The organism is Lacinutrix sp. 5H-3-7-4 (assembly GCF_000211855.2).
GTDB lineage: Bacteria > Bacteroidota > Bacteroidia > Flavobacteriales > Flavobacteriaceae > Lacinutrix.
In genome coordinates, this window is the sequence record NC_015638.1 from 2,412,861 (window position 1) to 2,470,531 (window position 57,671).

The following is a 57,671-nucleotide window of genomic DNA, read 5'->3' on the forward strand; positions in this document are numbered from 1 at the left end:
TTCGGTTTCTCCAAAATAACTTAATAATTGTGTGCTTTTACAAAGATCATCATTATTAATATAGTTTAATACCGATTGTATTTGGTGCTCTTTTAACTGATTTTGTTGTCTTATAATTGTGGCTATTCGGTTTATAGTTTTATCGTCTTCTCTAGGTTGTAAGTAAGTAACCTGTGCATCAGTTTTCGAATTTTTAAACGTAATAATTTGTGCCTTTTCTAACAGTTGTAATACTGCAAATACGGCATCTTCTTTAATAGATGCTTTTTCGGCAATTAATACTGTATTTATTTTGGTTTCTTGCTCAAAAATACCGCCATATGTTCTTAAAATAGATTTTACTACAGTGCTTACTTCTTTATGCGTTTCTAAAAAATTAAATAAAGCAGTGTTACTAACTATAAATTGTACTAATACTTTTTGATTAAATTGTTTAGATAGGTTTATTACACTTGTTCTATCTAGTAACAATAATGCATTATAGGTTAATAAGGTATTAAAATTATAGGCTTTACAAAAGGCATTAAAATTAAAATCGAAAGTTAAATCGAATCCTTCACCATAAGAAACTTGAAAGTAACTGCTTAATTTTCTATAGACTATTTTTATAAAGTCTACTTTAGGCAATACATTTAAAAACTGATTTTTTACAAGTGTTTCGTCGCTATTATTTTTTAAAATTACAGCAAAGGCTTTATTACCGTTTCTACCGGCTCTACCGGCTTCTTGAAAGTAACTTTCTAAACTTTCTGGTAAATTTAAATGTATTACAGTTTTGACATCTGCTTTGTCAATACCCATACCAAAGGCATTGGTTGCAACCATTACTTGTTTTCGGTTTTGCATCCAATTGTCAAGAGCATTATCTTTCTCATTATTTGTTAATCCGCCGTGATAATGTGTTGTACTAAAACCTCTATTATTTAAAAAAGAACTTATTTCTAAAGTTGCTTTTCGGTTTCTAACATAAACAATTGATGATTCTGGATTTTTTTTTAAAATAGTTTCTAGTCTGTAATATTTATCATCTTCATGAAAAACCATATAAGATAGGTTGCTTCGTAAAAACGATTGTTTAAATATTTTAGGACTTATAAAATCTAATTCTTTTACAATATCTTCAACCACATTTGGTGTTGCACTAGCTGTTAAAGCAATAACGTTTACTGTAGGTTGTAACTCTCTAAGTTTAGTAATGTTTTTATAACTTGGTCTAAAGTCATTTCCCCATTGGCTAATGCAATGTGCTTCATCTACAGCAATAAGATTAACATTCATTTGTCTTATACGAGCTTGAACAATGTCTTGTTGTAAACGTTCTGGCGAGAGGTACAAAAATTTATAATTTCCGTAGATGCAATTATCTAAAAGCGTATCTAATTGGTTGTAATTTATACCACTGGTTAGTGCCATTGCTTTAATACCTTTAGCTTGCAAGGCTTGTACTTGATCTTTCATTAATGCAACTAAAGGAGAAACAACAATACAAATACCATCTTTTACTAAAGCAGGAACTTGAAAACATACAGATTTTCCGCCGCCTGTTGGTAATAAAGCAAAAGTGTCATCGCCTTGTAAAACAGCATTTATAATATCTTCTTGTAGCGGTCTAAATGAAGTAAAATTCCAATAGCGTTCTAATATGTCTATTGGATGTTGCATTACAACGCTTTTACTATATTAATAATATGCTCTGTTCTAGCTTCAATAGAGCCAAAAGGAACATCAATTAAATCGTAACCACAATTAGTATAAGTTTCAACTAATTTTTCATGAATCTCAATAGCTTGATCAAAATTTTCATAGCGTTCACTATCGCTAGTAAAAATTTCTTGCCAAGGAGCTAAAATAAATACAGCGTTATATTTATTTTTTAAACAAGCATCATTAAATACATCAGGATACTCATCACCTTTAAAATCCATATAAGCAGGAATATCTGGAATACCACGATCTAAAAAAACAAACTCATTATTGCTTTCAATAGCTTCGTTGTATTGTTTTATGCGTCCATCTAGCAGTAACTCGCTAAATTGTAAAGGGTTGGTTAAAAATAACTGCTCTATACCATCTTCTCTGGCTTTAAGAGTTATTTGTCTAGAAATTTCTTCGAAGCAGGTAAAATGCCTATTCGTTAATTCATTAATAACAGAAGTTTTTCCGCTTCCAGGACCGCCGGTAATTACTATTGTCTTTGTATTCAATTAAGGTATAGTTTAGATTGTAAAATTCGCAATAAAATTGATATAAAAAAAATCGAAAGTATAACTTATCTTTGTAGCATATAAATAATACTATGAGTAAAGAACAAAATCCAGAAGCGTTTTATACAAAGTTAAAATCACAATTGCAGGATACTACGCTATGGCCAGCAGAATATCTCTATAAATTTATTATTAAATCTGAATTAAATAAAATAGCAGAAATTGAAGCTATATTTAATCATTTAGGAGCGGTAATAAAAACAAAAGAATCTAGTAACGGCAAGTATACCAGCGTATCAATAAACGTTAGAATGAAAAACCCAGACCAGGTTATTGAGAAATATAAAGAAGTAGCCAAAAAAATTGAAGGTGTAATTTCTCTATAATTTTCAATTTTATTTACTATAAACTCTAAATTCTTTTGTATTTTGCGAAAGCAATATAAACTACAATTGCAACTTATAATTACTACACAATTTTTATTTTGATAGACGATATAGAATACAATACAGAGCGTGAGCATTTAATAATTCCAGAATATGGACGCCACGTTCAAAAAATGGTAAACTACGCGATAGCGCAAGAAACAAAAGAAGAACGCAATAAAGTTGCTAAAGCCATTATTTCTGTAATGGGTAATTTACAACCGCACTTACGCGACGTTCCAGATTTTCAACACAAGCTTTGGGATCAACTTTTTATCATGTCTAAATTTGAATTAGATGTCGATTCTCCTTACGAAAAACCATCTAAAGAACTTTTAGAAGAACGCCCGAAACCTTTAGAGTATCCTCAAAATTTTCCAAAATATCGTTTCTACGGAAATAATATTAAAACAATGATTGATGTTGCCATTTCATGGGAAGAAGGAGAATTAAAAGAAGCTCTAATTTTTACCATTGCAAACCACATGAAAAAGTGTTTTTTAAATTGGAATAAAGACACTGTAGAAGATGAAGTGATTTTTAATCACCTATACGAATTATCTAAAGGTGAAATAAACTTAAAAGGCTCTAAGGAAGACTTAACAGATGCTGCAAGTTTATTAAAATCTAACTCTAAAAAGAAGTATTCAAATAACAAAAAGGGTACAAAGAAAAATAATAACAACCGAGGAAAAAAAAGATACTAAAATAGCAAATGGGTACATTTATTATTGAAGGTGGTCACCAACTACAAGGCGAAATACAACCACAAGGCGCAAAAAATGAAGCATTACAAATACTATGCGCAGTTTTATTAACTCCAGAAAAAGTTACTATAAACAATATTCCAAATATAATTGACATTAATAAGTTAATTGTATTATTAAGTAACTTAGGTGTAAAAGTAGAAAAACTTAATGAAGGTTCTTACTCTTTTCAAGCAGATGATTTAAATTTAGAATACTTAGAATCTGCAAAATTTAAAGAAGAAGGTCGCGGTTTAAGAGGTTCTATAATGATTGTTGGACCATTATTGGCAAGATTTGGTAAAGGTTATATACCAAAACCAGGAGGTGATAAAATAGGAAGAAGACGTTTAGACACCCATTTTGAAGGCTTTATTAGCCTTGGAGCTAAATTTAGATATAATCGTGAAGATTATTTTTATGGAGTAGAAGCAGAGCAATTAGTTGGTACAGATATGTTGCTTGACGAAGCTTCTGTAACAGGAACAGCAAACATAGTAATGGCTGCTGTTTTAGCAAAAGGAACCACTACTATATATAATGCAGCCTGCGAGCCATACTTACAACAATTATGTAAGATGTTAAACCGTATGGGAGCAAAAATCTCTGGTGTTGGTTCTAATTTATTAACCATTGAAGGTGTTGATACTTTAGGCGGAACAGAGCATACCATGCTTCCAGATATGATAGAAATAGGAAGCTGGATAGGTTTAGCTGCTATGACTAAAAGTGAATTAACAATAAAAAATGTTAGCTGGGATGATTTAGGACAAATACCAAACGTATTTAGAAAATTAGGAATTACTGTTGAAAGACGTGGTGACGATATTTTTATACCTAAACATACAGATGGTTACGAAATACAAAATTACATTGATGGTTCTATTTTAACCATAGCCGATGCACCTTGGCCAGGATTTACACCAGATTTATTAAGTATAGTACTGGTAGTAGCAACACAAGCAAAAGGAGAAGTTTTAGTACACCAAAAAATGTTTGAAAGCCGTTTATTTTTTGTAGATAAAGTAATTGATATGGGTGCAAAAATTATACTTTGTGATCCACATAGAGCAACAATAATTGGTCATGATTTTAAATCTCAATTAAAAGCAACAACCATGACGTCGCCAGATATTCGTGCAGGTATTTCTCTTTTAATTGCTGCATTATCTGCCAAAGGAACATCTACAATACATAATATTGAACAAATAGATAGAGGTTACCAACATATTGTAAAACGATTACAGCGTATTGGCGCTAAAATTACAAGAGTTGATAGTTAATAATTTTAAATAATTATATAAAAAAAGCTTCAGTTTAAACTGAAGCTTTTTTATTATGGCATACTATAAAAATATTGTTCACTGGTAATTTTACCATCTTTTACCTCATAAACACAAACTTCTTCCATTTTCTGTCTACCGCCTTCTTTAAAAGTACAGTCAAAACCCATTTTGGCAGTAAAAAAATTACCTGCAACTACAGGTTCTCCAATTTCACTAGCGTGAACACTTTCTACGCTATCTTCCCATGCTTTACTTTTATTCCAAACATTTTGTTTACCAGTAGTAACTTCGTTTGGCATTCCAGGCATTTCTCTGCTTACGATATTCTCTGCATATAATTGTTCAATACATTCAAGGTTTTTACCTTGTTCGCACATAGTTTTCCATTGGTTAGCAACATCTTGTGTATTCATACTATTTGTTTTTTGGTTGGTTTATAAATATACAAAAAACTAATAATGAATAAGTTAAGAAATTATTATTTATGCTACAGCGTCTTTGTAAACTTTTAAACAGCGTTCTCTAGCTTCTTTATGGTCTACAATTTTTTCTGGGTATTTATCTGTACCAAATTCTGGAATCCATTGTTTTATATATTTTTTGTCCTTATCAAACTTATCTATTTGCGTAGTAGGATTAAATATTCTAAAATATGGAGATGCATCTACTCCAGATCCAGCAACCCATTGCCAATTACCTACATTACTAGCCATATCGTAATCATGAAGTTTTTGGGCAAAATAAGCTTCGCCTTTTCTCCAATCTATAAGTAAGTGTTTACATAAAAAACTGCCAACTAGCATGCGCACACGATTATGCATAAAGCCGGTTTGATTTAATTGTCTCATTCCAGCATCTACTAAAGGATAGCCAGTTTTTCCATCGCACCAAGCTTTAAATTCTTTATTATTGTTTCGCCATTTAATATTATCGTATTTTGCTTTAAATGCATCTTTATGTGTGTCTGGAAAATGCCATAAAATTTGCATGAAAAATTCTCTCCATATAAGTTCCTGCCAGAAAATCTCGTTATTTTCTGCAGTTGCTTTTTTTACCATTTTTCTAACGCTTACAGTGCCAAATCTTAAATGCGGACCTAAACGTGAAGTGGTATCTTTGGCTGGAAAATTTCTTGTAGCTTCATATTCTTGTATCAAAGTAGGAGTTACAGTATAGTCTTTAATATCTTGACTAGATTTTTTAAAACCTATATCGCTTAAACTTAAATTAGGTAGCCTTGTATTTTCAATTAAATTATTTAAAAATGTATTGGTATAGTAAATTTTTAAATCATAATCTTTAAATTTAGCTTTCCATTTTTTCATGTATGGAGTGTATACTACGTAAGGTTTACCGTCGTCTTTTACTACTTCGTTTTTTTCAAAAATTACCTGATCTTTATAAGTTTTAAAGTTAATTTTATTTTCTTCTAAAAACGATTGTATTTCACTATCTCTTTCTTTTGCGTATGGCTCATAATCATGATTGGTGTAAACAGTATTAATGTTATAATCTTTAATTAAAGACTTATAAATATCTATTGGTTTACCGTAAAACATTGCTAGACTGCTATTATTTTCATCTTGTAATGTTTGCCTCATGTTTTGCAATGTTTCAAAAATAAAACTTACACGAGCATCGTTTTCTGGTAATTCATCTAATATTTCAGAATCAAAAATAAAAATTGGCAGTACGGGATGTTCGGCTTTTAGTGCTTCAAAAAAACCAACATTATCATCTAATCTTAAATCTCTACGAAACCAAAAAATGTTTACAGTTTTACTCATAGTTTAATATTTGCCAAATAATTCTTCTAGCTTATTTGTTCTATAATTAAATATTTCTTCTAATTTAGGTTTTACTAAAATAGGATGAACTAATTGACCTAGAAAACCCATAGGTAATTTGTAATCTATTATATCTTCCATTTCAACGCCACCATCTATTTCTTTAATAAAATGTTTGTGATGCCATAAAGCATATGGACCAAAACGTTGTTCGTCTACAAAATATTCGCCGTCTACAACATGTGCAATTTCTGTTACCCATTTTGTTTTAATACCTAAAACTGGTGTTACTATATATTGTATTATTTGTCCTGCAAACATTGGTTTGTCTCCGCCAGAAAGAATATTGAAACCCATATAATCTGGAGTTATTGTTTTTAAGTTTTTAGGACTTGATAAAAACTCCCAGGCTTGAGATTTGCTTATTGGTAAGTTTTGTTTTTTATGTAAACGGTATATTTTCATATTAATATTTTGAGAACTATTTAAAAGATTGTTGTTTTATTAAATTTTAAAACTAACAATACCACAATCCATTTTAAAAATTTGACCAGAAATTGATGCAGCTTTGTTTGATATTAAAAAACTTGCCATTTCTGCTATTTCGTCTGGTTGCAAGAATTTTTTTAATGGGTGACGTTCATTCATATTGTCAATCATTTTTTCATTGCGCAATAATTTTGAAGCTAAATCTGTATCTGTAACTGTTGGTGCAATGGCATTAACTCTTATAGTTGGTGCTAACTCTGCGCCAAGAGATTTTGTTAAACCTTCTACAGCAGCTTTAGAAGCAGCAACACTGGCATGATAAGGCATACCTAATGCCGTTGCTACGGTACTAAATAGTAGTATTGATGGTTTATTTCCTTTTTTTAAAATTGGTAGATAATGTTGTATGCTTTTTACAGCGCCTAAAACATTAATGTCAAAATCTGCTTTAAAATCATCTAAGCTTAACCTAGAAATTGGTTTTAAATTTATACTTCCAGGACAATAAATTAAGGTGTCTATGGCTTCAATTTCTGGAAGTTCATCTTCTAAAACATCTGCACTTATATGTCTTAAATTTTTATGAGATAAAGCAGGAGTAGAGCGACTAATATTTATAATATTATTGGCTTCTATTAGTTGTTTTATTATGGCGTTTCCAATGCCTTTGCTTCCGCCAATTATAAGTATATTTTTCATTTTAAATTTATTTATTTAATGTAATACAAAAGCAGTAGTTACCTTTTACTTATTTTATTATGCGTAATTTGTTTTTGTCTAGAACATTTAAATCTTCCTTCCTGAAAATTTCTATTTTTTGCGTGTTTGGTTTTTCTACCTTGAACTCTAGAACGCCATAACCTAAAACTACTAGGTTTCATTTCTTGCCTCATTAACTCAATAATTTCTTGCTCTTTTATGCCAAATTGAAATGTAATAGCATCAAAAGGTGTTCTATCTTCCCAAGCCATTTCTATAATTCTATCTATATCTTCTATAGTAAAAACAGCATTAGGTTTGGAAATTATATTGTTCATCGAATTTTATTTTTTGATTCATTAATTTATTAAAAAAACCTTTGTTTTCCTTTAAAGTTTTATTGTTTCTAAAATGAATAAATTTTCCTTGGGTATGAATGCTAGAACCATTTGTTTTATAAATAACAAGTTGGTAATATGGTATTGCCCAAGTAAAGTTTTTTAGTCCTTTATTTATATGAATTAAAATTCCTTTTGGTCTTAATTCTATATTAGCATAATTTACATCTGAAATTTTATTGAGATATTGTGCAATATTTGGACTAACATTTTCTATTATCATTCGTTTAGAACCTACACCTTTTAATTTTATAATTTGCCTGAAACTAAAAGGTTTACCAACAACATCTATTAAAAGTCTTTTGTTTTCTTTGTTAGTGTGTGTTGTATTTAAAATCATATAATAAAGGTTTGCTCTATGATTTCAAAAATACAAAATGTTTAATGTTTTTGAGTTGTGATTAAACAAAAATTAACAAAAATATTTGTTACTAGAGATTTGTTTTAAAAGCTATCTGGATTACTAATTATTTTTGAAGCTCTTTTTTTTATTTTGTTTAAATCTTCGGGCTTCATTTTATCGAGCAAGCTATACATCATTTTCATTCTAAAATTTGCGCTAAGCATTTCTCTTTTGTCGTCTAAAAAATTCCAATACAAACTATTAAATGGGCAAGCATTATCACTTATTTTTTCTTTATTATTATAGGTGCAATTTTTACAATAGTTACTCATTTTGTTTATGTAACTACCGCTAGAAACATAAGGTTTTGTTGCTATTTTTCCGCCATCGGCAAATTGACTCATGCCTCTAGTATTTGGTAATTGAACCCATTCTATAGCATCTACATATATCCCTAAATACCAAGCATCGACTTCGTCTGGATTTATTTGCGTTAATAAGGCAAAATTTCCAGTAATCATTAAACGTTGAATATGGTGAGCATACCCATTATTTAAAGAATTTTCTATAGAAGTTTTAAGGCAATTCATTTTTGTTTTTCCTGTCCAAAAAAACTCAGGAAGTTTGTTATGGTTTTCTAAAGTATTTAACAATTTATAATCTGGCATTAAAGCCCAATACATACCACGCATATATTCTCTCCAGCCAATAATTTGCCTAATAAAACCTTCAACTTGAGAAATGCTTATATGCTTACCGTGAGTTCTCCAATAGTTTAAAACGGTTGTTATTACAGCATTTGGAGAGATAATTTTACAATTTAAAGAAAAGGATAACCTAGAATGGTATAAGTAAACTTGCGTGGTATGCATTGCATCTTGGTAATCGCCAAAGTGTTCTAGTAAATGCTCGCAAAAGTATTTTAGTTGATTTAAAGCTTGAGATCTATTTATGGGATATTCAAAATACTCGGTATTAAAATTACCAATGGTTTCTATGTTTTGAGACGCTATTAAATTTACAATATCTGCTACGTTGTTTTTGTAAGATTTATACTTAGGAATACTTGTGTTTTCATTCCATTTATTTCTATTGCTTTTATCATAATTCCATTTGCCGCCTTCTGGTTGGTTAGCGACTAATAAAATGTTACGTTTTTTTCGCATATCTCTATAAAAACTTTCCATTAACCATTGTTTTTTACCTTTAAAAAATAATGCTAAGTCTTTACGGTTGGTATAAAAATGTTCTGTACTAAAAGCTTTAGTATTTATATTTAATTCTTCACAAAATTCTACTAATTGTTTATCAAGTCTATATTCATCTGGTTCTTGATATTCAAAAGCTTTTATATTGTGTTTTTTAATTAAATATTTTAAATTTTCAACAAGATTTTGAGTATTGTTTTTATGGTCTAATGTGTAATAAATTACCTTACAGTTATTTTGTTTTAAAACTGTTTTAAAGTCTCGCATGGCTGCAAAAAAACCTATTATTTTTTGTATGTGATGCTTTACATAATTTGTTTCTTGGCGCATTTCGAATAAACAATATATGTAATTAGATTGGTCTTCTTTGTACCAAGAGTGTTTGCTGTTTAATTGATCGCCAAGTATGAGTCTAAGTGTTTTCAAAATAATTTAAAATAAAGTGTTTTGTAGCCACATGCTTTGGTATTTACCATTAGCATCGTAGCGTTCTGCTTGTAATTTTATATTAAATTTTCTATTTCTTGGATCATTACCAACGCCAGAAACATACATCCAGTTACCGTAATTACTATGCACATCGTAATCTATTAATAAAGACTCAAAATAAGCAGCACCAATGCGCCAGTCGAGTAGGAGTTCTTTTGCAAAATAACTAGCAACATTTTGTCTGCCACGATTACTCATCCAGCCAGTTTTATTTAATTCGTTCATGTTTGCATTTATAAAAGGCTCGTTTGTTTCACTATTAATCCATTTATTTACGGCATCTTTATTATCTTTCCATTGATAAGTTTTATCTAAAATGCCGCCAATTTTAAATATTTTATTGTTGTTTTTTTTAGATACATACTTAAAATAATCTCTCCAAATGAGTTCGAAAATTAACCAATATGTAGATTGGTTTTTAAAATGAAGTGTTTCGAATTCTTTTACTTTCCAATAAATGGTTTTTGCACTAATACTTCCATTTGCCAGCCAGGCAGAAAGTTTAGAGCTATAATCTGTGCCAATTAATCCGTTTCTTGTTTTTTTATAAAAGCCAAGTTTTTTTTCTTGAAAAAAATAGTTTTCTAACCTTTTAAAAGCTTCGGTTTCACCACCTTTAAAAGGAAAGGCAGATTGATTATGAATTTTAAAATCACTAAAACCTAAATCTTTTAATGTAGGTACTCTTGTTTCGTTTTTAAATGTATAACTACTGTTTGCCGGATTTGCAGTAGGAAGTAAAGTTCTAACTAAAATATTTTTTTCAAGATTTTTTCTAAACTCGGTAAAAACTGAAGGTAAAGATTCAATATTAAAATTTAAATCTTCAGGGTGAAATAAAAACTGATTGTATTCTTCATGAATTTTTACATTTGGGTTTAGTTTCTTTTTAACTAAATCTAAGATGTTATTTTCTTCTGTAGTCCATTCTTTTTGAAGGTACAAAGCATCAAATCCATGAGTATTTTGGAGATTTTCAATACTGTTTTCAGTATAATCACAATAAACAAATAAAGGTATGTTTAATGCTTGTAATTGGAATTTTAAATCGGTTATTGTTTCTATTAAAAATCGGGCTCTAAATTTTTCCGTTTTTTTAAAGCCGAATTTATCTTTTTTAAAATACCTGTTATCAAAACAGTAGATAGCGATAACGGTTTCACTTTCGTTTACAGCGTTTAAAAGTGTTGCGTTATCATTAATCCTTAAGTCGTTTTTAAACCAGACTAAACTGGTTTTATTTTGTTTGTTCGGCATTTTTCACTGCAGTATTTTACATTGTTCCAATTTCTTTTCCATTTTTTTCGCCAGCTAAAGGGAAGCTTGCAGGTTTTACAAATTTTTGAAGGTAGATTTTGTTTTTTTATTGATTTAGGCATTGGCAATTTTATTAATCATGCCATTAAAAATTAAGCCATGAAATGGTAATACGCTATACCAGTATAGTCTTCCAGCTAATCCTTTTGGTCTAAAAATAGCTCTTTGGTAGACTTTTCCGTTTTCAACTTTAAACTCTAACCAAGCTTCTCCAGGAAGTTTCATTTCGGCAAAAAGAAGTAATCTTTTATGTTTTGGATCTGCGAGTAATACACGCCAAAAGTCTAAAGCATCACCAGTTTTTATTGTATGTTTATTTGTGCGACCACGTCTTAGTCCAATTCCTCCAAAAAGCTTATCTAGATAGCCTCTAATTTTCCATAAGGTATTACCATAATACCAACCATTTTCGCCGCCAATAGCACAAATTTTGGCAAAAGTTCTTTCTTCATTTTTAACTTTTCGCTCTTTAATATCTTTAAAGCAACCATACTCTGGAACATTAATGTACTTTGTAGAAACGCGTTTTTTTTGGCGACTACTTACCAAAGCATCTTTCCAGCTTGAGAGAATACTATTTTGCTCTATTTTTTTGAATGCTAACTTTATGGCTTGATCATAATTTATTGGTTTTATGTCTAGTAAGGTATTAATATTACTAGGCTTACCAATAATTTCTACACCCATACTATTAACCAATGTTCTTGCTAATTTATATGATGTAGAGGTTACAAAATACAACCAGTAGCTTGATAAATTTGGAGTCATCACAGGAACTGTAATAATGCTTCTTTTTAAGTTTCTTGCTTTAGCAAAACGAAGTAATAGCGCTTTATAGGTTAAAATTTCTGGCCCAAAAATATCATGAGATGTATTATATAAACGTTGGTCTCCAAGACTTTTTGTTAAAAATGAAAGTACATCTCTAATGGCAATAGGTTGCGTTTTTGTGTTAAGCCATTTTGGAGCAATCATTACAGGAAGTTTTTCTACTAAATCTCTAATAATTTCAAAAGATGAGCTTCCAGAACCTACAATAATTCCGGCTTTAAAAACCGTTAATGCATATGTACTAGATTGTAATGCTTTTTCTACATTTTGTCTAGATAATAAGTGTTTTGATAATTTTGTGTCGTTTGTAATGCCACTTAGGTAAATTACTTGTTTACACTGGGTTTGTTGTACAGCAAATTTAAAATTTACAGCACATTCTTTTTCCATTTCTTGAAACTTAGAAACAGAGTTAGACATGGAGTGAATTAAATAATATGCTGCATCAATATCTTTAGGGATATTTTTAAGAGTGTTTTTATTTAAAAAATCTACTTCAATGACTTGTACATTATGCTCGTCGTTGTATTTTTTTTCGGTTCTAAGTTTGCCTCGTACCGCACAAACTACAGTATGACCTTGCTCTATTAATAAAGGTATAATACGTTTCCCAATGTAACCAGTAGCACCTGTAACTAATATTTTCATGTTTTATTTTTTAGGTCGTTGGTACGGTAGTCGTTCTTTTAATTCTGGAAAAGTATAAGCATCTAAACCATTTATAGCTGCAATATTCGCTTTAGATAAATTAATAAAACCGTCTGTCTCTAAAATACTATTATTAATGTACATTTCTTGTATTTCTCCTAGAATTAATATGGTGTCGTTTTGCGAAATATTGTATTTACCTATATATTTCATTTTAAGTTGAACAGGAGCGTTTTTTACAAATGGTGCGAAACTATTATTTTTATATTCTGGAGTAAGATTTGTTTTATCGAACTCTGAAATTGTTTCATCATATTTAGCTGAAGTATGATGAGCATCTTTAAAATTTAAATCATAAATATGATTTATAGTGTATTCCTTTGTTTCTTGTATGTTATTAAACGTATTTCTTAAAACAGTTGTTGGCCTGCAAAAGAAACCTAAAATTGGCGGATTTGAGCCTACATGAGTCACAGAGCTAAATACTGCAACATTTTCAATACCATCTTTAGATTTTGTGGCAATAAGGTTTGCAGATTTAAATCCAGAGCAACTATTAATAAGGTTTATTTTATATAAATGCTCTAATGCGTTAATGTCTTTTAAGCTAAAATACTGCATTTATAAATTTTGAAAATTATTAATTTTAATGTTTTTTGCTTTTAAGTCGAACATTAAATTATATAGCCCAAAGAACGTACGGTTGATGTATATAAAGTGTTTAGAACCACGATTACCATTCATTTTACGTAACTCTGTACTTTTACTATATTTTTGACCTAAGGCTGTTATTTTTCCAAAAAAAGCTTCATCTGAAAAATCAAAAGTATCAACATGAAATGGTTGAGTAAAAAGACTTAACATTTCGTGAAATAACGCTGAAAAGAATTTTAGTTCTTCGGGAGAATCGTCTTCACGAAGTATTTCTAACTGAAACATTTTCTCGTTAAAAATCTTAGGGTTATTTATGCTTTCTTTTTTAGCAAGCTCAAAATATGGTGTGTAAAAATCTTCTGGTATAGTTTTCATACAACCAAAATCTAAAGCAATTAATTTGCCTTTTTTAGAAATTAAAAAATTACCAGGATGTGGATCTGCATGTACTTTTTTTAATTTATGCATTTGAAACATATAAAAATCCCATAAAGCTTGGCCAATGTTATTTGCTTTTTCTTGGTTGGTATTATACGCTGTAAATTCACTTAAATGTTCGCCTTCCATCCAATCCATTGTTATTATTCTTTCAGATGAAAGTGCTTCATAATAATCTGGGAATTTTAAATTTGGAATATGTTTACATGCAGCAGCAATTTCTTTACTCTGCTTAACTTCAAGAATATAGTTTGTTTCTTCAACCAATTTAGTTTCTACTTCTTTAAAGTATTTGTCACTATCTTTGCCTTTAATATTAAACATTTGAATAGCAATAGGCTTAACCATTGCTAAATCGCTAGAAATACTTTCTGCAACACCAGGATATTGAATTTTTACAGCTAGTTTTTTACCGTTTTTTTCGGCTAAATGTACTTGACCAATACTTGCAGCATTTACAGATGTTGCATTAAATTTATCAAAGATTTCGCTAGGTAACTTTCCAAAATATTTTTTAAATGTTTTTGTAACTAGTGGAGCAGATAATGGTGGTACAGAAAACTGTGAAAGTGAAAATTTTTCTACATAAGCTTGTGGTAAAATACTTTTTTCCATGCTTAGCATTTGTGCAACTTTTAATGCGCTACCTTTCATTTTTTTTAATCCATCATAAATATCTTCGGCATTATTTTCATTAAGTCGAGACTTTGCTTCATCTTCGGTCTTGGTTAATTTGTCACCGTAGTATTTAAGATAATTAACACCAACTTTAGCACCTGTTTGTACAAGTTTAGAAGCGCGTTGAATTTTAGATGTAGGTATTTTGTCTATCGTTTTCAATAGTGTATTGTTTTAATTAATTCATTTTTACTTTCTCTTTGAAAATAAATTTGCCAAAGTCTATTAAACTTTTAAGTGGCGCAACGTTAAGCACGTCAAAACTGGTATTAACAGATTTTTCTATAAATACATCTGTTTTTTCAAAACTTGAAGAAGTATCATCCATCCAAAACTTCATTGTTAGTAAAAGTTGTACCCAAGCACTTTCTTTTAATCCGCGATTTTGAATTTTATCTAGACGTTCTTGTTTTATATCTATTAACTCAATACCTAAGTTTGAAATGTAAGCAGTAAAACTGTGCTTTAATTCTTTTAAAACACTGTAATTTTTAAGGTTATTTTTATGTTTGTTTAATGCATAAACAACATAACTTCTGTTTGCTGTTAAGTTTTCGAAAAAAGTAAAGTAATAACTCAATAACTTGTTTCTTGGTTCGAAATCATGATAATCTTCACTTTTATTTAGTACGGCAATTGTATTATCATGAAAAGCTTTAAAAACATGTTTCTCTATGGCTTCAAATGATGTGAAATGTTCGTAAAATTTAGATTCATCAAAATTATTATGCTTTGCAAAAATGTATACAGATTTAGGTTTCTCGTCATGTTCTAATACATAATCCATATAAAATGATGTAATATTGTTTTGCGTAATGTTTTTCTTTTTTGCCATAATTTTCTCTATTAGTTGCATAAAGATACAAAATGTTTAATCATTTTTTAAAATAGTTAAACAAAATTAACTTTCATTTAATAGTTAAGTAATTATCTTCAAACTTATTTTAAGTTTTTCTTAACGTTTTAAAGATTTTCTAATTTGTAAATTTACTTTCGAAAATTTAACACTAACACATTAAAAATATTATGAAAAAATTATTGATGATTGCTTTAGTATTTGTAGCCTCTTTTGCTGGAAATGCACAAATAGAAACACCACAACCTAGTCCGTTTTCTAAGGTTGAACAAAAAGTAGGTTTAACAGATATTACAGTAGAATACTCAAGACCAGGAATGAGAGGACGTACTATTTTTGGTGATTTAGTACCTTACGATAAAATGTGGAGAACAGGAGCTAATGCTAATACTAAAATCACTTTTAGTGATGATGTTATGATAGGAGGAAAAACTGTTAAAGCAGGTTCTTACGCAATTTTTACAAAGCCAGGAGCTAAAACATGGGAAGTTATTTTTTATGCCAATACAGATAATTGGGGAACACCACAAAATTGGGATGAAAAATTAGTAGCAGCTAAAGTAAATGTTGATGTTATTGATGTGCCTATGAATATTGAAACATTTACTATAACTTTTGATGATTTAACTAACGACTCTGCTTTGTTAGGTTTATTATGGGAAAAAGTATATGTAGGTGTTAAAATTGAAGTACCAACTGCTAAAAAAGTATCTGCTAGTATAGATAAAGTAATGAATGGTCCTGGAGCTGCAGATTATTTTGCTGCTGCACGTTATAACTTAGAATCTGGTGGAGATATTAATAAAGCTGTTACTTGGATTGATAAAGCTATTGATATGACAAAAGATAATCCTCGTTTTTGGTATTTACGTCAGCAGTCATTAATTCATGCAAAAGCAGGAAATAAAGCAAAAGCTATTGCGGCTGCAAAAGCATCATTAGCTGGAGCTGAAAAAGCTAAAAATGCAGATTATGTAAAAATGAATAAAGACTCATTAAAAGAATGGGGAGCGATGTAGAATTTGCTACAACAATTTTTATATTTTAAAACAAAAAAAAGCGCAATTTATAGATTGCGCTTTTTTTGTTAATATATTTATTTTAAATATGTTGGTCTACTAAAATGGCATTACCATCTGGATCCATAACAACAAAACTTGCAGGTCCAGACGTGTTTTCGTCTGCTTCTTTAGTTATTGCAATACCTTTAGATTTTAAATGTTTTTGTATGGTTCTAACATCATCAAAATCCTTTAACGTTTTTGCATTCTCGTCCCAACCAGGATTAAAGGTTAGAATATTATTTTCAAACATACCTTGAAACAAACCTATTAAGGTGTTTTCATTTTTCATGATTAGGTAATTGTTTTCTAAGTTACCGGCAAATACTTTAAAACCTAAAGTTTCGTAAAATGCTTTGGATGCTACTATGTCTTTAACGGCTAGACTTGCAGAAAATGCGCCTAATTTCATAAGTGTAAAATTTTAGTTTTTTTACAAGTTACGTATTTAATTTTTTTTCAATTTTTAAAATTGTATTCCAATTTCGGGTGGTTATATTTTTGCTGAATTCTTTTTCTAAAACAGCCATAGCTTTTGGTGTTTTAGATTTTGAAACATCAATCAAACTTATAATAGCATTAGCTTTTAAACTTAAAATTTGAAACGATTGGTCTTCACTTTGCCATGGTAATTGAAATGGAGCGTTTGTTTTAGTTTTTAAAAATGAAATATAAAACCTTAAATCTTTGGTTAATGTTTCGTTTTTAAAAGGATTTGCTTCAACTATTTCTATAATACTTTTAGCAGTTCTAATTATTGTTGGTATTGCAAAGCCAAATGCACGCTCTAAGTGATTTGCCATTTTTTCTTCAAGATTTTCAATACTATCTTTTGGTGCTTCAAAAATAATATTGCCAGAATTTAAAAGTGTTTCAATATTATTAAAACCAATAGTTTTTAAGCTTTCTTTTAAAATAGCCATTGGCACTTTTTTATTGCCACCAACATTTATTCCTCTTAAAAATGCGACATAACGTATTGTTTTAGTTTTATTTATCATTTTATGAAGATTGTACACTCAAATCTTTTCCTTGAGTTGGTTTTAAACCTTGTATTAAACAAGCAATTGTAATAACAATGACGCAGCCAATAAAATTAAGCCATAAAAATGGTAGGTTTATATATTCAAATTCATTTAATAAAAATAGAGCGATAACAATAAACTGTGTTATAAATGCAGCTATAAATACAGCATTTGCTCTTACAAATTTGAAGAAAAAAGCAAGTAAAAATATACCTAAAACATTTCCATAAAATATAGAACCAATAATGTTTACAAGTTGTATTAAATTTTCGGCTAAGTTGGCAATACAGGCAACACATATTGCTAGAATTCCCCAAATAAGGGTAAACCATTTAGAGGTTTTTACCATTTGAGTTTCGGTTTTTTTACCAACTCTGTGTTTGTATAAATCTATAGTTGTTGTACTTGCTAACGCATTAAGTTCACTGGCTGTACTTGACATTGCTGCCGATAATATAACGGCTAACAGTAAGCCTATTAGTCCTTTAGGTAAATTATTAAGTATAAAATGGATAAAAACATAATCTTTATCGTTACTCTCAACTTTTAGGTTTTTGGCTTCGCCAGCTTTCTCTATTAAAACTCTAGCTTTTTCACGTAGCGCATCATTTTTAGAATTTAATGCAGCGATAGTTGCTGTATTTCTATCTGGATTTGAAGAAAAGGCATTTATAGCATTTTTCTTTTCTGTAAATAATAGTGTTTGCTCTTCTTGAATGGCTTTATACTCGTCGGCAAATTGTGAGTTTAAAACCACTTCTGTAGCTGTTGGATTAAAGTTTACTGGTGCTTGATTAAACTGGTAAAACACAAAAACCATTACACCAACAAACAGTATAAAAAATTGCATTGGTACTTTTAAGAGCCCATTAAACATTAAGCCTAATTGCATTTCTTTTGCAGATTTTCCTGATAAATAACGTTGTACTTGGCTTTGGTCTGTACCAAAATATGAAAGCATTAAAAAAGTGCCGCCAATAATACCACTCCAAAAGGTGTAACGATTATTTAAATCGAAAGAAAAATCAAGCACTTCCATTTTGCCACTAGCACCTGCAATTTCTACAGCTTTAGTGAATGAAATATCGTCTGGTAATTTGTTAAAAATTAAAACAAAGGCAATAATCATTCCTGTAAAAATTACAACCATTTGGTGTTTTTGGGTAACATTTACAGCTTTAGTTCCGCCAGAAACGGTATAAATTATAACAAGAACACCAATAATAACATTAAGTAATAATAAATTCCAGCCAAGTACAGCAGAGAGTATTATTGCAGGAGCAAAAATAGTTATTCCTGCTGCTAGACCACGTTGTATTAAAAATAGAATTGCGGTTAAGGTTCTTGTTTTTCTATCGAATCTATTTTCTAAAAACTCGTAAGCTGTATATACCTTTAAACGGTGATATAATGGTATAAAAACCATGCAAATTACAATCATGGCAATAGGAAGTCCAAAATAAAATTGAACAAATCCCATACCATCATTAAATGCTTGACCAGGTGTAGATAAAAAGGTTATAGCACTGGCTTGTGTTGCCATTACAGATAAACCAATAGTCCACCATTTTGATGTATTGCCGCCTTTTAAATAGTCTTGTACATTTTTACTACCTCTAGTTTGTATAGTACCATAAATAACTATAGTTAATAAAGTACCTATTAAAACAATCCAATCTAATGTCTGCATGCTTAAAAAGTGTTAGTAATTATATAGAATGCAATAATGTAAGCTGTATTAGCAACTAATATTAGTGTGTAAAGTTTATTCCACTTGTATTTTGGTTGGTCTTTCATAGTAAAATTGTATTTAAACTTAGTATTGTTAGTTATACTAAATTAAATTTTAGTGTTTTAGTTTTTAATATCTAAGGTATTAGAAATGTCTCCTTTACCAATACTTAACATATTTGCAAATAGGCGATAAGCACCAGAAACACCAGCAGGAAATTCTCTAAAAAAACTTAATCCAGTATAGATATAATGGCCTTTTCCATGTTTTGCTACTAGTAAGCTTCCTTTTTTTGTAGATTCTCCTTTATCACTCATAGCAAGCATAGGTGTAAATTCTTTTGCCCATTTGTTAGGAAAATATAAACCACGCTCTTGAGTCCAACCATTAAAATCTTTAGTAGTGATTTTGTTAGGATAGTTCATTAACTCGTGCTTTGGTTCTAATAATTTAACTTCGGCAAACTCATCGGTTACACGATCGCGAGAAAGAGTTAAACTGTAAGGCGCGATGTTTTTTACTTTTACACGATGGCTTGTATTATACTGCACAATCATGTTACCTCCATTAGCAACAAAATCGAACAAAATATCTTGCTTAAATTTTAATGCTTCAACAGTATTGTAAGCACGAATTCCAACAACTACTGCATCAAAATTACTTAGTTTTTCTGTTGTAATATCTTCTGGTTTTAATGTTATTACATTATAACCAATTTGCTCTAAACTTTCTGGAACAACATCTCCGGCACCTTCAATGTATGCAATGTTTTCACCTTTCTTTTTAATATCTAAACGTACAATTTTACTTTCGCTTGGTAGTAAAACGGTTTGAAATGGGATGTGTTCGTAATCTATTTCAATTAATTCTTTGTTGTAGTCTTTATCGCCAATAGTTACAATTGGAGATAAAATGCCTTCACTTTGATTTTTTGGTGGAATTACAGTAAAAATTACAGTTTGTTCTTGGCCTTTATTTGCAATTTCTATTTTTTGTTGTTTTGGGTAAACATTCCAATCTTTTGGGTAATCCATTTTTATAACACCTTCAACATTATCACGACCTGCGCGAACTATTACAGGAATTTCCTTTTGTTGGTCGTTTTCAAAAATGATTACTTTTTTAGATACTTTTGCAGAGACTTCTGGAATAATTTCAAAAGGTCTGTACAATTCGCCTTTATCTGGTTTAGAATATCTGTACACTACATTTTTTGTAATGGTAAGTGGTTTGTCGTTTATTTTTAAGTTAAAATCTACAGTTAAAGCTCTTGGTGTTTCTGGCTTACCAATTAAGCTTTTGTCTTCTACAGTATACATGCCTAAACTTCCTTTTTGTTCTAACCAATAAGGAGTTGTTGGTTTTGTTTCTTCGGAAATACTAACAGTTTCGTTAAAATTAAATTTTTCGTTAGTATTTAATTTTTGTGCTTTTAAATTTGCTGTTTTGTTTGTTGAAATTAAATATGAAGTTAATTCTATATTTGAAGCACTTCGGTTTAAAACCTCTAAATCAATTTCAATTTGTTCTCCTGGACTAGATGTTGGAGCAGAGGCAGAAGCTTCTAGATATAAACCAGCACAAGCTTCAATTATTGCGTCTATTTCTTTAGTTTTAATTGTTTTCCAATGCTCGTTATCTAAAGTTTGTATTAACTCACGAGCAGACATTAATTCGCTTAAATGTGCTGCAGGATTTTGAAAATTAAACTCTGTCTCAACTTTATTTAATACGCTATAGATAAAGTTTCCGTTTTTAACGCGATTCCAAGTTGTATCTATACCATCAAAAATATTAGACTTATCTTTTGGTAAATCTCCTTTTAATAATTCTACATATTCTGTTTGCGATCCACGTTGTGTTAAACGACCAAATCCTTGGCATAAATGTTTACTACTTGCTAATGCTGCAACTTCGTTGTTTGAAAGACCTTTTGATGGGTAATATACACCAACATCGAAGCTTAATAAGTTTGATTTATCTGCTGCGTCAAATTTTTCTTGACTACCATAAAACCACCACGATGTATTAAAAAATTCTCGTTTTGGTTGCCAAGCACCATACTTTTTAACTTGTTCTGGGTATATGTTTTTATTGTTTGCAAGGTCAAAAGCTTCTACGCTTAACATTGCAGAAGTGGTGTGATGACCGTGTGTGGTTCCAGGACTTCTATGGTCAAAACGATTAATAATAATATCTGGTTTAAATTGGCGTATGGCTAAAATAACATCACTTAAAACTTGTTCTTTATTCCAAATGGCTAAGGTTTCGTCTGGATGTTTAGAGTAACCAAAATCGTTGGCTCTTGTAAAGCGTTGCTCGCCACCATCGGTTTTTCTAGCGGCTAATAATTCTTGTGTTCTAATAACACCTAAAAGTTCTCTTATCTCTGGTCCAATTAAATTTTGGCCACCATCACCACGCGTTAAAGACAAGTATGCTGTTCTGGCTTTTACTTGGTTAGACATGTAAGAAATTAATCTTGTGTTTTCATCATCTGGATGCGCTGCTACATATAAAACAGAGCCTAAAAAGTTAAGTTTTTGTACAGCATCGTGTATTTGAGATGCGTTTAATTTTTCTGGTTGTTGAGCAAAACTATTTATAAAAAAAGCGAATATAAATAGGAGAGAAGCGGTAATTTTATACATTGTTTTTATTGAGTTTACCTCGAAAAATTGACGAGTACCCAAATATAAACAATCACTTTTTTAATAACGGATTTTAGGTTTTCTTTAACTTTTTATTAAAAATTACTGGTGATTTAAAGCCATTTTTTACGTTTAAAATAATACATCATGGCTATAAAAATAACAATCATTACTAACCAAACAATATGGTAGCCGTATTTGTAATCTAGTTCAGGAATGTTTTGAAAATTCATACCGTAAATACCAGCAATAAATGTTAGTGGAATAAATATGGTAGAAATTATGGTTAGTACTTTCATGACCTCGTTCATTCTATTACTTATGGTTGTCATGTACATATCCATAAGTCCCCAAATCATTTCACGATAAATATCTATAGTATCTGACACTTGGATGATGTGATCGTAAACATCACCAAAATAATGTAGTGTTTTATTGTCTATAAGTTTACTTTCGCTTTTATCTACACGATTTATTATTTCGCGAAGAGGAAAAATAGCACGCCTTATTTTTAAAACTTCTCTTTTAAGTTCTTGAATATCTGAGGTTATTTCTTCTTTAGTTAAACCTTCAAATAAATTATCTTCTAAATCTTCAATTTTATTACCCATTGTTTCAATAATGGCATAATAGTGATCTACAATAGAATCTATTAAAGCATACAGTAAATAATCTGGACCTAAACCTCTAATTCGACCTTTAGATTGCCTTATGCGTTCTCTTAAAGCATCGAAAACATCACCTTCTGCTTCTTGTAAAGAGAGTACATAGTTTTCTCCAAGTATTAAACTTACTTGTTCAGAAACTATAGTTTCAGACTCATCATAATACATCATTTTTAATACTATAAAAATGTAGTCTTCAAATTCATCTATTTTTGGTCGTTGTCCTGTATTAACAATATCTTCTAATACTAATGGATGTAAATCGTAATGCTGACCAAGTTTTTCAATTTCATCGATATGGTTTAAGCCATTTAAATTTATCCAAGTCACTGTATTAGACGATTTAAATTTAAAAGCTTCTTCTATATTTACTAATTCCTTTTCGATAATGGAATCTATATTATAATCAAAAGTTTCAATAAAAAGCTTTTGTGTTTCCTTTTTACCTGTATAAACAAGAGCTCCAGGTACTTGGCCAACTTGTTTTTTATAGTTTTGAGTTCTTTTTTTAGATTTACGTCTTGCCATAAATAATTAGTTAATGAAAGTCTCCAAAATCTTCTATGGCATCTTTCTCGACTAAAGTTACTGCTTTTTGAAGAATTAAATTATTTGGATAAGTTACCAAGTCGCCATTATCTAACCTTAAATGAAGCTGAAACGCTCTAATGTCTTCAATTATAGCTTCTATTGGATAGTCTTTGTCATGAATTTTAATTTTGTCGCCCACTTTATATGGGAATGAAAAAAACATGATAATACCTGAAGTTACATTGCTTAATATAGACCAAATAGCGAAAAGACCAATACCAATTACAGCAAAAACGGAAGAAAATATAAGCGAAATATCTCTTGCTTCAAGTCCAAAAATAAAGGCTTCAACCAATATAAAAATTAATAATAGCGTGACAGTAAAGTAGCGTGAAATTAATTTTACACGTGCATCGTTAATTGCACTTTTTTGACCAATTTTTCTTATGGTCATTTTACCTAAAGTTCGAATAACTATAAAAATAGCGAGTACTATTAAGGTGTTAATTAAAGGTGTTTGGTATGTTTCCAATGGATTTTTAAAAATTATTTTAATTGAAGCTTTTTGCGTAAAGTGGTATCCTTATTCGTTTTTTTATTCCAGTAAGCAGATTTAATTGTTTTTAATTTTGTTGCTTTAGTAACTTGATTGTTTATAGTTTCTTGCCAAGAAATTATTTCGAATGGGAAATTTTTATTGAAAGTAATACTTAAATTTCTATTTAAATCTGGAAAATTTAATGAATACTTATTTTCTTTTAGCTTAGCAATTACATTATATGCTTTAATGGGTTTGTGGTTTAAAGTAGTGAACTCTAAAGACGGAATAACTTTAATGTCACCAACGGGTAGGGATTTTGGGTTTATACGAAGTTTAGCCCATAATTCGTTCTCTAAAATGGCTTTATCAATATTGTAAGATTTGTCTCCTGTAGTTTCAAAATAGGAATGCTGTTTGAGTTCAAAGTTATTTCTATTATTTAATTGCACGTATTGTTGGCCACACCATTCTTGTACAGAACTTGAAACTTTTATTGCGTGTTGGTTATTGGGTATAGGATAAAATGTACTTTGCATTATAGAATATGGGTAAACACCGGTAACAAAATTTTTAGTTGCATTAAGTTTTAATACCGAAACATTTGAAGCATTATTTTGGTCTGCTTTTACTTGTTTGTCTTTTAAAAAAGGTTCTGTAACATAAACCAAAACAGCTGTACCTTCGCGTATTTCGCCATATCTGGATTGCGATAATTTAAATGATGTAATCTCGGCTTCTCCACTATACCAGTAATCTTTAAAACTTTGATTTGGTTTAAATGCCTTAGCTTTAGAAGTTGTTTCAGTTTTTATATTTTTTGGAATTTGTACTGTTGTATTTTTTTCATTTTTACAAGAAAAAAAAGTACATAAAAAAAGAAAACTTAATATTAGTTTAAAGGCATTCAAGTTGTTCATTATTAGCTGTTTTAGATGTAAATTTAACTATCTAAAAGTGATCTGCAATATAGTTTAACGTTTCGTAAACTAAATGCGTAGGCATTCCCATTACATTAAAATAGGAACCTTCTATTTTAACCACACCTATTTGTCCTATCCATTCTTGAATACCATATGCTCCAGCTTTATCTAATGGCGCGCAAGTATTTATGTAATGCCATATTTCTTTATTTGTAAAGGCTTTAAAAGTAACTTTTGTTACTGCGTTTACAGTTTTTTGAAACGTTTTTGTTCTAATACAAACCGAAGTAATAACCTCATGTGTGGCATCACTAAGAGATTTAATTATTGCAAAAGCTTCGTCGTTGTCTTTTGGTTTTCCTAAAGCAATATTGTTGTGCCAAACAATGGTATCACTGGTTACTAAAATATCATTATCCTTTAACTCATTTAAATAAGGTAAAGATTTTAATTGTGCTAAATAGTCGCTTATTTCAAAATGAACTAATCTTTTTGGGTAATCTTCTTTTATGGTTTTAAGTCTAACTTCAAAATCTAAACCTAAATCTTTAAAAAATTGATGCCTTCTTGGAGATCCTGAGGCTAATATTATATTATGATTTTTAAGTTTAGCGTTAAGCATAATTTAATTATAAAATAAAGTAGTATAATGCCATTGCAAACATGCCGGTTATCATTACCAATTTAAGCATTAAACTAATATGTTTAAAATCTTTATTATTTTCTGCCATAAATAATTTTATAGCAATATAAATTAAAGGCGCAATAACTAATATTAAAAAGTAGATAATTGCTTCTACATGCATGTAAACAAACGTACCTATATAATAAGCAATTATAAGTATTAAAAGACACGTAAGAGCAAAGGCTATTTTAGCTGTTCTAGTTTTGCCAAATAAAATTGGTAAAGTTTGCATACCAGATTTATGGTCGCCATCTACATCTTGAATATCTTTTACAATTTCTCTAATAAAATTAATTGAAAAGGCAAGTATGGCAAAGTCTGTTAAAACCTCAAACATACTAGATTGTACTACTTGATTGCCTGAGTTAATTGCAGGAATTAGTTCAAAAATCCCAACAATTAATAAACTTAAAGCAACTATTGCAGATACTACAATATTACCAACTACAGCAATTTGCTTTAAGTAAGTAGCATAAATATAAAGTAGACCAGATGTGGCTAGAAAAACAATAAAAAACGGAGGTCTGCCAACAGAGTTTGATAGGTAATAGCCTAGACCAACACCTATAACAGTAAATAAAATATAGAGTTTGTTGGCTGTATCTTCGCTTAAAGTTTTACCTACAATTAATTTATTTGGTTTGTTTACAGCATCAGTCTCTATGTCGTAAATATCGTTAATAACATATCCGCCAGCAGCAATAAAAATAGTAGCAAAAACCAATACAGCAAAGCCAATACCATTTAATGTAATATCTACAGCAAATGCTGGAAATAAAGCATATTTAATTAAGAGTTGCACTACAGCAATCATAATTAAATTTTTATATCTAATAAGGTTTAATATTTTCAATGGTTTAAGTTTTTAAATTTTTTATGTAGTGATTATCTATAAAGAAGCATCAAAAAAACCTTCCCAGTTTTTACGGACTTTTAAAACTTGCTCTATAACATCTCGAACACTACCGTTACCACCTTTTTTATGTGAAATATATTTTGAAACTGCTTTAACTTCTTTTACAGCATCTTGCGGGCAAGTAGCTAAACCAACTAATTGCATAACTGGAATATCTGGTATGTCATCTCCCATATATAAAACATTTTTAGCTTCAACATTTTTTTTAGCTATATAATCTTCAAATTGTTCTATTTTATTGTGTGCGCCTAAATAGACATCTGCTACGCCTAAGTGTTCTAATCTTTTACGAACACCTTCATTCGTTCCGCCAGAAATAATGCAAACATTGTAACCATTATTTAAAGCATGTTTTATTGCATAACCATCTTTAACATTCATGGTGCGAAGCATTTCTCCAGTTGTTGTAATTGTTAATGAACCATCTGTTAATACGCCATCAACATCAAATATAAATGTGTTAATGTCGCTTAAATATTCTTTATAGCTTTTATCAGTCATAATATGCAATTCTTATTTTTTTGGTTTTCTAGAAAACCCATGAGTTTTCTGTATAGATTTTGTTAACAAATCGTAAACTGCAATATGGTGATCGCTGTCTAATTGTTTTAGATGCCTGCGAATGGTTTTTTTATCATTTCGTTTGGCAGGTCCTGTTTGTGCCATAAATGGAGACAAACTTTCAACTTTATTGGCTGTTTCTTTAATTAAAGGTTTTAAAATATCAAATTCTGCACCATTAGCTTCAGTAATTTCATGCGCAATGCGATATAACTGATTTGTAAAATTGTTTACAAATACAGCAGCTAAATGTAAAGCTTGCCTTTGGTCGCTATTTACTTTATGACTTTTACTGCCTATAGCCTTAGCTAACTGTTTTAAAACAGGTAAATCCTTTTTGTTTAAAGCTTCGACACAAATAGGTACTTCACTAAAATCTACATCTGCATCTTTAGAGAATGTTTGTAAAGGATAAAAAACACCGCGTTTTTGTTTCATATCTACAGCATATAAACTTGTGCTTCCAGAAGTATGAACCACCAAACGGTCTGCAAATGGCAAGGCTTTAGATAAATCTTCAATAGCATCATCGCTAACTGCTAAAATATAAATATCGGCTAAAGTTAATTCATTTAAATTATTTGTAATCTCAACATCGTTTTTATACGATTCAATAGCTTTTAAACTACGGTTATACCATTGTTTTACAGTAACTTCATCTGTATTTTTAAAAGCTTTATATAAATGTGACGCTACATTTCCAGCGCCTAATAGTACTACTGTTATCATAGCGCTAAAATAAGTATCTATTTAATGATATAAAAGGTGTTTAAACTATCTTTGTAAACAATGTGCAAAATTGATATTAATTCTCGAGAAGATATTTACTTATTAGTTTCTAGTTTTTATTCTAAAGTTAGAAAAGATAATCTCTTAGGTCCTGTTTTTAATAATATAATAGAAGATTGGGAGTCACATTTAGAACACCTTACAACGTTTTGGGAGTCAAGTTTGTTTATGTCTCGTAAATTAGAAACTAAATACCAAGGAAATCCTTTGCAGGTACATATAGATGTAGATAAAGCTAGTAATAGTAAAATAACCCAAACCCATTTTGGTATATGGCTACAATACTGGCTTCAAACTATAGACGAATTATTTACAGGAGAAATTGCCGAAAACGCTAAACGCCGTGCTCAAAAAATGAGCACATTTATGTACATGAAAATATTTGAAGATCGCACAAAAAAGAACTTATAATTTTAACAGTTTTTAACGGTATTTTCAATAAAGAGAAACAACCAAAAACCCTTATCTTTGCACGAGCTAAATATAGCCTTGATTCTTATGCAAAATAAACTCGCAAAAATTCTCTTCTCTACTCGTTTAACTGCTATTTTATTTGTTGCTTTTGCCCTAGCTATGGGTATTGGTACTTTTATGGACGCAGGACAAGATACATCTCCAACTCCATATTCTCGATATTGGATATATAATACCTTATGGTTTGAAGCTATAATGGCATTTTTTGTAATCAATTTTATTGGAAATATTTTTAGATTTAGATTGCATAAAAAAGAAAAGTGGGCAACTTTAGTATTGCACTTATCATTTATATTTATTCTTTTAGGCGCTTTTGTAACACGATATATTGGTTACGAAGGTAAAATGCCAATTTTTGAAGGCGAAACAGAAAACACTTTTTTATCTGAAAAAACCTATGTTTCGGCACTTGTAAATGGTGATTACAAGATAGGTGATGTGCCACAACGTTTGCGTATAGAAGAAAAAGTAGATTTTTCTGAAAGATTAAATAATTCTTTAAGCATTAATACAACTTATGGTAACACACCAATAGAAATTACTTTAGATAAATTTATTGAAAATGCCGAAGAAGATATTATTCCTAACGAAACAGGAGAAGAATATCTAAAATTAGTTGAAGCTGGAGAAGGTACACCACACAATCACTTTTTAAAAGCTGGAGAAGATCAATTAGTACACAACGTAATTTTTACATTAAACAACCCTAAAAAAGGAGCGATTAATATTTATAACGATGAAAGAGGTTTGCGAATAGAATCTCCTTTCGAAGGTGAGTACCTTCAAATGGCAACCATGAATGAAGGTAAACTTATAAAAGATAGCATACAACCACTAATGTTACGTTCTCGTTATGTTATTGGTAACATGCAAATGGTGTTTCCAAAGCCAGTAATAAAAGGAGAGTTTGATGTAGTTAAAAAATCTAAACTTCTTAAAAGCGATGAAGATGGAGTGGTTTTAAATGTAACCGCAAACGGAGAAACTAAAAAAGTAAACCTTTTAGGTGGAGTAGGCACTAATAACCAATGGAAAAAAGTAAATGTTGGCGGTCTAGATTTCGATTTAAAATTTGGATCTAAAGTATTAGAACTTCCCTTTAAAGTAAAACTAAATGACTTTGTAGCAGATAAATATCCAGGAACAGAAAATAGCTATTCTGCCTTCTCTAGTCAGGTTACTATTTTAGATGAAGAAAAAGGTGATTTTGATTATAAAATTTATATGAACCACGTACTAGATCATCGTGGATATCGTTTTTTTCAATCTGGTTTCGATAATAACGAACAACGTACCATACTATCTGTAAATCATGACCGTTGGGGAACCTGGTTAACCTATTTGGGTTACATGTTATTATATTTTGGCTTAATGGCTATTTTATTTGATAAAAACACACGTTTTGCCGATTTAAAAAAAATGTTAGAAAAGGTAAAAGCCAAAAAAAGTAAGTTTACAACAATACTCGTATTATGTTTTGCATTGTCAGGATTTGCACAAGATCAAGAGCATAACGAACATGATGGGCACGACCATAGCGCTCATAGTATTACGACAGAGCAAACTATAGAGCAGCAAGTAGAAACTACTAATATAAAAGAAGAACCAGCCCAAAGCATCTCTTTTGCAGAAAGTAAAGCACAAGTAGATTCTATTTTAAAAGCAAATGTTGTTAATAAAGCTGAAGCTGAAAATTTTGGAAAACTAGTAATACAGGATATAGGCGGTAGAATGATGCCTGTAAATACTTATGCTTCAGAATTTTTAAGAAAATTAAGCAAAAGTGATACTTACGAAGGCTTTTCTGCAGATCAAGTATTTTTATCAATACAAGAAAGTCCTTTATTATGGTATAACGTACCAATTATCTATTTAAAACCTAAAAAGGGAGATTCTATTAGAAAAATAATAGGTTTAGATAAATCTGAAAATTATGCAACATTAGCACACTTTTTTACAAACCGTGGAGATTACAAACTATCTCCATATTTAGAAGAAGCTTATAGAGCGCAAATACCTAGCGGATTTCAAAAAGAATTTAAAGAAACAGACTCTAGAGTAAATTTATTATATAATACAATAGATGGTAAGTCTTTAAGAATTTTTCCTGTTCCAAATGATGAAAATAACAAATGGATATCTCAACCAGAATATAGAAAAGAAGGTTATAGAGAACAAATAAAAGATTCTACTTACCGTGGTTTTATAGATAATAGTTTTGGCTTGTATTTGTATAGACTAAATCAGGCAAAGCAAACAGGAGATTATACCGAAACAAACAAATTATTAGAGGCTTTCAAGAAAAATCAAAGAAAGTTAGGAGCAGAAGTTATGCTTAGTGATGAGAAAATTAATACAGAAATTCTTTATAATAAGTATGACATTTTTAAAAAACTTTTTAGTTGGTATATGTACGCTGGCTCATTACTATTTGTAATATTAATAGTCCAAATTTTTAAAGATAAAAGCAAAGCCCTAACAATAGCTGTAAAAGTTTTAATTTGGATTATTGTAGGTTTATTTTTGTTACACACCTTAGGTCTTATAGCACGTTGGTATATTTCTGGTCATGCACCGTGGAGTGATGCTTACGAGTCTATGATTTATGTAGCTTGGGCTACAATGCTTTTTGGTTTAATTACAGGTATTAGTAAGAAAAAAGAACCAAAAACAGCAGTTAAAGAGAATAAGACATCAGGAATATTAAAGTTAATTTCTGGAAAACGAGAAACTAGTGATTTAACAATAGCAGCAGGTGCTTTTGTAACATCTATGATTTTAATGATTGCGCACTGGAACTGGATGGATCCTGCAATTGCAAACTTACAACCTGTTTTAGATAGCTATTGGTTAATGATTCATGTTGCTGTAATTGTAGCTAGTTATGGTCCATTTACATTAGGAATGATTTTAGGTGTTGTAGTCATGCTTTTAATGATTTTAACAAATGCCAAGAATAAAGATAAAATGCTACTAAGTATAAAAGAACTTACTATAATTAACGAAATGGCTTTAACCGTAGGTTTAGTAATGCTTACTATTGGAAACTTTTTAGGAGGTATGTGGGCAAACGAAAGTTGGGGACGTTATTGGGGTTGGGACCCTAAAGAAACTTGGGCGTTAATTAGTATAATGATTTATGCCTTTGTTATTCACATGAGACTAGTACCAGGATTACGTGGTCGATGGTTTTTTAACCTAATGTCTATTGTAGCGTTTGCAAGTATAATGATGACGTATTTTGGAGTAAACTTCTATCTAGCAGGTTTACACTCTTATGCTAGTGGAGACCAAATAATAAGTGTTAAATTTATAGCCATTGCTGTTGGTATTGTAGCTGCATTAGGATTTTTTGCTTATTTAAAGTATAATAAGTATTACAAAAAATAGACTTAAATATTACATGATGGGTTTTTTTAAAGAGTTTAAAGAGTTTGCCGTAAAAGGTAATATGATGGATATGGCCATTGGTATTATAATTGGAGCATCTTTTAATAAAGTAATAGATGTTTTAGTAAAAAAAGTACTAATGCCACCATTATCTCTAATGAGTGATGGTATAAATCTTGAAGATAAAAAAATCATTCTTAGAGAATCTAATATAGACACATCTGGTACTGTTTTGGCAGAAGAAGTCGCTATACAATATGGTGCTTTATTAGAAGCATTTATAGATTTTTTAGTAATAGGTATAACAGTGTTTCTTGTGGTAAAAGCTATGAACCGTTTGAGAGATAAATCCCATGACACAAAAAATAAAACAGTTAAAACGCCTAAAGATATAGAGTTACTTACAAACTTAAACGAGTTAATGCAAGAGCAAAATAAGCTTTTAAAAACAAAAACTAATTCTAAGTAAAATAAAAAAAGCAACAAATAGTGGATTTTGCTGCTTTTATTATAATCAACTATAAGTAATATTTTATAGCTTGATTAAAGTTTTATTTAAATTTAAATCGTTTAACATATCATTGGTAAATTTGTAATGTCCACGTTTAGTAATAATTCTAAAACGGTTATCATTCATTCTACTTAGCACATCAAGAAAACGCCATTTTGTTTTTAGTAAACGTTGTTTTTCGCTTTTTAAACCAATTTCAAAATAATATTTTTTACTACGTCTAGTTGCTGTAATATCGGGTGTTATTTTAATATCACCTTCTTGCTTAACGTAAGATTTTGGAGACTCAAAACCTTCTACATCTGCTTTAATATTTTCAAAACCTAACTTTTCGAGGTATTGAACAGATTCTTTTATAAATGCTTCGTTTTCTTTCTTGTCAGTGTGTATCATAGTAGTTCTAAATTACAATAAATCAATATTTCTTGGTGTTAATAGCATGTTAAACCAATATATTTTTAACTTATTTTAAGAAAAATTCTGTCGTATATTTGTTCAAATACAATTTAAATATTTTAAAGAATGAGTAAAACTAAATTAGGTTTAAACACTATATGTGCTCACGTTGGCGAGATTAAAGATGAGCAGTTTAAAGGCGCGGTATCACCAATATATTTATCTTCTTCTTACGAGTATTTAGATGTCGATATTAAACGTTACCCACGCTATTTTAATACACCTAATCAAGAATATTTAGCAAAAAAAATCGCAGCTCTTGAACATAAAGAAACAGCAATGATTTTTGGTTCTGGTATGGCAGCAATAAGCCACATGTTTTTAGCATTTTTAAAAGCAGGAGATCATATTGTAGTACAAAATACCATATATGGAGGCACAACAAATTTTATAAGAGAAGAGTTTCCAAAACTTGATATAGAATTTACATTTACAAATGGGTATAGTAAAGCAGATTTTGAGGCTGCAATACAACCTAATACAAAACTTATACATATAGAAACGCCATCTAATCCTTTACTAACAGTAACAGATATTAAAGCAGTAGCTAAATTAGCAAAACGTAAAAAAATAATAACAAGTATAGATAATACTTTTGCAAGTTCTGTAAACCAAACTCCAGCAGATTTTGGTATAGATTTAATTATGCACTCTGCTACAAAATATTATGGTGGACATAGTGATATTTGTGCAGGAGCTGTTGCTGGTTCTAAGGAGCATATGGATAAAATCTGGAACGTTTCTAAAAACTTAGGAGGCAGTTTAAGCGACTTTACTATTTGGATGTTAGAGCGTAGTATGAAAACGCTAGGTTTACGTGTTAAAGCACAAACAAAAAATGCTTTAAAAATGGCAAAATGGCTGCAAAAACAAGATTTTGTAAAACACGTTTATTATCCAGGTTTAAAAAGCCATCCAGAATATGAATTAGCAAAAATGCAAATGAAAGGTTTTGGAGCTATGCTATCCTTTGAATTACAAGATGAATTAGATGCAGTGATATTTCAAAAAAAATTAAAACTAATTAAAGCATCCATGAGTTTAGCAGGTGTAGAAAGCACAGTTTTAAACCCAGCACAAACATCACACTCATTATTAACTCAAGCCCAACGCGATGCTTTAGGAATAAGCGATGGACTAATACGTTTCTCGGTAGGCATTGAAGCTGTAAAAGATTTAAAACAAGACATTAAGCAAGCCATTAAATCTCTATAAGCTTTGCATAAAAATAATAAACACAACGCACAGTACGATTTAGAAAAACTTGTAAAAGTACTTCCTGAATTACAACCACATATTTTTGTAAATAAACACGGCAATAGCACTATAGATTTTGCTAACCTAGAGAGTGTAAAATTGTTAAATACGAGCCTTTTAAAGGCATATTATAATATAGACTATTGGCAATTTCCAGAAGGTAATTTATGTCCGCCAATACCAGGAAGAGTAGACTATATTCATTATTTAAACGATTTAATAAAAACACTAAATATAACAGGTGCACCAAAAATTTTAGATGTGGGCACAGGTGCCAATTGCATTTATCCGTTACTTGGTAATGCCGAGTATAATTGGCGTTTTTTAGCTTCAGATTGTAATGAGAAAGCAATCGCTTCCGCAGAAAACATAATTGCTAAAAATAATTTAAAAGAAGAAATTAAATTAATTTTACAAGAGGATGAAAATTTAATTTTTAAAGGCATTTTAAAACCTGAAGATACATTTGAAGCCACGTTGTGTAATCCTCCTTTTTATAAAAATGAAGCTGAAGCAATAGCGGCAACAACTAGAAAATTAAAAGGCTTAGGGAAAAGTACAGATACCGTAACAAGAAATTTTGCAGGACAAGCTAATGAGCTTTGGTATAAAGGAGGAGAAAAAGCTTTTTTACATAATTATTTATACGAAAGTTCTCTGTTTAAAACACAGTGTTTTTGGTACACCATTTTAGTGTCTAATAAAGATCATGTTAAAACAATGAAAACATCTTTAACAAAATTAGGAGCAACCACTATAAAAGTAATAAATATGAGTCTAGGTAATAAGCAAAGTAGAGTAGTAGCCTGGACTTTTTTAAATAATAAAGAACAAGAACTATGGCAAAGTAAATAGCCAATGTTTTAAAATGTAATAACAATATGAAATTAGATATATTAGCTTTTGGTGCACATCCAGACGATGTAGAATTAGGAGCTGGAGGAACACTTTGTAAAGCAATTGCCCAAGGTAAAAAAGTAGGTGTTGTAGATTTAACACGTGGCGAATTAGGAACTCGTGGTACGGCAGAAACAAGAGATCAAGAAGCAGCAGATGCTGCTAAAATTATGGGAGTTGCAGTTAGAGAGAATCTTAATTTTGCTGATGGTTTTTTTATAAATGATAAAACACACCAACTAGAAATTATAAAAATGATACGAAAGTATCAACCAGAAATAGTACTGTGTAATGCTATAGATGATAGACATATAGATCATGGTAAAGGCAGTAGGCTAGTAAGTGATGCTTGTTTTTTAAGTGGACTAATTAAAATAGAAACATTTATTAATGATGAGTTACAGGAAAAATGGAGACCTAAGTTAGTTTACCATTATATACAGTGGAAAAATATAGAGCCAGATTTTGTTGTTGATATTTCTAACTTTATAGAACAAAAGCAAGAAGCTGTAAATGCTTATGGTACACAGTTTTTTAATAGCAAAAGTAATGAGCCAGAAACGCCAATTACAAGCAAATCTTTTATAGATAGTGTAAATTATAGAGCCAGAGATTTAGGCAGATTGGTAGGAGTAGAGTATGCAGAAGGTTTTACGGTTGAGCGTTACGTAACTGTTGATAGTCTATTTGATTTAAAGTAAGGGAGTTAAAAAAAATATTTTAAAATGTTTGAAAAAGTTTTTGTAGTAAAAAGGATTTCAATTACATTTGCACACGCATTGTAAAAATGCACACAAATGGTGGTTGTAGCTCAGCTGGTTAGAGCGTCGGTTTGTGGTACCGAAAGTCGCCGGTTCGAACCCGGTCTTCCACCCAAAAGCAAAAAGCCTTCAATTTATTGAAGGCTTTTTTCTTTTTTTTGCGTTAGCGATAGAACGTTTTGTTTGAGCTCCTCGCAGAGAGCGAGTAGTGATAGCGCGACCTTTAGGTAACGCCCAAATACTGTTTTACTCGGTTGCTTTGTCTACAATTATTCTATTTTCTCTATTGGCTAATTCCCATGCTGTATAGAATACTAAGCGTGTACGGTTTTCTAATAAATCGAATTCTATTTTTTCTACTGTGTCACTTGGTTTGTGATAATCTGCATGTGTACCATTAAAATAGAATATTACTGGTATGTTGTTTTTTGCAAAGTTGTAATGGTCGCTTCTATAATAAAAACGGTTTGGGTCGTTTTCGTCGTTGTATTTGTAGTCTAGGTCAATATTCATGTACTTGGTGTTTACAGCTTCTGAGATTTCGTGTAATTCTGTACTTAACTTATCACTACCAATTAGGTAAACATAATTTCTGTTTTTCTTTTCACGGTTTGGATCTGTACGTCCAATCATGTCTATATTTAAATCTGCAACTGTGTTTGCTAATGGAAATATTGGGTCGTTGTCTGTATAGTGTCTTGAGCCTAATAGGCCTTTTTCTTCTCCTGTTACGTTTAAAAATACTATTGAGCGCTTTGGGCCATTACCATCTTTTTTGGCTTTAGCGAAGGCTTCTGCTATTTCTAATACGGCTACTGTTCCAGATCCATCATCATCTGCACCGTTATATATTTTACCATCTTTTATTCCTTCGTGGTCTAAGTGTGCAGAGATTATTATGTACTCGTCTGGTTTTTGGGTTCCTTTTATTACTGCTGCTACATTTTCTGATGAGACTTCTTGTGATTTGTTTGTAAAATCTAAGCTCATATTTGTTGCTACTGCTTGTGTTGTAGTGTTTTTGCTTATGTCTGGAACTAGACTTGTTGCTAGGTTTTCGTTTATCATAAAATAATAAAACGAATCGTTGTTTTGGGCTAATGATAGTCTACCAGATGATGCTCCATATCTAAAAGCAATCATTTTATAAACATCTGGATAGTAAAAGAATACTGCTGCTGCACCACGTTTTTGTGCTGCGTCTTTTTTTGCTGCAAATTGTTGCCTGAAGTTAGACCATTTAGATTCTTCGTTTGTTCCTGAGATTACAAAAGTTCCGTCTTCGTTTTTTGGTTCACCGTTTTTTATTAAAACTATTTTACCAGTTAAATCTTCCATGTTTGTATAGCTAGAGTAGTTCTCATCGTCTATACCGTAACCTGCATAAATAATTTCGGATGTGTTTATTTTATTTGTATCTCCATTACCTACAGATACTATGTCGTCTACTTGTTTAAAAGTTTTACCATTTACTGTTACCGTAATATCTGGCGCACTCATTAATTTTAATGGTACGTTTTGAAAATAATCTCCATCTTGTTTTGCTGCTGGAACACCGTATTTAATATAGTGATTTTTTAAAAATTCTACTGCTAATTTTTGTCCTGGTTGTCCTGTTTCACGACCTTGAAACTCATCTGACGCATATTTGTAAAGCGCTGTTTTTAAATCTTGAGCTGTAATTGTGTTTGCGTAGGTTGTTGGGTTAGCTTCAACTTTTTTGTTTACAGTTTTAGTGTTATTGGTTGTTCCGCATGCTATAAGAAGTGTTGCAATTGAAAACAGAGAAATTACTTTTTTCATATAATTTAAACATTATTATTAAAGGTCTAAAATACGAGAAAAAAATAGAAAAAACGTGTCTTGTTTTTTTTTAGCTTTAAAGTGCTGTATTGTGTAATAGCATTTTATCTCTATTTGCTAGTTGCCACGCTGTAGCAAAAATTAATTTTGAACGTTTTGCTAATAAGGGATAGTTTATTTTTTCTGGTGTATCTGTAGGTTTATGGTAATCGTCATGAGTACCATTAAAATAGAATATTACTGGTATGTTGTGCTTTGCAAAATTATAATGATCGCTTCTAAAATAGTATCTGTTTCTATCGTTTTCTGCATTATATTTATAATCTAACTCTAGGTTAGTAAATGCATTATTTGTTTTTTCGTTAATAAAGTTAAGCTCTTTACTAATGCGGTCTGCACCTATAACATATATATAATTAGGGTTGTTGTTATGATGTTTATCTACACGGCCAATCATATCTATATTTAAATTAGCGATGGTTTTGCTTAGTTCGAATTTGGGATTTTGGGTATAATATAGTGAGCCTTGTAGTCCAATTTCTTCGGCTGTTAAATGTAAAAAGAGTATACTTCTTTTTGGTCTATAGCCATCGTTTTCTGCCATTTTAAAGGCTTGTGCTATTTCTAGTATTGCCATTGAGCCAGAGCCATTGTCATCTGCTCCAAAATATATTTCTTCATTTTCTATGCCTAAATGGTCTAAGTGTCCAGAAACTATTATTACTTCGTCTGGTTTTTCCTCACCTTTTATAAATGCAATAACATTTTCGGAATCTGTTGTTATTTTTTCTGGCAAAAAATTTGCAGGAACGGTTTGAAAACTTACGTCTATATTATTTTGGATATAAAAATCTTTTAAAAAATGCGATGCTTTTTTTTGTCCAGGTGTACTTATACCACGACCTTGAAATGCTTTAGAAGAAAACTTATAAAGATTTTGCTCTAATTCTTTTTCGGTTATTGTTTTTGAATACTTAACAATTAGTGTACTATCTGTAACTATAACGCTATTGTTTAGGTTTTCAATTTTTGTAGAATATTTAGTTTCTGCACAAGAACCAACAACGGCTAGTATACTGAGAATAAAAAAGGATTTCATTTATAATAAATTGAGGTTCAAATATATATAAATTGTTTTAAAATGAAGCTATTTTCCTACTCAGAAATATCGATATCTTCTAATTCCTCAATTGACTCTTCTAAAGAGTTGTCTTCTCTTTGTTCTAATTGTTGTGTATCACCTACTTCTGTAACTGTATAAATTGATTTGTAAGTTGCTAATGCAAGTGAAATTATTGTTAGTAAAAATATAAGTTGTATTGTAGATTTTTTATGGATTCCGGTTTTAGATTTAAAAAACGCTATAAGTCCAAAAACAAATGCTAATACAGCAGGTAAAAAAGCAAAATTTGAGAATGGTAATGCTGCTAAAACTACTGCAATTATTGAAAATATTAAACCTAAATATATTGCTGTTTTTCTCATAAATTATTAATTTTTTAAGCCAGTTGCACTTTTAATTTTTAACTCACCACTACCTACGGCAACTTTAAATTTGGCATATACTGGTATTTTGTTTTCGTCTGCAGTTAACCATAATAGGTTTCCGTTTCCTTTTAATACGTCGCTATTTAAAAGACTAATTTTAAGTTTAAAACATTCTTTTTTACCTAAGGCTGTGTTTATTGTTTCTTTTCCTAATAATGTGAATCTAAATTTTTTTTCTTCATTATCAAAAAGCACTGTAAATGTATCACTGTCTCCAATTGAAGCTTTTTTAATGTCTAAACTTCGTAAGTGGTAAATTGTTGTTACAATATCTTTTGTGTTTCCAGAAATGCCATAGTTTTTATTGACTTCCCAAATTGTTCCATCTCCACGTCTTTTTTTCATTTGACTTTTTACACTTCTAGATTTTGGACTGAAATTATATTTCATGAACTTGTAGTGCCCACCTTCATCTATTTCTCTTTTGTATAAATATGGTGTAAGTGTTTTAGGGTTTACATAACTTTCGTAAAGGTCTCTAATTTTAAAAAAACCATCCCATTTTGAATATGTTGTAGCTTTGCATTTTAAGCGAAGTAGCGTAGCTTTACTAGTCTTTACATTGCTGGTTTCCATGGTGACTTGTGCAAAATCCGTCATTAAACCAGACATATTATAGCCTGCTGTGAAGGTTAGTTTTTCTCCAGCTTGAAATGCGTTGTTTTGTGCATTTGTTAATAATGAAAAGCTAATTGCTAAAAATAAAAAAAGGTGTTTCATAAACAATATTTTAGTTCAAATATAAATAATGTTAACACTAATTATGCCGAAGTATTGTGTTTATATTTTATTTTAATAACTTTTTTCTTAGTATACTTTGTATATCGCTATTGTCTTTTTGTTTAATTAAGAAATGCTCTAATTGGCTTTCATGTGTAATTTGTTCGCTTTTGTCTACGAATCCATAGCCTAGATAATTTCCGTTTTTAACCATTACAAAAGCTTCTTCATTTTCTTGTCTACCTTTTTCTTTTAATATGGCATCTTTACTATTATTTACAATATCTATAATTGCGTTTGTAACGCGCTCATTATAAATGTTTACGGTTTCTTCTCCTTTACAAATACCATTACAATTTTTAATTAAATAATGAGAACAAGTAGAAACGTTTTCTTGCAAATGGCAAAATTTTGGGCATAGATTAAATTCATCACAAATTTGTTCTAAATATAGCCTAGCTTCTCTTAAACTATAAAAGGTAATTATTGGTTTTGGAGTTGCTTTACTATTATTAATAGCTATATGCATAATGTCATTTCTATCTTGATAACTAAATAACGAAAAGCCTTTTGGTGACTTTTTAGCAACTTTATTATATTGTGGGTAGTGGTGTTTTATTGCAGCATCTTCCATTAGCAAAGCAATAAATTCACTTCCTGATAGCTCGAAATCTATATGTGCAGTCTCTCTAACCATATCTAGAGATTTTTGTGCTTTACTATAAAAATGACTTAATACTCTTTTTTTTATATCTTTTGCTTTACCAACATAGACTACTTTCCCTTTTTTATTTTTAAAAAAATAAATACCTGTACTATTTGGTAAATTGTTAAAAACTTCACTTGGTAAGTTAGGCGGTAAGGTTGCTTGTTTACTATTTTTATTTAAAAATTTTAAAAATATTTCTTTTGCGTTTTCTTGTGCTTGAAGTTTTTTAAATAGTATAACTGTTGCTTCTGCGTCACCACGAGCTCTATGTCTACCATTAATACAAATATTTAAGTCTTTGCAAAGTTTACCTAAACTATAGCTGCGGTGTCCAGGAAGGAGTTTACGGCTAAGCCTTACGGTGCATAATTTTTTTCTAGTAAAATCTATTTCTAATCTTTTAAATTCTTTTCTAATTACATTGTAATCAAAATTAACATTATGAGCTACAAAAATACAGTCTTTGGTAATCTCTAATACTTTGTTTGCTATTTCACTAAATTCAGGCGCATTTGCAACTGTATTATTATCAATACCAGTTAGTGCAGTAATATGTTCAGGAATGTAACAGTTAGGGTTTACTAGAGATGTAAACTCATCAATTATTTTATTTTCGTGGTATTTAAAAATTGAGATTTCTGTAATGCGGTTAGTACGTCCAGAAGTTTCAACATCTATTATAGTGTAGAACAAATTAATTTTTTTTAGAGGTATAAAGATAGTCAATTGTCTACTTTTAAAATAGATGTAATAAAAAACCCTTGAAAATCATAATGATTAACAAGGGTTTTGCGGAGAAAGAGGGATTCGAACCCCCGGAGGTGTGACCCTCAACAGTTTTCAAGACTGCCGCATTCGACCACTCTGCCATTTCTCCTTGAGTGCCTCATAAAGCTATTTGCCTTAATGCGGCTGCAAATATAGTGTCCTTTTTCTTTCTTTTCAAATAATTTTCGAGATTTTTTTTAAAAAATTAATTTAAAATTGGAATAGGTTTCATTTGTGCGTTGACTGCCACGAACTTAAAGTATCCTGTGACAGTTAATTCTCTTTCGTAATTATACATGTTTTCCATAAAAATATCTACTTTTACTGTACAACTTGTATTTCCTACCTTGTGAATTCTTGCAACTAATTCTACAATTGTACCTTCTGGAATAGGTTTTTCAAAATCTATTTTATCTGTAGATATAGTTACTACTTTTTTTCTACTAAACCGTGTTGCACAAATAAAAGATGCTTCATCCATCATTAATAAAGCAGTGCCTCCAAATAAAGTATTGTAATGATTTGTTGTATTAGGAAAAATAGCTTTAAAAATTCTAGTTTCAGATTTATTAATTAACTCTGTAATTGTTTTCATTTACTTATTTTATGGAAAAAATTTATAGTTTATAACGAATGTAATTCTATTTTTGTAAAAAGTATAATAATTATATGAATGTTATTGATGCATTAAAATGGCGTTATGCTACTAAAGCTTTTGATTCCTCTAAGACTTTGTCTAAAGAAAAATTAGAAATTATTTTAGAAGCTTTTAATTTAACTGCTACTTCTTATGGATTACAACCTATAAAATTAATTGTAATAGAAGATAAAGTTTTACAAAAACAATTGGTTGAATTATCAATGAACCAAGAACAAGTTTCTCAAGCATCTCATGTTTTAGTTTTTTGCATAGATACTTTAATCGATAAAAAATATATTGAAAGTTATTTTAATCTTGTTAAAAAAATAAGAAATACTCCTGATGCAATTTTAGATCCTTTTAAACACTTTTTAATTGAAGATTTTGAAAAGAAAGAGGAGCAGGAAATTATTAATTGGGCTGTAAAGCAAGCTTATTTAGCGATGGGAAACTTATTAACTGTATGTGCGTTAGAAGGTATCGATGCTTGCCCAATGGAAGGATTTACAAATAAAGATTACGATGAAATTTTGAATTTGGGATCTAAAAATCTAAAATCTGTTTTAGTTATGCCAATAGGTTATAGAGCAGAAAATGATTATATGTCGAAACTTAAAAAAGTGCGTAAAGGACTTACAGATAGTGTTATAAAACTTTAATTTAATAAGCTGGCAAGATTATTGTATATAATATTTTTTTTATAATATTGTATAGTTTATAAGTTTAAAACAATGAGAAATCTACTACTAATACTATCCATTTGTATATCTACAATTGGTTTTTCACAAGAAGAAGAAATATCTAACCTAAATTGGTTGTTAGATTTAGAAGAAGCAAAACAAGAGTCTCTAAGTTCAAACAAGCCAATATTAATTTATTTTACTGGGAGTGACTGGTGTGGACCATGTAAATTGCTTAAAAAAGACTTTTTTAATACAGATGCTTTTGAAGAAAAAGCAAAACATTTTGTTTTATTAAAAGTAGATATGCCAAGACGTATAGATATAATTACACCAGAACAAAAAGTTAAAAATAAACTCCTAGTTAAGAAATATAATAAAAATGGAGGTTATCCAAATTTAGTTGTTTTAAATAAAAACTTAAATGTAATTGGAGAATTATCAGGTTATACTTTTCTTAGAGAAACAGATAGACATTTTGCTTTTATTGATGGAATTATAGAAAAGTATTAATTAAGTTATTTAATATATTAAAAGCCTTTTAAACTTTGTTTTAAGAGGCTTTTTTAATTTTAGAAATAGAAGTATTTTTGAGAAAAATATAATAAAAGTTATGCCAGGATTTGAACGCTTTGGAGATTTAGAAAGAGAAGAATTACAAGATGTATTAGATAATGGAGTTTTAATGCGTTATGGTTTTGATGGTATGCGCAATGGGCACTGGAAAGCTAAAGCCTTAGAAGCAGAATTACAAAAAACTTTAGAGAGCGATTATGTACAATTAGTTTCTAATGGAACCTCTGCTGTTTCTGTAGCATTAGCTAGTGCAGGTGTTGGAGCAGGAGATGAAGTAATTATGCCAACATTTACTTTTGTGGCCAGTTTTGAAGCTATTTTATTACTAGGCGCAATTCCTGTACTTGTTGATATAGATGATACTTTAGGTTTAGATGCAAAGGCTGTTGAGGCTGCAATTACTCCAAAAACTAAAGCCGTTATGGTTGTACAAATGTGTGGTAGCATGGCTAATATGGATGCCCTATCTCAAGTTTGTGATAAGCATAACCTGCTTTTGGTTGAAGATGCGTGTCAGGCTATTGGAGGTCGTTATAACAATAAACCACTAGGGAGTATAGGAGATTTAGGTTGTTTTTCTTTCGATTTTGTAAAAACCGTAACTTGTGGTGAAGGAGGAGCAATAATAACAAATAACAAGCAATATTATACGAACGCCGACCACTTTAGCGATCATGGACATGACCACGAGGGAAATGATAGGGGAGCAGAAACGCACCCTTTTTTAGGTTATAATTTTAGAATTTCAGAACTACACGCTGCTGTTGGTTTAGCTCAAATTAAAAGATTACCAGAGTTTTTAGAAGTTCAGAAAAAAAACTATACTATTTTAAGAGAAACACTTGCAGAAATTCCAGAAGTAACTTTTAGAACTGTACCAGATGGAGGTGAAGAAAGTTATGCTTTTTTTAATTTCTTTTTACCAGATTTAGAAATAGCAAGAAAAACAATTGCCGCTTTTAAAGAAAATGGAGTAGATGCTTGTTGGAACTACTACGATAATAATTGGCATTATGTTAGGAAATGGAATCACCTTAAGGACGCTAAATCTTTATACCCTTTATCTAAAGATATAAAGGATTCTTTAAGTTTATTAAGTAAAAAAACATTTACTCAAAGTGATCATTATATTGGTCGAAATATTTCTTGCCTAATTAAATTATCTTGGACAGAAGAAGAGGTTAGAAGTAGAGCATTAAAAATGAAAGATGCCATTTTAAATTCACTTTAAAAACATAACTAAATATTATAAATCCCTTTTAGACTTAGGTTTAAAAGGTTTTTTTTTGTTTAATTTTTTTAGCAAAAAAGTTAACCTTTTAGTTTATAAATAAGAAATGGATAGCTATTAATCATTTCAATAAAAACCAAAATTATGACACTCTCAAAAATTCACCATTAATTAAAACAGTTCCTTATGCTTTAGTTGCTAAATATATAGAGAATAAAGTTTGGGATATTAATGGTAATAACATCTTTTATAATGAAGGTAATGTAGGTATTGGTGCCAATTCGCCTAATGCCAAATTAGATATAGTAGCTTCTGGAACAAATAATACACCTGCTCGTGTTGCATTTCCTATGGGTACCTTTTAAATAGAATTTTTTCACCCAAGTCTATCTATAACAGATTGGTCTATTACTAGTGACGTTAGTAATTATATGTTAAAATTAATTTCTGCTGAAACAACTGTAATTAAATGAATAGTAAAGCAATAATTTTTAATTATAAATTTAAGTTCATATTACTCATTATTTTATGTACATGACCTTTAGTTGGTTTTAAAGCCTAGTAGCTAACATATTCTACAATTTCTAATCCGTAACCAATTATGCCTACACGTTTAGTTTGTTGCGAGTTAGAGATTAATTTTAATTTGTGGATATTTAAATCATGAAGAATTTGTGCGCCAATACCAAAATCTTTATTATCCATTGCTATTGCAGGTGCTTTAGTAATTTTACCTTCAGTTTGTTTTTCTTTTAATGCGCTTAAACGGTTAAGAAGATTTAAAGACTGTGCTTGTTGGTTTATAAATAAAATAGCTCCTTTTCCTTCTTTATTAATTACACGAAACATATCGTCTAATTTCTTGTCTGCATTATTAGTTAATGTTCCTAAAATATCATTGTTTACTAAAGTAGAATTCACCCTAGTTAAAACGGGCTCATTAGTAGCCCAATCTCCTTTTGTAAGTGCAATATGAACTTGGTCGTTTGTAGTTTGTTGATATGCACGAAGTCTAAAACTACCAAAACGAGTTTCTATATTAAAATCTTCTTTTTTATTAATAAGTGAATCATGATCCATACGGTATGCCACTAAATCTTCAATAGAAACTATTTTTAAGTCAAACTTTTTAGCAACATCTATTAATTGCGGTAGACGTGCCATTGTACCATCTTCATTCATTATTTCAACAATAACACCAGCGGGTTGTAATCCTGCTAAACGCGCAAAATCTATAGCAGCTTCTGTATGTCCCGTTCTACGTAAAACGCCACCTTCTTTAGCAACAAGAGGAAAAATATGACCAGGTCTTGCTAAATCAAATGGTTTTGTTTCATTATTAACTAAAGCTTGTATGGTTTTAGAGCGATCTCCAGCAGAGATTCCAGTAGTAACGCCTTTACCTTTTAAATCTACAGATACAGTAAATGCTGTCTCCATTGGGTCTGTATTATTGTTTACCATCATGTGTAAGCCTAAATCTTTACAACGGTTCTCTGTTAATGGAGCACAAATTAAACCGCGACCATGAGTAGCCATGAAATTTATCATTTCTGGAGTTACAGTTTCTGCAGCAGCTAAAAAATCGCCTTCGTTTTCTCTATCTTCATCATCAACAACAATAATAACTTTTCCTGCTTTTATATCGTTAATTGCTTCTTGAATTGTGTTTAATTTAAACGCCACTTTAGATTCGGTTTTAGTCGTCATATTCATGCTTTTAATTATGCAAAGATATTGCTTATTTGTGGTTTTATTTTAAAAAGAGATTTGATTTTTACTTAGTAAGTAAAGAAAATATAAAACTATTTTGTGATTTTGTATTTTATAAAATAAAATACCGCAACAATTAAAGAAACAGCACTTAATTGTGTTGCAGCTACTGCGAATTCTGGTAGTTTGTTATTTGCAAATACAAAATGAAGAATAACAAATGCAACTAAAAAAAATAATGCTACAAATGCATTAATAGCTAAACCTTTATTTTTTAAAGATTCTTTATTTGATACTATTTCTTGATTAGTACTATCTAAAAGGTTTTTAGCATCTTTTTTTACAGCTTTCTTTTTGTTGCCAAAACGCTTTGTATACCAATTTTTTATTGGAACAGTAATATGGTCAAACTCAAATATACCACGATCTGCCGTTGCTCTTCTTGTTAAATAAATACTTAAAGGCAACATAATTAATGTAGAAAACCAAGTTGCTAAAGCAGGATTAAATGTACCATCTTTAGCACTGTTTTTTGCAAATATGCCAATAAAATGATAGGTAAGGAAAAGTACTATTGCTATAACCATTGGTAAGCCTAAACCGCCTTTTCTAATTAATGCTCCTAAAGGCGCTCCAACAAAAAATAATATTATGCAAGCTAAAGCTAATGCAAATTTTTCGTGTAAAGCTATAATGTGTCTATTAAGCCAATTAGATTTTGTTTTTAAATTAGCTTCTTTAGATTGTATTATTTGCGTAGTACTAGAAATTGCATTTATAGCATAATCTAAAAGTTGAATTTTTCTGTTATTTTGAAATAAATCTAAAACATTACCGGTGTAAATAGTATCCTTTTTTGGTTCTACAGATAGGTTAAGAGTATTTATATTAGTACGCTTTTCAAGGTTTGTAGCAAAAAGCTCATAAACTTCTTGACGTTCTGTATGCAGTGAATCTGTTGTATAGTTTAATTGCGAAATGTTAAGCATAGAATATTTATTATCTGTGCTTTTATCGTCTAAATCTACTGCGTTTAATTGCGATAAGTCAATATTCATTGTGTACTTATCAAATATACTTTTAGCAAAAGGTTTTCTTAGGCGCTCTTTATAATCTTTAGGTGGTGTATCATCATAGTAATAACCATTAAAAAGAATTAATTTTAAAATATCAGATTTTTCAGCGCTAACCAACTCGCCATTTTCAGCAATTATAGTTTTAAAATTACCTGGTTTTGATTTTTGACCTTGGTGAATAACTACTTTCTCTAAAAACTGTCCACGATCTCCTGTTTTTTTAGAAACCTTAATATTAAAACCTTCACCTATTTGGTTAAATTGACCTTCGGCAATTGCCATTGCAGGTTTTACTTTAGCGATGTTTTTTCTTAAATTAAAGCTGTTATATTCTGCCCAAGGTATTACGTTATTGCTAAAAAAGAAAGTGGTAATACTTAACGCAACAATAAATACGCTTAACCCAGACATGGCACGTTGTAGCGAAATACCTGTAGATTTCATTGCTGCAAACTCATAATTCTCTGCAAAATTACCAAATACCATTATGGATGCTAACAATATAGTTAGTGGTAATATTAAAGGGATTAAAGTAGGTGTAATGTAAAATAAAAATTTTACAATAGTTGCAGGATCTAAATCTTTACCAGCCAATTCTTTGATATATAACCAAATAGCTTGTAATACAAAAATCAGCATGAGTATAACAAACACGCTGATAAAAGTTTTTAGATAAGAAGTTAATATGTATCTATCTAGTATTTTCACTCAAAGACTTAGTCTAATTTATTTATGTAGTAATCTTTGTACTTATTTTCGTCAAATGTAAACAAGGTTTTCGAGATAGGCTCGTTAGTTTTAAAAGAATTAACAGTTAAAGTTGTTTTTGTTCCGTTACGGCCTATTTCTATTAGGTTATAGATATGTTTTGTTTGTGCATCTATACCTAATAAAATATACTTTATAGTAGCTTGCGAGTCTATTGGGGTTAATTTTACATACTGTATCTTTCTACCACGAACATTTTGTGTGATATCCAGTTTGTAAGTAAATCCATCTTCGTAAAACGATAACATTTTACTAGGTGTAATTGTACCTTCTTCAGAGTTGTTTTCTGAAGAAATAGTAACTTCCTCATCTTCAGGGCTTATTGTGTATAATTTACTGCCATCAAAAACTCTTGTAATGCCAAGAATATTTAATTTATACTTTTCACCTTGCATGGTAACATCTCCACGTGTTTCTTGTTTTATGTTTTCAGAAGCATTTTCTAAAACGTATTTAAAATCTATAGCTATATTATTATAACTTTTTACTTTTTGAGAAACTTCATTTAATAAAGATTTTGCTTTTGCATCATTTTGTGCAAATGTTGTGCTTGATATAATAATTGCTAATAATAGTATTACTTTTTTCATTTTGTTATGTTAATAGTACTGTTTAAAATTTATTTACCTTCATTTTCTAATAATTGATCGAGAGCAACTAAATCTGGAACTAAAACTTGTCTTGCTTTACTGCCTTCAAAACCACCAACAATTCCGGCGGCTTCTAATTGATCTATTATTCTACCAGCACGATTGTAGCCAAGTTTAAGTTTTCGTTGTAATAAAGAGGCAGAACCTTGTTGTGCTGTCACAATAATTTCGGCAGCTTCTCTAAATAGTTTATCTCTATCTTCAATATCTATATCAAGACTCGTGCCACCTTCTTCACCAACATATTCTGGAAGTAAATATGCATCTGGATAAGCTTTTTGTGCGCCAATAAAATCTACAATTTTTTCTACTTCAGGAGTATCTACAAAGGCACATTGTATTCTGGTAACATCATTACCTTGAGTGTATAACATGTCTCCACGACCTATAAGTTGGTCTGCTCCACCAGCATCTAAAATGGTACGGGAATCTATTTTACTAGATACTCTAAAGGCAATTCTTGCTGGGAAGTTGGCTTTAATAATACCAGTAATTACATTAACCGATGGACGCTGAGTAGCTATAATTAAGTGAATACCAATGGCACGAGCAAGTTGTGCTAATCGTGCAACTGGAGTTTCTACTTCTTTTCCCGCAGTCATTATTAAATCAGCAAACTCATCAACAACCAAAACAATATACGGTAAAAATGCATGACCATCATTTGGGTTTAGTTTGCGTGCTTTAAATTTTTTATTGTATTCTACAATGTTACGACATAATGCATTTTTTAGCATTTCATAACGGTTATCCATTTCAATACAAAGTGAATTAAGTGTATTAATTACTTTGGTATTATCAGTAATAATCGCTTCAGCTTCATCTGGAAGTTTTGCTAAATAATGACGTTCAATTTTATTAAATAACGTTAATTCTACTTTTTTAGGATCTACTAATACAAATTTAACTTCGGCAGGATGCTTTTTATATAATAAAGAGGTTAAAACAGCATTTAAACCTACAGATTTTCCTTGACCTGTTGCACCAGCCATTAAAAGGTGAGGCATTTTTGCTAAATCTATAACCATTGTTTCGTTGCTAATGGTTTTTCCAATAGCAATAGGTAAGTGCATTTCTGACTTTTGAAATTTTTGAGATGCAATTACAGATCGCATGGATACGATTGTAGAGTTTTTATTTGGTACCTCAATACCAATAGTTCCTTTTCCTGGAATTGGAGCAATAATTCTAATACCTAAAGCAGCAAGTGATAACGCTATATCATCTTCAAGATTTTTAATTTTTGAAATTCTAATTCCGGCATCTGGAACAATCTCGTAAAGTGTAACGGTAGGACCAATGGTTGCTTTAATGGTTTGAATTCCTATTTTATAATTGTTTAGTGTTTCAACAATTTTATTTTTATTGTCCTCTAATTCCTGTTGGTCTATTTTAATGCCTTCAACATCGTACTTTTTTAATAAGTCTAATGGTGGAAATTGAAAATTACTCAATTCAAGTGTTGGGTCAAATTGTCCAAAATCTGCAACTAATTTATCTGAAAGGTTATCGGTTTCAGATTTTTCTTCTTCTACTTTTTCAACCTTAATTTCTAAAGCTTCTTCTTCTTCAATTGTTTCCTCTTTTGGTATTTCTACTTCAAGTTTAGCTGAAGTTGTATTTGTAGTATCTTCAACTTTAATAGTTTCAGAAGGCGTTGTTACTTCTCCTACTGTATTTGTAGTATTAGGTTCTAAAGTTGTTTCTTCTACATTGAAAGCTGTTTTAATAGCTTCAGCTTCATCAGTTAAAGTATTATCTATAGGAACAAAAGTTTCATTTGATGCGTCTTCAAATTCTGTTTTTATATCTTTTTTTGCTTTTTTAAATAAAGAAGCAATACGTTCTGGAGTGAAACCAAACCTTATTGCTAAGTAAGTTATTAACCCAAAAATTAATAATAGTACAACTCCAATTTTGCCTATGTAAGCTTGAAGGTACTCGTTAAGTTCAAAACCAATGGTACCACTTAAAATTCCATAAGTATCACCAATAAAGCCTAATAAAGTTGAAACCCAGATAACAATTATGGTTCCCCAAAACCAATGTTGAGTAAGTTTGTTTTTCTTTAAATCTAAAAGTGTATAGATTCCAGATAAAAAAATTAAACCAGCAAATATAAATGAAGCGATACCAAAACCGCGATATATAAAAAAGTGACTAATCCAGGCGCCGCTTTGGCTTGCCCAGTTTTTTGTTTCTACAGTTCTAGACGGTAATTCTCCTAATAAACTTTGGTCTGCTTTACCAGTAAATAAAAAAGAAAGGAAAGCAATAAAAATTAAAACACCTAAAAGTACAAGTAAACTACCAAAGATTAATTTTTGTTGGCTTGTTAGCTCAATACTAGGCTTTTTAAAAGTTCTCTTTTTTTTTGTGGTTTTAGGTTTTGTTTTCGTTTTTGCTTTTGCTTTGGCCATTTCTGGAATTTAGATTGCGTAAAAATACAAATTACTAACGGTTTTCCTAATGCGTAATTGTGTTTTAAAAGTATATTAAAATATTTTAGGGAAATATATTATGCAACCTATTATTACAGCAGCTATTGCTACTATAAATACTGCACCAGCAGCTAAATCTTTTATAAGTCCTATTTTTGGGTGATATTCTGGATGGATAAAATTTGCTATTTCTTCAATAGCTGTGTTTATACCTTCTATAGCCATTATTAATGTAATTACTAGTATTTGTATGCACCATTCTGTTGCATCTAAATTATAATAAAATCCAGCAATAGTCATAATTACACCAATAAAAAATTGAATTTTTATACTGGCTTCTGTAGTAATTAAAAGGTAGGCACCTTTAAAGGCAAAACCTACACTTTTAATTCTATTTATAATAAAAGGTTCTTTTTTATTATTCATTAGCTAATGCTTGCAAAGAGGCTTCGTAGTTAGGTTCTTCGCCAATTTCTGGTACTTGTTCTGTATATGTTACAATACCATTTTCATTTAAAGCAATTACACATCTTGAATGTAAACCGGCAAAACCTCCAGAGGTTATTTCTAAGCCATAGTTTTTACCAAAACTTCCATCTTTAAAATCAGATAGCATCATAACATTATCTAAGCCTTCAGCAGCACAAAAACGAGCTTGAGCAAAAGGTAAATCTCTAGAAATACAAAGTACTTTTGTATTCTCCATTTTAGATGCTTTTTTATTAAATTCTCTTGCAGATTGAGCACAAACACCTGTATCAACACTTGGAAAAATGTTTAATAATATTTTATGTCCTTTTAAATCAGATAATTTTTGCGACGATAAATCGCTTACAGTTAAATTAAAATCGGGCGCTTGATCTCCTACTTTTGGTAAGCTGCCAGATGTTTCTATTGGTGTTCCTCCTAATGTAATATTAGCCATTTCTATAAATTTTTAGTTTGATAAAAGTAGACATTCTCTTGATAATATAGACTTAACGAAATATTAAATTTTAACAATTAAACTTATAAAGTAGGTTTAGTTAATTAATTGTTAAACCAATTAGTTTTAAAAACCACTTGTATAAAGCTATCGTTAATATGGCAAATAATAAAAACTAAAAAAATTAAATTTATGAAAACCAAAAACATTTTAAAAGCAAGTGTATTAGCATTATCTCTTTTTGTTACCGTAAACGGATTTGCACAAAGTAAAATGAAAAAAGAAAAGACTGTAATGGTTGGTGGAGCAGCAATGTATCCTTCTAAAAATATTGTAGAAAATGCAGTAAACTCAAAAGATCATACAACATTAGTTGCGGCAGTTAAGGCAGCAGGATTGGTAGATGTTTTACAAAGCGAAGGACCTTTTACGGTATTTGCACCAACTAATGATGCTTTTGCAAAGTTACCAGAAGGAACAGTAGAAACTTTATTAAAGCCAGAAAATAAAGAAAAACTACAAACCATTTTAAAGTATCATGTTGTAGCTGGAGATTTTAAAGCTAAAGATATTATGAAAATGATAAAAAAAATGGATGGTAAAGCCAGTATTAAAACAATAGCTGGTGGAACTTTAACCGCTTGGATGAAAGGAAAAGATTTATACATTACAGATGAAAATGGTAACGCATCTAAAGTAACCATTGCAAACGTCAATCAATCTAATGGAGTGATACATGTGGTAGATACAGTAGTATTACCAAAAATGTAAATAAAAAAAAATTAAAAAGCCACTTCATTATGAAGTGGCTTTTTTTTTACACGTAATTATAGTTTCGTGTTATTGGTTTTTTTAAAACAATAGTCTAAAACTATTATTAAATAGTAACAATCAATTTTTTAAATCTTAATTTTAGGAGATATATAACTAATTTTATTTCGAATTAAAAACTAAAATTTATTATTATGGAAAACAATCCTCATGCAAGTGCTCCTCAAGGAAAGAACTTTGATATAAATGAAAGCACAGCAAAATGTCCTTTTTTAAGTGGAACTGTAAAACAAACTTCTGGTGGTGGCGTTAAAAATCGTGATTGGTGGCCAAACGAGTTAAAACTAAATATTCTACGTCAAAATGCTGCAAAATCTAATCCAATGGGAGACGATTTTGATTATTCAGAGGCTTTTAAAAGTTTAGATTATGATGCGTTAAAAAAAGAGTTAACAGCATTTATGACAGACTCTCAAGATTGGTGGCCAGCAGATTATGGACATTATGGAGGATTAATGATACGTATGGCTTGGCACAGTGCAGGAACTTATAGAGTTGGTGATGGTCGTGGTGGAGCTGGAGCAGGAAATCAACGTTTTGCACCAATTAATAGTTGGCCAGATAATGGTAACTTAGATAAGGCAAGACTATTACTTTGGCCTATTAAACAAAAATATGGAAATAAAATTTCTTGGGCAGATTTAATGATTTTAGCAGGAAACTGTGCATTAGAATCTATGGGATTTCCAACTTTTGGATTTGCAGGAGGACGTGAAGATGTTTGGGAACCAGAACAAGATATTTATTGGGGAAGCGAAACTGAATGGGGAGCTAATGAAGAAAGATATAAAGAAGGAGATTTAGAAGATCCTTTGGCAGCAGTAATGATGGGTTGGATTTATGTAAATCCAGAAGGACCAAACGGTAATCCAGACCCAATGGGATCTGCTCACGATGTACGTGAAACGTTTGGTAGAATGGCAATGGATGATGAAGAAACAGTAGCCTTAGTTGCTGGTGGTCATACTTTTGGAAAAGCGCACGGAGCTGCAGATCCTAATAAATATGTAGGTAAAGAACCGCATGGCGCTTCTATTGAAGAAATGAGTACTGGTTGGAAAAATAGCTTTGGTTCTGGTGTTTTAGACGATACGATTACAAGTGGAATTGAAGGTGCGTGGACACCTAACCCAACACGTTGGGATGCAGATTATTTTGATGTATTACTTAATTACGATTGGGAATTAACAAAAAGTCCAGGTGGCGCACACCAATGGAAACCTACAGCAGCATCTAATGCTAAAATGGCACCAAAAGCGGGTGATGCAAATGGTAGACAAGAATTAATGATGACGACTGCAGATATTGCTTTAAAAACTGATCCTAAATATTTAGAAATATCTAAGCGTTTTCATAAAGATCATAAAGCTTTTGAAGATGCATTCGCACGTGCTTGGTACAAATTAACACACCGTGATTTAGGTCCAACATCACGTTATTTAGGTCCAGAAGTGCCTAAAGAAGAATTATTATGGCAAGATCCAATTCCAGAAGTAAACTACACTTTAAGTGATTCAGATATAGAAACATTAAAAGGTTTAATTTCAGACTCTGGTTTAACAGTATCGCAATTAGTAACTACAGCTTGGGCTTCAGCTTCAACATTTAGAGGTTCAGATAATCGTGGTGGAGCAAATGGAGCGCGTATTGCTTTAGAGCCACAACGTAGTTGGGAAGTTAACAATCCAGAAGAATTAAATAAAGTTTTAAACGTTTTAGAAGACGTAAAAAATAAGTTTGATGGCGAAGTCTCTTTAGCAGATGTTATTGTTTTAGCTGGAAATGTAGGTGTAGAAAAAGGATTAAAAAATGCAGGTTATAATCATACTTTAGAGTTTACTCAAGGTAGAGGTGATGCAACACAAGAGCAAACAGATATCGAACAGTTTGGATACTTAGAACCATTAGCCGATGGTTTTAGAAACTATATAAAAGATAATTTAAAAATTGCAGCTGAAGATTTATTAGTTGATAAAGCTAATTTGTTAACATTATCTGTACCAGAATTAACCGTTTTAGTTGGTGGATTACGTGTTTTAGGTGCCAATTACGATGGATCAGATTATGGTGTATTTACAGACAAGGTTGGTAGCTTAACTAACGATTTCTTTAAAAACATTTTAGATTTTACTTACACGTGGAAAGCAACTTCTGAAGACGATAGATACTTTGAAGGAAGTAATAGAAATACCGGAGAAGTGAAATTTAAAGGTACAAGAGCCGATTTAATTTTTGGTTCTAATACAGAACTTAGAGCAATTGCTGAAGTTTATGGAGCAAACGATGGGCAAGATCGTTTTGTTAAAGACTTTATTGCAGCTTGGACTAAAGTGATGAATTTAGATCGTTTTGATGTGAAATAAAATTCACTAACATATAATTTAAGGGAATGGAATTTATTTAAAATCCATTCCTTTTTTATTGAAAAATAAAAATAAAGTTTATTTAAGTTTAAAACACAAATAAAATGGATAATATAGATAAAGTATTTAATAGTATTAGAAATAAAGATAACGCAACATTAAATGCACTTTTAACCGAAAATCCAAAATTAGCAGAAGCTAAAGATCAACGCGGTTTTACACCATTAATATTGGCAACGTATTTTGATAATGAGGCAGCGACCAAAACTTTGGTAAAACACAATGCTCCAATAAACGATAAAGATGCTTCTGGAAATACAGCTTTAATAGGTGTGAGTTTTAAAGGAAATGTTGAATTTGCAACATTTTTAATTGAAAACGGAGCTAATTTAAATGAAGTAAATAATAATGGAACCACTGCACTGGCTTTTGCTACGCAATATGATAAAGTAGAGGTTGTAAAATTATTACTACAGCATGGAGCAGATACAACTATAAAAGATAATGTAGGAAAAACAGCTTTAGATTATGCTGAAGCAAAAGGCTTTAATGAGATTGTTGCGCTTTTAAAGTAAAATATTCATTTAAAAAAAAACCACTTTGTAATTACAAAGTGGTTTTTAAATTATTCTAATATTTCTTAATCATTTTTGGTAAAATAACCTTCGTTAGAAACAGCAGCTTCACTTACTTGTATACTTGCTGTTTTAAACCAAACTTCGGCATAGTTGCCATCTTCATATTGTTTACTTAAATCGCCATCGTGAGTTTCTGCACCAGAACACCAATTTTTATTCTCTTCAGGAGATTTTCCATTGGTTTGGTTATAGGCGCCAAGCTTAAAAAAGCAACCTTCGCCAGTATAAGCTCCTTCACGCTCAACACCATCTTGACCTATTGGAAAAAATAGTTTTTTAGTTTGTTCAGGGATATCTGCTACTGTTGTGTATTCAGATTTTATTAAATTTTTAGAAAATGTTTTAGTTTCATGTCCTTCGCTTGTAAAAGTTAAATTCATAATGCCATCTTTTACTTCAATTTCATAACTAAATTCTTCACCTAAAGCAATGCCATCTTTTGGCTCTTCTGGATACGTATTGGCACCGCTACCTACTACTGAGAAGTCATCTCCCCAAACAGCCGAAGAGTAATCCCAACGTTTTGAATTATCACTACCAGCAGTATTAATTTCATAATGCCAGAAAACAGAGCCTTTTTTATGTCCTGGATATTTTTTGTAAAAAATCTTTAAAGGCTCATTTTCAAAAGCATCAGCACTGTGTATTTGTCCAACTACTACAGCATGTGTTGCAGCTACTCGAGCATCTCCAGTTGCAGAAACATTCATTACTTTTAAAGTTGCAGACAATTTATCGTTGGCTGTTTTTGGATACCATTTTTTTATTTGTGCTAATTCGGTTCTGGTATTGTTTGATGTTCCATGAGTGTCACCACCATTTGGTGTTTTGAATACTACCCAATTGGTTGCGCCATCATTGGTAGTATAGAAATAGTCTTTGTTTTCAAAATCATTCGCAATTCCTGCATTAGATCCATCACCTAAAATTAATTTCCAATCATCAAAAAAAGGAATAACTGCATTGGCATACATGGCTTTTGTAGTATCTTTTTCTACTATTTTAACTTCATTATTAGTGGCTTTTACTTCGTTTTTACAACTGTTTAGTAATACAATACCTAAAAGGCTTAAACCTAATAGTAGGTTACGTTGTTTTTTAATCATTATCATTTAGTTTAGTTTTTTTGATTTCGATTAATTGATAAATAGAGCAATTAATTTTAGTTTAAATAACTTTTCTAAGGTAATAAAAATTGGTTAACCAATTTGTGTTTCAATTAAAATCATTTCATATTATAAAATATTATAAAGTGTTTTCAGTGCTTCTTTTATATTTTAAATAGGTTTTGTGACAATTGTGTTTTACATAAAGTAGTTGCCAAAGCTGTTAAAGACTATTTTGCAATCTGCTTAAACTGTGAAGAGAAAAGCATGCAAAACAGCATTTTCATTTTAAATGTATAAGTTGTGATGCTATTAAATGTCTTCCTGTTGCTGTTAATTTTGAAGCGCCAAATAGATATGCAGTAGAAGCTGTAAATTGTATTGTGACTAGAGTTTGTAAAGCTTGAGTATAATCTTAAAATAACAAAAACCTCAGAGTTGTCTGAGGCTTTTGTATAAAATCTATAGGTTTAACTTAATTAAAAGAAGCCCATTGGTTTTTTGTCGTAAGAGATTAACATGTTTTTTACAACACGGTAATGGTCTAATGCCATTTTGTGGTTTTCACGACCAAATCCAGACTCTTTAACACCACCAAAAGGAGCGTGTGCAGGATAGGTATTGTATTGGTTTACCCAAACTCTACCTGCTTGTATAGCACGTGGTACTTGGTATAATTCGTGAGCATCACGAGACCACACACCAGCACCTAAACCGTAAGGTGTGTCGTTTGCAATAGCAATAGCTTCTTCAGTAGTTTTAAAGGTTGTTAATGCTACAACAGGTCCAAAAATTTCTTCTTGGAACACACGCATTTTGTTGTCTCCTTTTAAAACAGTTGGTTGTACGTAGTAACCGTCGGCTAATTCACCTTCATAATTACCAGCATCACCACCAGCTAACACCGCTGCACCTTCTTCAATACCAATTTTAATATAGTTTAATATTTTTTCGTATTGTGCTTTAGATACCTGAGATCCAATCATTGTTTCTGGATCTAATGGGTTTCCTGGTTTTACTAATTTTAAGCGTTCTTGCATTTTTTCTACAAAACGATCTGCAATATCTTCGTGTACTAAAATACGAGATGGAGAAGTACAAATTTCACCTTGATTTAAGGCAAACATTAATGCACCTTCTATAGCTTTACTAAAGAATTCATCATC

Annotated in this window: 57 protein-coding genes and 2 tRNA genes (2 of these 59 cut by a window edge); 17 read left to right on the top strand and 42 right to left on the bottom strand. The window is 30.5% G+C overall.

Annotated elements, in window-relative coordinates; genetic code table 11:
* Together LACAL_RS10810 and LACAL_RS10815 are read right to left on the bottom strand one after the other, a co-directional pair.
* Nucleotides 1–1,662, bottom strand: partial view of an ATP-dependent DNA helicase RecQ gene (locus LACAL_RS10810; RefSeq protein WP_013870776.1) — the 5' portion only. Its footprint begins 240 nt before the window's first position; only the first 1,662 of its 1,902 coding nucleotides appear in the window; its start codon is at nucleotides 1,660–1,662; its stop codon lies beyond the left edge, outside the window.
* Nucleotides 1,662–2,204 (bottom strand): AAA family ATPase, encoded by a 543-nt coding sequence (locus LACAL_RS10815; RefSeq protein ID WP_013870777.1) that lies wholly within the window; start codon nucleotides 2,202–2,204, stop codon nucleotides 1,662–1,664. Before LACAL_RS10815 ends, LACAL_RS10810 begins: the two co-directional genes overlap by 1 nt.
* A gap of 92 nt (nucleotides 2,205–2,296) precedes the next feature.
* Here LACAL_RS10815 and LACAL_RS10820 point away from each other — a divergent pair, with 92 nt between their 5' ends.
* The 3 genes from LACAL_RS10820 to murA all read left to right on the top strand — a co-directional run bounded on the left by LACAL_RS10820 (nucleotide 2,297) and on the right by murA (nucleotide 4,658).
* Nucleotides 2,297–2,590 (top strand): DUF493 family protein, encoded by a 294-nt coding sequence (locus LACAL_RS10820; RefSeq protein WP_013870778.1) that lies wholly within the window; start codon nucleotides 2,297–2,299, stop codon nucleotides 2,588–2,590.
* A gap of 98 nt (nucleotides 2,591–2,688) precedes the next feature.
* Entirely contained in the window at nucleotides 2,689–3,336 is a 648-nt protein-coding gene (locus tag LACAL_RS10825; protein ID WP_013870779.1) for a DUF4290 domain-containing protein, read from the top strand.
* 8 nt (nucleotides 3,337–3,344) lie between these two features.
* Nucleotides 3,345–4,658 carry a UDP-N-acetylglucosamine 1-carboxyvinyltransferase gene (gene murA, locus LACAL_RS10830; protein ID WP_013870780.1) on the top strand — a complete coding sequence of 438 codons (1,314 nt, stop codon included), beginning with the start codon at nucleotides 3,345–3,347 and terminating at the stop codon, nucleotides 4,656–4,658.
* Between the two features lie 53 nt (nucleotides 4,659–4,711).
* Here the strand turns inward: murA and LACAL_RS10835 are convergent, their stop codons facing one another.
* From LACAL_RS10835 to LACAL_RS10890, 13 genes are all read right to left on the bottom strand, one after another.
* Nucleotides 4,712–5,074, bottom strand: coding sequence for a nuclear transport factor 2 family protein (locus LACAL_RS10835; RefSeq protein ID WP_013870781.1), 363 nt, complete (start codon nucleotides 5,072–5,074; stop codon nucleotides 4,712–4,714).
* Between the two features lie 69 nt (nucleotides 5,075–5,143).
* Entirely contained in the window at nucleotides 5,144–6,448 is a 1,305-nt protein-coding gene (locus LACAL_RS10840) for a deoxyribodipyrimidine photo-lyase (protein ID WP_013870782.1), read from the bottom strand.
* A 3-nt stretch (nucleotides 6,449–6,451) separates the two neighbouring features.
* Entirely contained in the window at nucleotides 6,452–6,913 is a 462-nt protein-coding gene (locus tag LACAL_RS10845; protein WP_013870783.1) for an SRPBCC family protein, read from the bottom strand.
* 39 nt (nucleotides 6,914–6,952) lie between these two features.
* A complete protein-coding gene (locus tag LACAL_RS10850; RefSeq protein ID WP_013870784.1) occupies nucleotides 6,953–7,636 on the bottom strand; it encodes an SDR family NAD(P)-dependent oxidoreductase in 684 nt (227 codons plus the stop codon).
* A gap of 38 nt (nucleotides 7,637–7,674) precedes the next feature.
* Entirely contained in the window at nucleotides 7,675–7,974 is a 300-nt protein-coding gene (locus tag LACAL_RS10855) for a TIGR03643 family protein (RefSeq protein WP_013870785.1), read from the bottom strand.
* Nucleotides 7,949–8,374 (bottom strand): hypothetical protein, encoded by a 426-nt coding sequence (locus tag LACAL_RS10860; protein ID WP_013870786.1) that lies wholly within the window; start codon nucleotides 8,372–8,374, stop codon nucleotides 7,949–7,951. Before LACAL_RS10860 ends, LACAL_RS10855 begins: the two co-directional genes overlap by 26 nt.
* Nucleotides 8,375–8,478: 104 nt before the next feature.
* Nucleotides 8,479–10,011 (bottom strand): cryptochrome/photolyase family protein, encoded by a 1,533-nt coding sequence (locus tag LACAL_RS10865; RefSeq protein WP_013870787.1) that lies wholly within the window; start codon nucleotides 10,009–10,011, stop codon nucleotides 8,479–8,481.
* A 6-nt stretch (nucleotides 10,012–10,017) separates the two neighbouring features.
* Complete coding sequence (locus LACAL_RS10870) at nucleotides 10,018–11,331, bottom strand: DASH family cryptochrome (RefSeq protein ID WP_013870788.1); 1,314 nt, start codon at nucleotides 11,329–11,331, stop codon at nucleotides 10,018–10,020.
* Entirely contained in the window at nucleotides 11,301–11,441 is a 141-nt protein-coding gene (locus LACAL_RS15205) for a DUF2256 domain-containing protein (RefSeq protein WP_013870789.1), read from the bottom strand. Before LACAL_RS15205 ends, LACAL_RS10870 begins: the two co-directional genes overlap by 31 nt.
* Before the next feature lie 4 nt (nucleotides 11,442–11,445).
* The gene (locus LACAL_RS10875; protein ID WP_013870790.1) at nucleotides 11,446–12,870 is read right to left on the bottom strand and encodes an SDR family oxidoreductase; all 1,425 of its coding nucleotides are present in this window, start codon (nucleotides 12,868–12,870) and stop codon (nucleotides 11,446–11,448) included.
* A 3-nt stretch (nucleotides 12,871–12,873) separates the two neighbouring features.
* Entirely contained in the window at nucleotides 12,874–13,491 is a 618-nt protein-coding gene (locus tag LACAL_RS10880; RefSeq protein WP_013870791.1) for a flavin reductase family protein, read from the bottom strand.
* Nucleotides 13,492–14,802 (bottom strand): AarF/ABC1/UbiB kinase family protein, encoded by a 1,311-nt coding sequence (locus LACAL_RS10885; protein ID WP_013870792.1) that lies wholly within the window; start codon nucleotides 14,800–14,802, stop codon nucleotides 13,492–13,494.
* Nucleotides 14,803–14,818: 16 nt separating this feature from the next.
* Nucleotides 14,819–15,475 (bottom strand): TetR family transcriptional regulator C-terminal domain-containing protein, encoded by a 657-nt coding sequence (locus LACAL_RS10890; protein WP_041301480.1) that lies wholly within the window; start codon nucleotides 15,473–15,475, stop codon nucleotides 14,819–14,821.
* 191 nt (nucleotides 15,476–15,666) lie between these two features.
* On the opposite strand from LACAL_RS10890, the gene LACAL_RS10895 reads away from it, so the two are divergent.
* The gene (locus tag LACAL_RS10895) at nucleotides 15,667–16,515 is read left to right on the top strand and encodes a DUF2911 domain-containing protein (protein ID WP_041301482.1); all 849 of its coding nucleotides are present in this window, start codon (nucleotides 15,667–15,669) and stop codon (nucleotides 16,513–16,515) included.
* Between the two features lie 82 nt (nucleotides 16,516–16,597).
* Here LACAL_RS10895 and LACAL_RS10900 read toward each other — a convergent pair whose 3' ends face one another.
* From LACAL_RS10900 to LACAL_RS10950, 11 genes are all read right to left on the bottom strand, one after another.
* Nucleotides 16,598–16,969 carry a VOC family protein gene (locus LACAL_RS10900; RefSeq protein ID WP_013870795.1) on the bottom strand — a complete coding sequence of 124 codons (372 nt, stop codon included), beginning with the start codon at nucleotides 16,967–16,969 and terminating at the stop codon, nucleotides 16,598–16,600.
* A 28-nt stretch (nucleotides 16,970–16,997) separates the two neighbouring features.
* Nucleotides 16,998–17,558, bottom strand: a complete 561-nt coding sequence (locus tag LACAL_RS10905) for a DUF1697 domain-containing protein (protein ID WP_013870796.1) — start codon at nucleotides 17,556–17,558, stop codon at nucleotides 16,998–17,000.
* Nucleotide 17,559: 1 nt separating this feature from the next.
* On the bottom strand, nucleotides 17,560–19,272 hold the full coding sequence (locus LACAL_RS10910) for a sodium:solute symporter (protein ID WP_013870797.1): 1,713 nt from the start codon (nucleotides 19,270–19,272) through the stop codon (nucleotides 17,560–17,562).
* A gap of 164 nt (nucleotides 19,273–19,436) precedes the next feature.
* A complete protein-coding gene (locus LACAL_RS10915) occupies nucleotides 19,437–21,965 on the bottom strand; it encodes a PIG-L family deacetylase (RefSeq protein ID WP_013870799.1) in 2,529 nt (842 codons plus the stop codon).
* A 113-nt stretch (nucleotides 21,966–22,078) separates the two neighbouring features.
* Complete coding sequence (gene corA, locus LACAL_RS10920; RefSeq protein ID WP_013870800.1) at nucleotides 22,079–23,158, bottom strand: magnesium/cobalt transporter CorA; 1,080 nt, start codon at nucleotides 23,156–23,158, stop codon at nucleotides 22,079–22,081.
* Nucleotides 23,159–23,168: 10 nt separating this feature from the next.
* Nucleotides 23,169–23,615, bottom strand: coding sequence for a mechanosensitive ion channel domain-containing protein (locus LACAL_RS10925; protein ID WP_148256194.1), 447 nt, complete (start codon nucleotides 23,613–23,615; stop codon nucleotides 23,169–23,171).
* Between the two features lie 92 nt (nucleotides 23,616–23,707).
* Nucleotides 23,708–24,619, bottom strand: a complete 912-nt coding sequence (locus LACAL_RS10930) for a hypothetical protein (RefSeq protein WP_013870802.1) — start codon at nucleotides 24,617–24,619, stop codon at nucleotides 23,708–23,710.
* A 31-nt stretch (nucleotides 24,620–24,650) separates the two neighbouring features.
* The gene (locus LACAL_RS10935) at nucleotides 24,651–25,244 is read right to left on the bottom strand and encodes a Maf family nucleotide pyrophosphatase (protein ID WP_013870803.1); all 594 of its coding nucleotides are present in this window, start codon (nucleotides 25,242–25,244) and stop codon (nucleotides 24,651–24,653) included.
* Between the two features lie 7 nt (nucleotides 25,245–25,251).
* Nucleotides 25,252–26,160 carry a geranylgeranylglycerol-phosphate geranylgeranyltransferase gene (locus LACAL_RS10940; RefSeq protein ID WP_083817723.1) on the bottom strand — a complete coding sequence of 303 codons (909 nt, stop codon included), beginning with the start codon at nucleotides 26,158–26,160 and terminating at the stop codon, nucleotides 25,252–25,254.
* A gap of 36 nt (nucleotides 26,161–26,196) precedes the next feature.
* Nucleotides 26,197–26,724, bottom strand: coding sequence for an HAD family hydrolase (locus LACAL_RS10945; RefSeq protein WP_013870805.1), 528 nt, complete (start codon nucleotides 26,722–26,724; stop codon nucleotides 26,197–26,199).
* A gap of 12 nt (nucleotides 26,725–26,736) precedes the next feature.
* Nucleotides 26,737–27,513 (bottom strand): Rossmann-like and DUF2520 domain-containing protein, encoded by a 777-nt coding sequence (locus LACAL_RS10950; protein WP_013870806.1) that lies wholly within the window; start codon nucleotides 27,511–27,513, stop codon nucleotides 26,737–26,739.
* A gap of 60 nt (nucleotides 27,514–27,573) precedes the next feature.
* Here LACAL_RS10950 and LACAL_RS10955 point away from each other — a divergent pair, with 60 nt between their 5' ends.
* From LACAL_RS10955 to mscL, 3 genes are all read left to right on the top strand, one after another.
* The gene (locus tag LACAL_RS10955) at nucleotides 27,574–27,984 is read left to right on the top strand and encodes a group III truncated hemoglobin (protein WP_013870807.1); all 411 of its coding nucleotides are present in this window, start codon (nucleotides 27,574–27,576) and stop codon (nucleotides 27,982–27,984) included.
* An 87-nt stretch (nucleotides 27,985–28,071) separates the two neighbouring features.
* Complete coding sequence (ccsA, locus tag LACAL_RS10960) at nucleotides 28,072–31,437, top strand: cytochrome c biogenesis protein CcsA (RefSeq protein ID WP_013870808.1); 3,366 nt, start codon at nucleotides 28,072–28,074, stop codon at nucleotides 31,435–31,437.
* Between the two features lie 16 nt (nucleotides 31,438–31,453).
* Nucleotides 31,454–31,906 carry a large conductance mechanosensitive channel protein MscL gene (gene mscL / locus LACAL_RS10965; protein WP_041301485.1) on the top strand — a complete coding sequence of 151 codons (453 nt, stop codon included), beginning with the start codon at nucleotides 31,454–31,456 and terminating at the stop codon, nucleotides 31,904–31,906.
* A 63-nt stretch (nucleotides 31,907–31,969) separates the two neighbouring features.
* Here the strand turns inward: mscL and LACAL_RS10970 are convergent, their stop codons facing one another.
* Nucleotides 31,970–32,341, bottom strand: coding sequence for a hypothetical protein (locus LACAL_RS10970; RefSeq protein WP_013870810.1), 372 nt, complete (start codon nucleotides 32,339–32,341; stop codon nucleotides 31,970–31,972).
* 129 nt (nucleotides 32,342–32,470) lie between these two features.
* Here LACAL_RS10970 and LACAL_RS10975 point away from each other — a divergent pair, with 129 nt between their 5' ends.
* The 4 genes from LACAL_RS10975 (at nucleotide 32,471) to LACAL_RS10990 (ending at nucleotide 35,433) form a co-directional block, all read left to right on the top strand.
* Complete coding sequence (locus LACAL_RS10975; protein ID WP_013870811.1) at nucleotides 32,471–33,619, top strand: PLP-dependent aspartate aminotransferase family protein; 1,149 nt, start codon at nucleotides 32,471–32,473, stop codon at nucleotides 33,617–33,619.
* Between the two features lie 3 nt (nucleotides 33,620–33,622).
* Nucleotides 33,623–34,516, top strand: coding sequence for a 23S rRNA (adenine(1618)-N(6))-methyltransferase RlmF (rlmF, locus tag LACAL_RS10980; protein WP_013870812.1), 894 nt, complete (start codon nucleotides 33,623–33,625; stop codon nucleotides 34,514–34,516).
* A gap of 26 nt (nucleotides 34,517–34,542) precedes the next feature.
* Nucleotides 34,543–35,259: a bacillithiol biosynthesis deacetylase BshB1 gene (gene bshB1, locus LACAL_RS10985; RefSeq protein ID WP_013870813.1), complete on the top strand. Its 717-nt coding sequence runs from the start codon at nucleotides 34,543–34,545 to the stop codon at nucleotides 35,257–35,259.
* Between the two features lie 98 nt (nucleotides 35,260–35,357).
* Nucleotides 35,358–35,433, top strand: a tRNA-His gene (locus LACAL_RS10990).
* A 132-nt stretch (nucleotides 35,434–35,565) separates the two neighbouring features.
* Here the strand turns inward: LACAL_RS10990 and LACAL_RS10995 are convergent.
* From LACAL_RS10995 to LACAL_RS11025, 7 genes are all read right to left on the bottom strand, one after another.
* Nucleotides 35,566–37,122: a M28 family metallopeptidase gene (locus tag LACAL_RS10995; RefSeq protein ID WP_013870814.1), complete on the bottom strand. Its 1,557-nt coding sequence runs from the start codon at nucleotides 37,120–37,122 to the stop codon at nucleotides 35,566–35,568.
* Nucleotides 37,123–37,198: 76 nt separating this feature from the next.
* Nucleotides 37,199–38,221 carry a M28 family peptidase gene (locus LACAL_RS11000; protein ID WP_013870815.1) on the bottom strand — a complete coding sequence of 341 codons (1,023 nt, stop codon included), beginning with the start codon at nucleotides 38,219–38,221 and terminating at the stop codon, nucleotides 37,199–37,201.
* Between the two features lie 56 nt (nucleotides 38,222–38,277).
* Nucleotides 38,278–38,607, bottom strand: coding sequence for a hypothetical protein (locus LACAL_RS11005; RefSeq protein ID WP_013870816.1), 330 nt, complete (start codon nucleotides 38,605–38,607; stop codon nucleotides 38,278–38,280).
* Between the two features lie 6 nt (nucleotides 38,608–38,613).
* A complete protein-coding gene (locus LACAL_RS11010; RefSeq protein ID WP_013870817.1) occupies nucleotides 38,614–39,390 on the bottom strand; it encodes a DUF3108 domain-containing protein in 777 nt (258 codons plus the stop codon).
* 67 nt (nucleotides 39,391–39,457) lie between these two features.
* Nucleotides 39,458–40,792: an exonuclease domain-containing protein gene (locus LACAL_RS11015; RefSeq protein WP_013870818.1), complete on the bottom strand. Its 1,335-nt coding sequence runs from the start codon at nucleotides 40,790–40,792 to the stop codon at nucleotides 39,458–39,460.
* A 99-nt stretch (nucleotides 40,793–40,891) separates the two neighbouring features.
* Nucleotides 40,892–40,976: transfer RNA gene (locus tag LACAL_RS11020), tRNA-Ser, on the bottom strand.
* A 96-nt stretch (nucleotides 40,977–41,072) separates the two neighbouring features.
* Entirely contained in the window at nucleotides 41,073–41,462 is a 390-nt protein-coding gene (locus LACAL_RS11025) for an acyl-CoA thioesterase (protein ID WP_013870819.1), read from the bottom strand.
* 74 nt (nucleotides 41,463–41,536) lie between these two features.
* Between LACAL_RS11025 and LACAL_RS11030 the strand changes: the two genes are divergently transcribed.
* The 3 genes from LACAL_RS11030 to LACAL_RS11040 all read left to right on the top strand — a co-directional run bounded on the left by LACAL_RS11030 (nucleotide 41,537) and on the right by LACAL_RS11040 (nucleotide 43,994).
* Nucleotides 41,537–42,166 carry an NAD(P)H-dependent oxidoreductase gene (locus LACAL_RS11030; protein WP_013870820.1) on the top strand — a complete coding sequence of 210 codons (630 nt, stop codon included), beginning with the start codon at nucleotides 41,537–41,539 and terminating at the stop codon, nucleotides 42,164–42,166.
* A 72-nt stretch (nucleotides 42,167–42,238) separates the two neighbouring features.
* Nucleotides 42,239–42,700: a thioredoxin family protein gene (locus LACAL_RS11035; protein WP_013870821.1), complete on the top strand. Its 462-nt coding sequence runs from the start codon at nucleotides 42,239–42,241 to the stop codon at nucleotides 42,698–42,700.
* 100 nt (nucleotides 42,701–42,800) lie between these two features.
* Nucleotides 42,801–43,994 (top strand): DegT/DnrJ/EryC1/StrS aminotransferase family protein, encoded by a 1,194-nt coding sequence (locus tag LACAL_RS11040; RefSeq protein WP_013870822.1) that lies wholly within the window; start codon nucleotides 42,801–42,803, stop codon nucleotides 43,992–43,994.
* A 558-nt stretch (nucleotides 43,995–44,552) separates the two neighbouring features.
* Here the strand turns inward: LACAL_RS11040 and ribB are convergent.
* From ribB to tpx, 6 genes are all read right to left on the bottom strand, one after another.
* Nucleotides 44,553–45,704 (bottom strand): 3,4-dihydroxy-2-butanone-4-phosphate synthase, encoded by a 1,152-nt coding sequence (gene ribB, locus LACAL_RS11045; protein WP_013870823.1) that lies wholly within the window; start codon nucleotides 45,702–45,704, stop codon nucleotides 44,553–44,555.
* A 95-nt stretch (nucleotides 45,705–45,799) separates the two neighbouring features.
* Entirely contained in the window at nucleotides 45,800–47,491 is a 1,692-nt protein-coding gene (locus LACAL_RS11050; RefSeq protein ID WP_013870824.1) for an LptF/LptG family permease, read from the bottom strand.
* An 8-nt stretch (nucleotides 47,492–47,499) separates the two neighbouring features.
* Nucleotides 47,500–48,141, bottom strand: coding sequence for an outer membrane lipoprotein carrier protein LolA (locus LACAL_RS11055; protein WP_013870825.1), 642 nt, complete (start codon nucleotides 48,139–48,141; stop codon nucleotides 47,500–47,502).
* A gap of 29 nt (nucleotides 48,142–48,170) precedes the next feature.
* Nucleotides 48,171–50,621: a DNA translocase FtsK gene (locus tag LACAL_RS11060; protein WP_013870826.1), complete on the bottom strand. Its 2,451-nt coding sequence runs from the start codon at nucleotides 50,619–50,621 to the stop codon at nucleotides 48,171–48,173.
* Nucleotides 50,622–50,696: 75 nt separating this feature from the next.
* The gene (locus LACAL_RS11065; RefSeq protein ID WP_013870827.1) at nucleotides 50,697–51,068 is read right to left on the bottom strand and encodes a diacylglycerol kinase; all 372 of its coding nucleotides are present in this window, start codon (nucleotides 51,066–51,068) and stop codon (nucleotides 50,697–50,699) included.
* Complete coding sequence (tpx, locus tag LACAL_RS11070) at nucleotides 51,061–51,567, bottom strand: thiol peroxidase (protein ID WP_013870828.1); 507 nt, start codon at nucleotides 51,565–51,567, stop codon at nucleotides 51,061–51,063. The genes LACAL_RS11065 and tpx overlap by 8 nt, the downstream gene beginning before the upstream one ends.
* Nucleotides 51,568–51,759: 192 nt before the next feature.
* Between tpx and LACAL_RS11075 the strand changes: the two genes are divergently transcribed.
* From LACAL_RS11075 to LACAL_RS11085, 3 genes are all read left to right on the top strand, one after another.
* Nucleotides 51,760–52,338: a fasciclin domain-containing protein gene (locus LACAL_RS11075; protein ID WP_013870829.1), complete on the top strand. Its 579-nt coding sequence runs from the start codon at nucleotides 51,760–51,762 to the stop codon at nucleotides 52,336–52,338.
* 194 nt (nucleotides 52,339–52,532) lie between these two features.
* Nucleotides 52,533–54,761, top strand: a complete 2,229-nt coding sequence (katG, locus tag LACAL_RS11080) for a catalase/peroxidase HPI (RefSeq protein WP_013870830.1) — start codon at nucleotides 52,533–52,535, stop codon at nucleotides 54,759–54,761.
* Nucleotides 54,762–54,865: 104 nt separating this feature from the next.
* Entirely contained in the window at nucleotides 54,866–55,336 is a 471-nt protein-coding gene (locus LACAL_RS11085) for an ankyrin repeat domain-containing protein (protein ID WP_013870831.1), read from the top strand.
* Between the two features lie 65 nt (nucleotides 55,337–55,401).
* Here LACAL_RS11085 and LACAL_RS11090 read toward each other — a convergent pair whose 3' ends face one another.
* A complete protein-coding gene (locus LACAL_RS11090; protein WP_013870832.1) occupies nucleotides 55,402–56,511 on the bottom strand; it encodes a polysaccharide lyase family 7 protein in 1,110 nt (369 codons plus the stop codon).
* 473 nt (nucleotides 56,512–56,984) lie between these two features.
* On the bottom strand, nucleotides 56,985–57,671 hold the 3' portion of the coding sequence (locus LACAL_RS11095; RefSeq protein ID WP_013870833.1) for an aldehyde dehydrogenase family protein. 816 nt of this gene lie beyond the right edge of the window; the window shows 687 of its 1,503 coding nt (coding positions 817–1,503); its start codon lies beyond the right edge, outside the window — the gene reads right to left on this strand; its stop codon occupies nucleotides 56,985–56,987.

Coding starts and splice junctions, on each gene's coding strand:
- LACAL_RS11075 (WP_013870829.1), top strand. CDS start 51,760: ATGAAAACCAAAAACATTTTAAAAGCAAGTGTATTAGCATTATCTCTT.
- ribB (WP_013870823.1), bottom strand. CDS start 45,704: ATGACGACTAAAACCGAATCTAAAGTGGCGTTTAAATTAAACACAATT.
- LACAL_RS10875 (WP_013870790.1), bottom strand. CDS start 12,870: ATGAAAATATTAGTTACAGGTGCTACTGGTTACATTGGGAAACGTATT.
- LACAL_RS10970 (WP_013870810.1), bottom strand. CDS start 32,341: ATGATACACACTGACAAGAAAGAAAACGAAGCATTTATAAAAGAATCT.
- LACAL_RS10930 (WP_013870802.1), bottom strand. CDS start 24,619: ATGAACAACTTGAATGCCTTTAAACTAATATTAAGTTTTCTTTTTTTA.
- LACAL_RS10900 (WP_013870795.1), bottom strand. CDS start 16,969: ATGAAATTAGGCGCATTTTCTGCAAGTCTAGCCGTTAAAGACATAGTA.
- LACAL_RS10975 (WP_013870811.1), top strand. CDS start 32,471: ATGAGTAAAACTAAATTAGGTTTAAACACTATATGTGCTCACGTTGGC.
- LACAL_RS10995 (WP_013870814.1), bottom strand. CDS start 37,122: ATGAAAAAAGTAATTTCTCTGTTTTCAATTGCAACACTTCTTATAGCA.
- LACAL_RS11005 (WP_013870816.1), bottom strand. CDS start 38,607: ATGAGAAAAACAGCAATATATTTAGGTTTAATATTTTCAATAATTGCA.
- katG (WP_013870830.1), top strand. CDS start 52,533: ATGGAAAACAATCCTCATGCAAGTGCTCCTCAAGGAAAGAACTTTGAT.
- murA (WP_013870780.1), top strand. CDS start 3,345: ATGGGTACATTTATTATTGAAGGTGGTCACCAACTACAAGGCGAAATA.
- LACAL_RS11025 (WP_013870819.1), bottom strand. CDS start 41,462: ATGAAAACAATTACAGAGTTAATTAATAAATCTGAAACTAGAATTTTT.
- LACAL_RS10895 (WP_041301482.1), top strand. CDS start 15,667: ATGAAAAAATTATTGATGATTGCTTTAGTATTTGTAGCCTCTTTTGCT.
- mscL (WP_041301485.1), top strand. CDS start 31,454: ATGGGTTTTTTTAAAGAGTTTAAAGAGTTTGCCGTAAAAGGTAATATG.
- LACAL_RS11060 (WP_013870826.1), bottom strand. CDS start 50,621: ATGGCCAAAGCAAAAGCAAAAACGAAAACAAAACCTAAAACCACAAAA.
- LACAL_RS10880 (WP_013870791.1), bottom strand. CDS start 13,491: ATGCAGTATTTTAGCTTAAAAGACATTAACGCATTAGAGCATTTATAT.
- LACAL_RS10955 (WP_013870807.1), top strand. CDS start 27,574: ATGTGCAAAATTGATATTAATTCTCGAGAAGATATTTACTTATTAGTT.
- LACAL_RS10855 (WP_013870785.1), bottom strand. CDS start 7,974: ATGAACAATATAATTTCCAAACCTAATGCTGTTTTTACTATAGAAGAT.
- LACAL_RS10925 (WP_148256194.1), bottom strand. CDS start 23,615: ATGACCATAAGAAAAATTGGTCAAAAAAGTGCAATTAACGATGCACGT.
- LACAL_RS11065 (WP_013870827.1), bottom strand. CDS start 51,068: ATGAATAATAAAAAAGAACCTTTTATTATAAATAGAATTAAAAGTGTA.
- LACAL_RS10835 (WP_013870781.1), bottom strand. CDS start 5,074: ATGAATACACAAGATGTTGCTAACCAATGGAAAACTATGTGCGAACAA.
- LACAL_RS10850 (WP_013870784.1), bottom strand. CDS start 7,636: ATGAAAAATATACTTATAATTGGCGGAAGCAAAGGCATTGGAAACGCC.
- LACAL_RS10820 (WP_013870778.1), top strand. CDS start 2,297: ATGAGTAAAGAACAAAATCCAGAAGCGTTTTATACAAAGTTAAAATCA.
- LACAL_RS10860 (WP_013870786.1), bottom strand. CDS start 8,374: ATGATTTTAAATACAACACACACTAACAAAGAAAACAAAAGACTTTTA.
- LACAL_RS11085 (WP_013870831.1), top strand. CDS start 54,866: ATGGATAATATAGATAAAGTATTTAATAGTATTAGAAATAAAGATAAC.
- LACAL_RS10945 (WP_013870805.1), bottom strand. CDS start 26,724: ATGACTGATAAAAGCTATAAAGAATATTTAAGCGACATTAACACATTT.
- LACAL_RS11055 (WP_013870825.1), bottom strand. CDS start 48,141: ATGAAAAAAGTAATACTATTATTAGCAATTATTATATCAAGCACAACA.
- LACAL_RS11010 (WP_013870817.1), bottom strand. CDS start 39,390: ATGAAACACCTTTTTTTATTTTTAGCAATTAGCTTTTCATTATTAACA.
- LACAL_RS10845 (WP_013870783.1), bottom strand. CDS start 6,913: ATGAAAATATACCGTTTACATAAAAAACAAAACTTACCAATAAGCAAA.
- LACAL_RS11030 (WP_013870820.1), top strand. CDS start 41,537: ATGAATGTTATTGATGCATTAAAATGGCGTTATGCTACTAAAGCTTTT.
- LACAL_RS10910 (WP_013870797.1), bottom strand. CDS start 19,272: ATGCAGACATTAGATTGGATTGTTTTAATAGGTACTTTATTAACTATA.
- bshB1 (WP_013870813.1), top strand. CDS start 34,543: ATGAAATTAGATATATTAGCTTTTGGTGCACATCCAGACGATGTAGAA.
- LACAL_RS10840 (WP_013870782.1), bottom strand. CDS start 6,448: ATGAGTAAAACTGTAAACATTTTTTGGTTTCGTAGAGATTTAAGATTA.
- LACAL_RS10915 (WP_013870799.1), bottom strand. CDS start 21,965: ATGTATAAAATTACCGCTTCTCTCCTATTTATATTCGCTTTTTTTATA.
- LACAL_RS10870 (WP_013870788.1), bottom strand. CDS start 11,331: ATGCCGAACAAACAAAATAAAACCAGTTTAGTCTGGTTTAAAAACGAC.
- LACAL_RS11000 (WP_013870815.1), bottom strand. CDS start 38,221: ATGAAATCCTTTTTTATTCTCAGTATACTAGCCGTTGTTGGTTCTTGT.
- LACAL_RS10905 (WP_013870796.1), bottom strand. CDS start 17,558: ATGATAAATAAAACTAAAACAATACGTTATGTCGCATTTTTAAGAGGA.
- tpx (WP_013870828.1), bottom strand. CDS start 51,567: ATGGCTAATATTACATTAGGAGGAACACCAATAGAAACATCTGGCAGC.
- LACAL_RS11040 (WP_013870822.1), top strand. CDS start 42,801: ATGCCAGGATTTGAACGCTTTGGAGATTTAGAAAGAGAAGAATTACAA.
- LACAL_RS10935 (WP_013870803.1), bottom strand. CDS start 25,244: ATGCTTAACGCTAAACTTAAAAATCATAATATAATATTAGCCTCAGGA.
- LACAL_RS11035 (WP_013870821.1), top strand. CDS start 42,239: ATGAGAAATCTACTACTAATACTATCCATTTGTATATCTACAATTGGT.
- LACAL_RS11090 (WP_013870832.1), bottom strand. CDS start 56,511: ATGATAATGATTAAAAAACAACGTAACCTACTATTAGGTTTAAGCCTT.
- ccsA (WP_013870808.1), top strand. CDS start 28,072: ATGCAAAATAAACTCGCAAAAATTCTCTTCTCTACTCGTTTAACTGCT.
- LACAL_RS10950 (WP_013870806.1), bottom strand. CDS start 27,513: ATGATAACAGTAGTACTATTAGGCGCTGGAAATGTAGCGTCACATTTA.
- LACAL_RS10890 (WP_041301480.1), bottom strand. CDS start 15,475: ATGGCAAAAAAGAAAAACATTACGCAAAACAATATTACATCATTTTAT.
- corA (WP_013870800.1), bottom strand. CDS start 23,158: ATGGCAAGACGTAAATCTAAAAAAAGAACTCAAAACTATAAAAAACAA.